The 57,671-nt window shown below is 45.2% G+C and carries 58 protein-coding genes and 1 tRNA gene (2 of these 59 running past the window's edge); 12 read left to right on the top strand and 47 right to left on the bottom strand.

What is annotated here, in order from left to right; all coding sequences use genetic code 11:
• The 8 genes from coaE to ACI3E1_RS01160 all read right to left on the bottom strand — a co-directional run.
• On the bottom strand, positions 1–255 hold the 5' portion of the coding sequence (coaE, locus tag ACI3E1_RS01125) for a dephospho-CoA kinase (RefSeq protein ID WP_405023841.1). It extends 375 nt beyond the left edge of the window; only the first 255 of its 630 coding nucleotides appear in the window; it begins with the start codon at positions 253–255; the stop codon falls past the left edge of the window.
• Positions 256–1,089, bottom strand: a complete 834-nt coding sequence (gene mutM, locus ACI3E1_RS01130) for a DNA-formamidopyrimidine glycosylase (RefSeq protein ID WP_405023842.1) — start codon at positions 1,087–1,089, stop codon at positions 256–258.
• An 11-nt stretch (positions 1,090–1,100) separates the two neighbouring features.
• Positions 1,101–3,761, bottom strand: coding sequence for a DNA polymerase I (polA, locus tag ACI3E1_RS01135; protein WP_405023843.1), 2,661 nt, complete (start codon positions 3,759–3,761; stop codon positions 1,101–1,103).
• 104 nt (positions 3,762–3,865) lie between these two features.
• Positions 3,866–4,573, bottom strand: coding sequence for a Bax inhibitor-1/YccA family protein (locus tag ACI3E1_RS01140; protein ID WP_405023844.1), 708 nt, complete (start codon positions 4,571–4,573; stop codon positions 3,866–3,868).
• Positions 4,574–4,678: 105 nt separating this feature from the next.
• Complete coding sequence (murC, locus tag ACI3E1_RS01145; protein ID WP_405023845.1) at positions 4,679–6,010, bottom strand: UDP-N-acetylmuramate--L-alanine ligase; 1,332 nt, start codon at positions 6,008–6,010, stop codon at positions 4,679–4,681.
• A 32-nt stretch (positions 6,011–6,042) separates the two neighbouring features.
• On the bottom strand, positions 6,043–8,508 hold the full coding sequence (locus tag ACI3E1_RS01150; protein ID WP_405023846.1) for a DNA translocase FtsK: 2,466 nt from the start codon (positions 8,506–8,508) through the stop codon (positions 6,043–6,045).
• 18 nt (positions 8,509–8,526) lie between these two features.
• Positions 8,527–9,174: a YtpR family tRNA-binding protein gene (ytpR, locus tag ACI3E1_RS01155; RefSeq protein WP_405023847.1), complete on the bottom strand. Its 648-nt coding sequence runs from the start codon at positions 9,172–9,174 to the stop codon at positions 8,527–8,529.
• A gap of 18 nt (positions 9,175–9,192) precedes the next feature.
• Entirely contained in the window at positions 9,193–9,513 is a 321-nt protein-coding gene (locus ACI3E1_RS01160) for a thioredoxin family protein (RefSeq protein ID WP_405023848.1), read from the bottom strand.
• A gap of 118 nt (positions 9,514–9,631) precedes the next feature.
• Here ACI3E1_RS01160 and ACI3E1_RS01165 point away from each other — a divergent pair, with 118 nt between their 5' ends.
• Positions 9,632–9,943, top strand: coding sequence for a hypothetical protein (locus ACI3E1_RS01165; RefSeq protein WP_405023849.1), 312 nt, complete (start codon positions 9,632–9,634; stop codon positions 9,941–9,943).
• Here ACI3E1_RS01165 and ACI3E1_RS01170 read toward each other — a convergent pair.
• The 5 genes from ACI3E1_RS01170 to ACI3E1_RS01190 all read right to left on the bottom strand — a co-directional run bounded on the left by ACI3E1_RS01170 (position 9,940) and on the right by ACI3E1_RS01190 (position 14,724).
• On the bottom strand, positions 9,940–11,145 hold the full coding sequence (locus ACI3E1_RS01170) for an AbrB/MazE/SpoVT family DNA-binding domain-containing protein (RefSeq protein ID WP_405023850.1): 1,206 nt from the start codon (positions 11,143–11,145) through the stop codon (positions 9,940–9,942). The genes ACI3E1_RS01165 and ACI3E1_RS01170 overlap by 4 nt on opposite strands.
• A 3-nt stretch (positions 11,146–11,148) precedes the next feature.
• The gene (trmB, locus tag ACI3E1_RS01175) at positions 11,149–11,811 is read right to left on the bottom strand and encodes a tRNA (guanosine(46)-N7)-methyltransferase TrmB (RefSeq protein ID WP_405023851.1); all 663 of its coding nucleotides are present in this window, start codon (positions 11,809–11,811) and stop codon (positions 11,149–11,151) included.
• Between the two features lie 89 nt (positions 11,812–11,900).
• Positions 11,901–12,725, bottom strand: a complete 825-nt coding sequence (locus ACI3E1_RS01180; RefSeq protein WP_405023852.1) for a phosphotransferase family protein — start codon at positions 12,723–12,725, stop codon at positions 11,901–11,903.
• A gap of 63 nt (positions 12,726–12,788) precedes the next feature.
• Positions 12,789–13,991, bottom strand: a complete 1,203-nt coding sequence (locus tag ACI3E1_RS01185) for an ABC transporter permease (protein WP_405023853.1) — start codon at positions 13,989–13,991, stop codon at positions 12,789–12,791.
• Complete coding sequence (locus ACI3E1_RS01190) at positions 13,984–14,724, bottom strand: ABC transporter ATP-binding protein (protein ID WP_405023854.1); 741 nt, start codon at positions 14,722–14,724, stop codon at positions 13,984–13,986. The genes ACI3E1_RS01185 and ACI3E1_RS01190 overlap by 8 nt, the downstream gene beginning before the upstream one ends.
• Before the next feature lie 99 nt (positions 14,725–14,823).
• On the opposite strand from ACI3E1_RS01190, the gene ACI3E1_RS01195 reads away from it, so the two are divergent.
• The 3 genes from ACI3E1_RS01195 (at position 14,824) to ACI3E1_RS01205 (ending at position 16,489) form a co-directional block, all read left to right on the top strand.
• The gene (locus tag ACI3E1_RS01195; protein ID WP_405023855.1) at positions 14,824–15,252 is read left to right on the top strand and encodes an HIT family protein; all 429 of its coding nucleotides are present in this window, start codon (positions 14,824–14,826) and stop codon (positions 15,250–15,252) included.
• Positions 15,253–15,254: 2 nt separating this feature from the next.
• Entirely contained in the window at positions 15,255–15,491 is a 237-nt protein-coding gene (locus ACI3E1_RS01200) for a hypothetical protein (protein WP_405023856.1), read from the top strand.
• Between the two features lie 104 nt (positions 15,492–15,595).
• A complete protein-coding gene (locus ACI3E1_RS01205) occupies positions 15,596–16,489 on the top strand; it encodes a peptidylprolyl isomerase (RefSeq protein ID WP_405023857.1) in 894 nt (297 codons plus the stop codon).
• A 208-nt stretch (positions 16,490–16,697) separates the two neighbouring features.
• On the opposite strand, the gene ACI3E1_RS01210 is transcribed toward ACI3E1_RS01205, so the two are convergent.
• From ACI3E1_RS01210 to ACI3E1_RS01225, 4 genes are read right to left on the bottom strand one after another with little or no spacing between them, the layout of a single operon-like run.
• Entirely contained in the window at positions 16,698–17,657 is a 960-nt protein-coding gene (locus ACI3E1_RS01210) for a 3'-5' exoribonuclease YhaM family protein (RefSeq protein ID WP_405023858.1), read from the bottom strand.
• 51 nt (positions 17,658–17,708) lie between these two features.
• On the bottom strand, positions 17,709–19,808 hold the full coding sequence (locus ACI3E1_RS01215; protein ID WP_405023859.1) for a PBP1A family penicillin-binding protein: 2,100 nt from the start codon (positions 19,806–19,808) through the stop codon (positions 17,709–17,711).
• Between the two features lie 26 nt (positions 19,809–19,834).
• Positions 19,835–20,272 carry an arginine repressor gene (locus ACI3E1_RS01220; protein ID WP_405023860.1) on the bottom strand — a complete coding sequence of 146 codons (438 nt, stop codon included), beginning with the start codon at positions 20,270–20,272 and terminating at the stop codon, positions 19,835–19,837.
• A gap of 51 nt (positions 20,273–20,323) precedes the next feature.
• Positions 20,324–21,007 carry a hypothetical protein gene (locus tag ACI3E1_RS01225; RefSeq protein WP_405023861.1) on the bottom strand — a complete coding sequence of 228 codons (684 nt, stop codon included), beginning with the start codon at positions 21,005–21,007 and terminating at the stop codon, positions 20,324–20,326.
• A gap of 262 nt (positions 21,008–21,269) precedes the next feature.
• Here ACI3E1_RS01225 and ACI3E1_RS01230 point away from each other — a divergent pair, with 262 nt between their 5' ends.
• Both ACI3E1_RS01230 and ACI3E1_RS01235 read left to right on the top strand, forming a co-directional pair.
• Positions 21,270–21,998 (top strand): deoxynucleoside kinase, encoded by a 729-nt coding sequence (locus ACI3E1_RS01230; protein WP_405023862.1) that lies wholly within the window; start codon positions 21,270–21,272, stop codon positions 21,996–21,998.
• 13 nt (positions 21,999–22,011) lie between these two features.
• Positions 22,012–22,890, top strand: coding sequence for a sulfite exporter TauE/SafE family protein (locus tag ACI3E1_RS01235; RefSeq protein ID WP_405023863.1), 879 nt, complete (start codon positions 22,012–22,014; stop codon positions 22,888–22,890).
• A gap of 142 nt (positions 22,891–23,032) precedes the next feature.
• Here ACI3E1_RS01235 and ACI3E1_RS01240 read toward each other — a convergent pair whose 3' ends face one another.
• The 6 genes from ACI3E1_RS01240 to ACI3E1_RS01265 all read right to left on the bottom strand — a co-directional run bounded on the left by ACI3E1_RS01240 (position 23,033) and on the right by ACI3E1_RS01265 (position 27,054).
• A complete protein-coding gene (locus tag ACI3E1_RS01240) occupies positions 23,033–23,317 on the bottom strand; it encodes a hypothetical protein (protein ID WP_405023864.1) in 285 nt (94 codons plus the stop codon).
• Positions 23,318–23,354: 37 nt separating this feature from the next.
• A tRNA-Arg gene (locus ACI3E1_RS01245) sits at positions 23,355–23,428 on the bottom strand.
• A gap of 46 nt (positions 23,429–23,474) precedes the next feature.
• Complete coding sequence (locus ACI3E1_RS01250) at positions 23,475–23,942, bottom strand: hypothetical protein (protein WP_405023865.1); 468 nt, start codon at positions 23,940–23,942, stop codon at positions 23,475–23,477.
• Positions 23,943–23,954: 12 nt separating this feature from the next.
• Complete coding sequence (locus tag ACI3E1_RS01255; protein WP_405023866.1) at positions 23,955–24,920, bottom strand: hypothetical protein; 966 nt, start codon at positions 24,918–24,920, stop codon at positions 23,955–23,957.
• Positions 24,921–24,932: 12 nt separating this feature from the next.
• Positions 24,933–25,787 carry an exonuclease SbcC gene (locus ACI3E1_RS01260; RefSeq protein ID WP_405023867.1) on the bottom strand — a complete coding sequence of 285 codons (855 nt, stop codon included), beginning with the start codon at positions 25,785–25,787 and terminating at the stop codon, positions 24,933–24,935.
• Positions 25,788–25,884: 97 nt separating this feature from the next.
• On the bottom strand, positions 25,885–27,054 hold the full coding sequence (locus ACI3E1_RS01265) for a hydroxymethylglutaryl-CoA synthase (RefSeq protein WP_405023868.1): 1,170 nt from the start codon (positions 27,052–27,054) through the stop codon (positions 25,885–25,887).
• 128 nt (positions 27,055–27,182) lie between these two features.
• Here ACI3E1_RS01265 and ACI3E1_RS01270 point away from each other — a divergent pair, with 128 nt between their 5' ends.
• Both ACI3E1_RS01270 and yidC read left to right on the top strand, forming a co-directional pair.
• The gene (locus tag ACI3E1_RS01270) at positions 27,183–27,461 is read left to right on the top strand and encodes an acylphosphatase (RefSeq protein WP_405023869.1); all 279 of its coding nucleotides are present in this window, start codon (positions 27,183–27,185) and stop codon (positions 27,459–27,461) included.
• A 79-nt stretch (positions 27,462–27,540) separates the two neighbouring features.
• Complete coding sequence (yidC, locus tag ACI3E1_RS01275) at positions 27,541–28,449, top strand: membrane protein insertase YidC (RefSeq protein WP_405023870.1); 909 nt, start codon at positions 27,541–27,543, stop codon at positions 28,447–28,449.
• 139 nt (positions 28,450–28,588) lie between these two features.
• Here the strand turns inward: yidC and ACI3E1_RS01280 are convergent, their stop codons facing one another.
• From ACI3E1_RS01280 to rpsO, 9 genes are all read right to left on the bottom strand, one after another.
• Positions 28,589–30,058 carry an ATP-binding protein gene (locus ACI3E1_RS01280; protein WP_405023871.1) on the bottom strand — a complete coding sequence of 490 codons (1,470 nt, stop codon included), beginning with the start codon at positions 30,056–30,058 and terminating at the stop codon, positions 28,589–28,591.
• Entirely contained in the window at positions 30,058–30,744 is a 687-nt protein-coding gene (locus ACI3E1_RS01285) for a response regulator transcription factor (protein ID WP_405023872.1), read from the bottom strand. Before ACI3E1_RS01285 ends, ACI3E1_RS01280 begins: the two co-directional genes overlap by 1 nt.
• A 177-nt stretch (positions 30,745–30,921) precedes the next feature.
• Positions 30,922–32,346, bottom strand: a complete 1,425-nt coding sequence (gndA, locus tag ACI3E1_RS01290; protein ID WP_405023873.1) for an NADP-dependent phosphogluconate dehydrogenase — start codon at positions 32,344–32,346, stop codon at positions 30,922–30,924.
• Positions 32,347–32,358: 12 nt separating this feature from the next.
• Complete coding sequence (gene clpX, locus ACI3E1_RS01295; protein ID WP_405023874.1) at positions 32,359–33,621, bottom strand: ATP-dependent Clp protease ATP-binding subunit ClpX; 1,263 nt, start codon at positions 33,619–33,621, stop codon at positions 32,359–32,361.
• Between the two features lie 165 nt (positions 33,622–33,786).
• Entirely contained in the window at positions 33,787–35,106 is a 1,320-nt protein-coding gene (gene tig / locus ACI3E1_RS01300; protein ID WP_405023875.1) for a trigger factor, read from the bottom strand.
• Between the two features lie 155 nt (positions 35,107–35,261).
• Complete coding sequence (gene tuf / locus ACI3E1_RS01305) at positions 35,262–36,449, bottom strand: elongation factor Tu (RefSeq protein WP_405023876.1); 1,188 nt, start codon at positions 36,447–36,449, stop codon at positions 35,262–35,264.
• Between the two features lie 183 nt (positions 36,450–36,632).
• Complete coding sequence (locus tag ACI3E1_RS01310) at positions 36,633–37,526, bottom strand: hypothetical protein (RefSeq protein ID WP_405023877.1); 894 nt, start codon at positions 37,524–37,526, stop codon at positions 36,633–36,635.
• A gap of 74 nt (positions 37,527–37,600) precedes the next feature.
• A complete protein-coding gene (locus ACI3E1_RS01315) occupies positions 37,601–39,310 on the bottom strand; it encodes a ribonuclease J (RefSeq protein ID WP_405023878.1) in 1,710 nt (569 codons plus the stop codon).
• A 176-nt stretch (positions 39,311–39,486) separates the two neighbouring features.
• Positions 39,487–39,756, bottom strand: a complete 270-nt coding sequence (gene rpsO / locus ACI3E1_RS01320; protein WP_283581541.1) for a 30S ribosomal protein S15 — start codon at positions 39,754–39,756, stop codon at positions 39,487–39,489.
• A 269-nt stretch (positions 39,757–40,025) separates the two neighbouring features.
• Between rpsO and rpsT the strand changes: the two genes are divergently transcribed.
• Positions 40,026–40,280, top strand: a complete 255-nt coding sequence (gene rpsT / locus ACI3E1_RS01325; protein ID WP_405023879.1) for a 30S ribosomal protein S20 — start codon at positions 40,026–40,028, stop codon at positions 40,278–40,280.
• 236 nt (positions 40,281–40,516) lie between these two features.
• Here rpsT and holA read toward each other — a convergent pair whose 3' ends face one another.
• The 13 genes from holA to ACI3E1_RS01390 all read right to left on the bottom strand — a co-directional run bounded on the left by holA (position 40,517) and on the right by ACI3E1_RS01390 (position 52,918).
• Positions 40,517–41,551 carry a DNA polymerase III subunit delta gene (holA, locus tag ACI3E1_RS01330; RefSeq protein WP_405023880.1) on the bottom strand — a complete coding sequence of 345 codons (1,035 nt, stop codon included), beginning with the start codon at positions 41,549–41,551 and terminating at the stop codon, positions 40,517–40,519.
• Complete coding sequence (locus tag ACI3E1_RS01335) at positions 41,544–43,673, bottom strand: ComEC/Rec2 family competence protein (protein ID WP_405023881.1); 2,130 nt, start codon at positions 43,671–43,673, stop codon at positions 41,544–41,546. The genes holA and ACI3E1_RS01335 overlap by 8 nt, the downstream gene beginning before the upstream one ends.
• Before the next feature lie 94 nt (positions 43,674–43,767).
• Complete coding sequence (locus ACI3E1_RS01340) at positions 43,768–44,247, bottom strand: ComE operon protein 2 (protein ID WP_405023882.1); 480 nt, start codon at positions 44,245–44,247, stop codon at positions 43,768–43,770.
• Between the two features lie 53 nt (positions 44,248–44,300).
• Positions 44,301–44,945 carry a helix-hairpin-helix domain-containing protein gene (locus tag ACI3E1_RS01345; RefSeq protein ID WP_405023883.1) on the bottom strand — a complete coding sequence of 215 codons (645 nt, stop codon included), beginning with the start codon at positions 44,943–44,945 and terminating at the stop codon, positions 44,301–44,303.
• 76 nt (positions 44,946–45,021) lie between these two features.
• A complete protein-coding gene (locus ACI3E1_RS01350) occupies positions 45,022–46,068 on the bottom strand; it encodes a SepM family pheromone-processing serine protease (RefSeq protein ID WP_405023884.1) in 1,047 nt (348 codons plus the stop codon).
• Positions 46,052–46,540: a pantetheine-phosphate adenylyltransferase gene (gene coaD / locus ACI3E1_RS01355; protein ID WP_405023885.1), complete on the bottom strand. Its 489-nt coding sequence runs from the start codon at positions 46,538–46,540 to the stop codon at positions 46,052–46,054. Before coaD ends, ACI3E1_RS01350 begins: the two co-directional genes overlap by 17 nt.
• Before the next feature lie 2 nt (positions 46,541–46,542).
• Entirely contained in the window at positions 46,543–47,100 is a 558-nt protein-coding gene (rsmD, locus tag ACI3E1_RS01360) for a 16S rRNA (guanine(966)-N(2))-methyltransferase RsmD (RefSeq protein WP_405023886.1), read from the bottom strand.
• A complete protein-coding gene (locus ACI3E1_RS01365; RefSeq protein WP_405023887.1) occupies positions 47,100–47,402 on the bottom strand; it encodes a YlbG family protein in 303 nt (100 codons plus the stop codon). The genes rsmD and ACI3E1_RS01365 overlap by 1 nt, the downstream gene beginning before the upstream one ends.
• Positions 47,403–47,431: 29 nt before the next feature.
• Positions 47,432–48,646, bottom strand: coding sequence for an FtsW/RodA/SpoVE family cell cycle protein (locus ACI3E1_RS01370; RefSeq protein WP_405023888.1), 1,215 nt, complete (start codon positions 48,644–48,646; stop codon positions 47,432–47,434).
• Positions 48,647–48,980: 334 nt separating this feature from the next.
• Positions 48,981–50,831 (bottom strand): translational GTPase TypA, encoded by a 1,851-nt coding sequence (gene typA, locus ACI3E1_RS01375; RefSeq protein ID WP_405023889.1) that lies wholly within the window; start codon positions 50,829–50,831, stop codon positions 48,981–48,983.
• 117 nt (positions 50,832–50,948) lie between these two features.
• Complete coding sequence (locus ACI3E1_RS01380) at positions 50,949–51,722, bottom strand: inositol monophosphatase family protein (RefSeq protein WP_405023890.1); 774 nt, start codon at positions 51,720–51,722, stop codon at positions 50,949–50,951.
• Between the two features lie 5 nt (positions 51,723–51,727).
• On the bottom strand, positions 51,728–52,012 hold the full coding sequence (locus tag ACI3E1_RS01385) for a UPF0223 family protein (RefSeq protein ID WP_405023891.1): 285 nt from the start codon (positions 52,010–52,012) through the stop codon (positions 51,728–51,730).
• Between the two features lie 9 nt (positions 52,013–52,021).
• Positions 52,022–52,918 (bottom strand): hypothetical protein, encoded by an 897-nt coding sequence (locus tag ACI3E1_RS01390; RefSeq protein ID WP_405023892.1) that lies wholly within the window; start codon positions 52,916–52,918, stop codon positions 52,022–52,024.
• Positions 52,919–53,030: 112 nt separating this feature from the next.
• Here ACI3E1_RS01390 and def point away from each other — a divergent pair, with 112 nt between their 5' ends.
• Positions 53,031–53,588 (top strand): peptide deformylase, encoded by a 558-nt coding sequence (def, locus tag ACI3E1_RS01395; RefSeq protein ID WP_405023893.1) that lies wholly within the window; start codon positions 53,031–53,033, stop codon positions 53,586–53,588.
• 78 nt (positions 53,589–53,666) lie between these two features.
• Here def and ACI3E1_RS01400 read toward each other — a convergent pair whose 3' ends face one another.
• Positions 53,667–54,167 (bottom strand): hypothetical protein, encoded by a 501-nt coding sequence (locus ACI3E1_RS01400; protein ID WP_405023894.1) that lies wholly within the window; start codon positions 54,165–54,167, stop codon positions 53,667–53,669.
• 95 nt (positions 54,168–54,262) lie between these two features.
• On the opposite strand from ACI3E1_RS01400, the gene ACI3E1_RS01405 reads away from it, so the two are divergent.
• Together ACI3E1_RS01405 and rnjA are read left to right on the top strand one after the other, a co-directional pair.
• A complete protein-coding gene (locus ACI3E1_RS01405; RefSeq protein WP_405023895.1) occupies positions 54,263–54,481 on the top strand; it encodes a DNA-directed RNA polymerase subunit epsilon in 219 nt (72 codons plus the stop codon).
• Complete coding sequence (rnjA, locus tag ACI3E1_RS01410; RefSeq protein WP_405023896.1) at positions 54,481–56,157, top strand: ribonuclease J1; 1,677 nt, start codon at positions 54,481–54,483, stop codon at positions 56,155–56,157. Before ACI3E1_RS01405 ends, rnjA begins: the two co-directional genes overlap by 1 nt.
• A gap of 134 nt (positions 56,158–56,291) precedes the next feature.
• Here the strand turns inward: rnjA and ACI3E1_RS01415 are convergent, their stop codons facing one another.
• Positions 56,292–57,671, bottom strand: the 3' portion of a protein-coding gene (locus ACI3E1_RS01415) for an ATP-dependent RecD-like DNA helicase (RefSeq protein WP_405023897.1). Its footprint extends 1,023 nt past the window's final position; 1,380 of the gene's 2,403 nt are visible here — the last part of the coding sequence; its start codon lies off the right edge, out of view; its stop codon occupies positions 56,292–56,294.

The following is a 57,671-nucleotide window of genomic DNA, read 5'->3' on the forward strand; positions in this document are numbered from 1 at the left end:
ATCCAAGCGCTGCCGGTCCTGCGGGTGTGCAAAAATAAGGTTTCCCAGACGAGCCCGGTCCAACTGACCGTTAGCGGTAACCATTTCCGCGCCAAACACCATTTTAATCCGTTCTAATCCCGAAGTTGCCGGAGCTACCACGTTCCGGGCCACCTGGTCAGCGTCAATCACAGGGATCCCTAGTTGCCGAAACAGCGCACTCACGGTGGATTTCCCACTTGCAATTCCGCCGGTTAAACCAAGAACGTAGGTCATCTAATTCACCCTCTTAACCTGACAGTGCGGACAAAAATGCGTTCCCCGTTGACCGACCTTAACCTTCTCAATCAATGTTTCACACCGATCACACGGCGTTCCCTGCCGCCCATAAACGTGCAGTTTAAGTTGAAACCCCCCCTCATGCTGGAAAGCATCCGTATATGACCGAATCGTTGTTCCCCCCGCATCAATCGCATGATCAATTTCCGTAATAATGTTATCGTGAAGTCGGCGTAATTCATCATCTGTCAACACTACACACTGCGTTTCCGGATGAATCTTACTTAACCACAGACATTCGTCAACGTAAATATTACCTAACCCGGTCACAACCGTCTGATCTAACAACGCCGGTTTGATCATCTTTTTCTTCTTTTTCATTCGGGGTATAAACTGGTCCACAGCAAACGTTTCAGAAAACGGCTCCATCCCTAGCTTTTTAATTCCGGGTAACGTCATCTCCTTCCCGGTAGCAACCAATTGCATCCGCCCAAATTTTCGCGAATCGTTATACCGGAGTTGTTGCCCATCATCCATGTGGAATAAAACGTGCGTATGCTTTTCAACCGGCGTTCCTTCCGCCTTCACGTAATACTTTCCTTCCATTCTGAGATGCGAGACAACCGTTTTATCTCCGCTAAACCGCAAAAGTAGATACTTTCCCCGTCGGTCAACCGTCATTAATTTTTTCCCCACCAGCTGACGTTTAAATTCTTCCACGTCACCAATAATCATCTTCGGGTAAAGTACGTCAACGTGCGTAATTGTCCGCCCAGCCGCTAAGGCATTAATCCCGCGCCGAACCGTTTCAACTTCTGGTAACTCTGGCATCTTGCTTCCTCCTATTTCTTAACGTCATACCACGTATCACCTACGGCACTCTCAACCTTTAACGGAACGTCAAGCGACACGGCCGCATCCATCACATGAGGAACAAATTTTCGTAATTGCGGAATTTCTTGACTTGGAGCCTCAAACAGCAGCTCATCATGAACCTGCATCAGCATCCGTGCCTGCAGGTGCTGCTTTCGTAACATCTTGTGCATATTAATCATTGCTACCTTGATAATATCCGCCGCACTCCCCTGGATTGGGCTGTTCATTGCCGTCCTTTCAGCAAAGGACCGCTGATTAAAGTTATGCGCTTTGATATCCGGAAGGTACCGCCGCCGGTGCAATAGTGTTTCCACGTACCCGTGTTTCCGGGCAAAGGCAACCGCTTGCTGCATATACTCATGCACCCCCGGAAACTCCGCAAAGTATGTTTCAATAAACTGCTTAGCCTGCCGCCGACTAATCCCGATGTTCTGCGCTAACCCGTAGTCACTAATTCCATAGACAATACCAAAGTTTACCGCCTTGGCCTGCCGGCGCATTTCCGGAGTAACATCTTCAGGACTATCAAGCCCGAAAATACGCATGGCTGTGTTAGCGTGAACGTCCAAGTCCTCCTTAAATGCCTGCTGCATATTTTTATCCCCTGAAATGTGGGCCAACACCCGTAATTCAATTTGAGAATAATCTGAAGAAAAGATCTGCCACCCCTTCTGGCTTGGAACAAAGGCCTGTCTGATAATCCGCCCATCACCACGGGCCGGAATATTTTGTAAATTCGGGTCAACCGACGAAAGGCGCCCCGTTGCCGTCAGCGTTTGGGTATAAATCGTGTGGGCCTTACTGTCATTTTGAAAAAGAACCTTCATCAGGCCATCAACATAAGTTGTTTTCAACTTATTCCACTGCCGGTATTCCAAAATATGATCAACGATGGGCGCCATTCCCCGCAGTTTTTCCAACACACTAACCGCAGTTGAATAGCCCGTCTTCGTCTTCTTGATTACCGGCAGGTTAAGCTTTTCAAACAAAATATGACCAAGCTGCTTGGGCGAGTTAATGTTAAATTCCTCACCAGCTTCCTGACAAATCTGCTGCTCAAGCGTTGCTACCCGCTCGGTAAAAGTACTTCCCAGTTCCGTCAGCCGTTGCTGATCAACCCGCACACCATCAATCTCCATTTGGGCTAACACCTGAGCAAGCGGTAACTCAATTTTTGTGTACAGGTGTTCTTGCTGATGCTTAGCGAGTGCGGTCATCAATGGCGCCCGTAATTCCTCAATCGCCTGCACCTTATGGGCGAGGTGTTGGAAGAATTGTTCATCATCATCAGGAACCCGCCGCTTAGTATTTTTACCGTAAACCGCCTCATCAGGCTGGACGGTGTAGTTCCCGTGCTGCTGCGCAATAATTCCCAGATCATTGCTATTCTGGCTTGAATCCAACAGATACGATACAAGAAGCAGGTCAAACCCAATCGTTGGCAGCTGCCCCCCTAGCCGGTGCATCGCGGCAATTGTGCGCTTCGCGTCAAAAACATCGACGATGACCTGCTTTAAATATTCTTGCAAGGTTGAACTGGCCAGTACCGTACAGTCGCGCGTAACGTAGTACTTTCCCGCGACAGCCAAACAACACCCTTCAAACGGCGCCCGGTGATAGTTAGCCCCGCCTAATTCGACGTATAATGCAACCCGCTTCGTAACTGGAAGATGCGCAACTTTATCCAGCGTCAGGGGTGAAACGGCCACTTCCTCTTCTTGGGGGCGCTCAAGTTCATCCCCAGACGATGCTAATTCACTTAGGGCCCGGTTGAATTCTAATTCCTGGTAAAGTGTACGTAATGCGGCTGTATCCTGCGATAAACGCACCGTATCTTCAATTGTCACTTCAATTGGTGCATCCCGTTTGATGGTTGCAAGATCCCGGCACAAGAAGGCCGTTTCCCGGTCCTCTTCGAGGTGCTCTTTCATTTTTGACGCCTTTATTTCATCAAAGTGCGCGTAAATTCCTGCCACCGATTTATACCGTTTCAACAGTTTAATTGCAGTCTTTTCCCCAATTTTAGTAACTCCCGGATAATTATCCGAACTATCTCCCGCCAAGGCTTTCATGTCAATAACTTGTTCCGGGATAAGCCCATACTTTTCGGCAACGTGCGTTGGCGTGTAGTACTCCACGTCAGTCACTCCCCGCTTGGTAACCGCAACCGTTGTTTGGGCGGTAGCAAGTTGGGTTAAATCGCGATCGCCAGTCACAATTGTCGTGGTAAAACCAGCATCATCAGCCTGCCTAGCAAGAGTTCCAATAATATCGTCAGCTTCATAATTTGTAAGCTCGTAATGATGAAGCCCGTACCCTTCCACTAGCCGCTTAATGTATGGAAACTGTTCAAGCAGTTCTGGCGGCGTTTTTGCTCGTCCTCCTTTGTATTCCCCGTACATCTTTGTCCGAAAAGTTTTTTTACCAGCATCAAACGCAACCAAAACGTGCGTTGGCTGGGCCGCCGCTAACATATGGTCGAGCATATTCTTAAACCCTAGAACAGCCGCTGTATTTAAGCCACCCTTAGTTGAAAAACCGTGACCGGAGTGACTTAAGGCAAAGAACGCCCGGAAGGTAATACTGTTCCCGTCGATCAATAAAAGTTTCTTAACTGGTGCCGCCATACCAATCCCTCGTTTCATAAACTTGTCAGTCTCATTTTAGCAAAATTTCAAACTACAATAAAACCCGTTGCTACAACGCAACGGGTTTTATATTCCTAAACAAATTAACTACGATTATTAGTAAATAACGTAAAGATATTAAGCAACTCCAAGAAAAGATTCAAAAAGTCGAGATACAACTGCAACGCTGCGCTCATAACAATCCCGCTTGTTTGGGCGACTTCATCGCCGAGCTGAAAGTAAATCTGTTTAATTCGCTGGGCATCCCACGCTGACAAAATGCCAAAAACCACAACCCCGATTAAGGACAAAATAATCACTACCAACGAACTATGCAAAAACAAATTAACCAACGAAATAATCACCATCGCAATTAACGCCGCAAACGCCTGCCGCCCCCAGCCTGCAAGGTTTTTGGTAGTTGTTGTGCCCAAAAAAGCAAGTATTCCAAACATCACCGCTGCAGCAACAAATGCCATTGTCACGTTGGTTGCTGCATAAACGGTAAGCAATGAACTAAAGAACAGCCCCTCAAGTGCCGCAAAAATAAACAAACAACTTACGCTAACAATCGGTGACCGCTGGGGATTAAATGACAGGGCAAACACCATTCCAAATTGGAGGGCAATCAACCCCAAGTAGATTACCGGATGACTCCCCAAATATTCGTTCACTCCATTCCCCCACCGTGTGGCAACTAGTCCAGCAACAACAGCGGAAACTACTAACGCAGCGGCCATGTACGAGTACACCCGTACTAAAAAATGATTCAATCCCTGCTGGGTTTGCGTATCAATTACTGGTTCGTTCAATTTTCTTACTCCCTTCACTTAAATTTATCTTCGTAAAGAGGAGCATAGCACATTTTCCGAACAACTACCTACTAGAAGCATCCCACATTAGCGAAAATGAGGGTTTTAGTTATTATTTAAGCTTAACGTACTAAGAAGCTTTTCGTATGCCAGCTCATACTTCTGAATATCACCCGCACCCATAAAAATAACCACGCCATTATGGTAATCAAGCAGTGGCGACATATTATCAAGCTGCAGTAAGGTGCCTCCCTTAGTAATCTTTTTCCCAAGATCAACCGCAGAGACGTTCCCCGTTTTTTCCCGAATTGACCCAAAAATTTCGGTGAGGTATACCTGATCAGCCAAATTCAAACTAGTGGCAAAGTCATCCAATAACGCAATTGTCCGGCTAAACGTATGGGGTTGAAAGACCGCAATAATCTTTTTATCAGGGTACTGCTGCCGGGCTGCATCAATTGTCGCCTTAATTTCAGCGGGGTGGTGCGCGTAATCATCAATGATTACCATATCCGCCACTTTCTTTTCGGTAAACCGCCGCTTAACCCCCTTAAAGGTCATGAGTTCCTTTTCAATTTCATCATGCCCAATCTTTTCCATCTGTGCCACGGCGATTACGGCTAAACTATTAAGGACGTTGTGCTCCCCAAATAACGGAATGGTATACGTTCCTAAAAATTCATCTTCCCGGTAGACATCAAAGGTCGACCCCTTAATCGTCCGCTTAATGTTCTTGGCGTGAAACTCATCCGTGTCGTTTAACCCGTAATAATGGATTGGGGTTGTTGTTTCTAATTGCCGAAGGTTGGCGTCATCTCCCCACGCAAAAATACACTTCTTTGTCTGGTTAGCCAGCGTTTCAAAGGCATCCCGCACATCAGCAATTCCTGTAAAGTAATCCGGATGATCAAAATCGATGTTGGTCATAATCGTGTAATCCGGGTGGTAAGCCACAAAATGCCGCCGGTACTCGTCAGCTTCCACAACAAAAAACCGGGGATCAGGTGTTCCCTTTCCGGTCCCATCCCCAATTAAATAACTAGTAGGAGAAACACCACTTAAAACGTGAGCAAGCAGCCCGGTAGTACTAGTTTTCCCGTGTGCCCCAGCAACGGCAATACTTGTGGTTTCAGCAATAACGTCCTGCACCATCTCTGGGTACGTTTTAACCGGAAGCCCCATCTCATGGGCCCGAGCAATTTCAACCTGGTCATCCCCAAAGGCGTTCCCCCGGATTACCGTCATTCCTGGTTGAATATTGGTAGCATCAAAACTCCGAATTTCGATTCCTGCCTGTTCAAGCCCCCGCTGGGTAAAGGTATATTTATCAATATCTGATCCAAGCACCTTGCACCCCTTATCGTGTAAAATCAGTGCAAGTGAGCTCATTCCAGTTCCTTTAATTCCCACAAAAAAATACGTTGTATCCATTTTCATAACTTAGTTGTCCCTCTCTTATTATCACTTAACTAATCATTTGTCCGTTCGGCCACCGTCTCTTCGGTAACGTATACATCCCGCGGTTTCGAACCATGCGCGGGGGAAACATACCGTTCCTTTTCAAGGTCATCGACGATGTTCGCAGCCCGATTATACCCAATTGAAAAGACCCGCTGCAACTTCGACGTTGAAATCGTGTCTTCGTTAACAAGGTATTCGAGCACCCGCGGAAACAGTTCATCGTGAACCGCCGATTCATTTACCGCTGATTTTAATCCTTCAGGATCAAACGCGTACTGCGGTTTTCCCTGCTGGCGCACAAAGTCCGTAATAGCATCAATTTCATTTTCCACAAACGTTCCTTGAAGCCGCATTGGTTGACTAGCCCCGTTTCCAAGATAAAGCATATCTCCGCGTCCAAGAAGCCGCTCGGCCCCAGCAGAATCAAGAATTGTCCGGGAATCAACTTGACTTGAAACCATGAACGCAATGCGAGTTGGAATGTTGTTTTTAATTGTTCCGGTGACCACGTCAACGCTCGGCCGTTGCGTTGCGATAATCAGGTGAATTCCTGCTGCCCGTGCCTTTTGCGTAATCCGGGCAATATAATCTTGCACCTCAGAGGACGCGACCATCATCAGATCGGCTAACTCATCAATCACAATTACGATATACGGCATCTTCAGCCCAAACTTACCTTGCGTCTCTGCTTTGGCATTAAAGGCCTCAATGTTCCGCGTCCCGCTTGCAGCAAGTCGTTGGTACCGCTCTTCCATTTCATTAACTGCCCATTGAAGGGCTGCAGCCGCCGCCTGAGGATCAGAAATAACGGGGGCCAACAGGTGCGGAATATCGTGGTATGGTGCCATTTCAACCGCCTTAGGATCAATAAGGAGTAGCTTAACCTCCGCTGGATTAGCCTTATACAGCAACGAAATCAACATGCTATTGATGAAAACTGATTTTCCTGAACCGGTTGCCCCGGCAATTAACCCATGGGGCATTTTTTTAAGATCAGTAATCTGTGGTTGCCCAAACAAATCCACCCCTAACGCAACCGTTAACGGAGAATCCGCCTCCTGGAACTTCTGGGAACGAAGAACCTCTGACAGGAGAACGGGCCGGGAATGTTTATTGGGAATTTCCACGCCTACGCTACTCTTTCCCGGAATTGGCGCTTCAATCCGAATATCCTTCGCAGCCAGGGCTAACTTTAAATCATCGGCAAGGTTGGCAATCTTATTAACCCGCACTCCCCGCCCTAGGGTTACTTCAAACTGCGTTACCGTTGGTCCAACCGTCCAATCACTCACGTTCGCATCAACGTGAAAGGCCTGAAGGGTTTCGTTTAACACATCAATCTGGTGCATGACCCACTCATCCATCGAAGGATCCCCCTCAAGCACTGGGTCCGGTAACAGTTCAGGCCGGGGATATTCGTATCCCTGAATGGGAACCGTTGTTTTTGTTTGAACAGCTGGATTGTGCGAAACTGAGGGCTGAACATCCGAAACATTCGCGGAATTTTCAAGATTCGTCGAAGCCTTAGCAGAATCGTCAGTCATCTCCATCCGCGAAGACGGTTCCTCTGGCGCCGGCTTAAAATACGGAATATCAGCTGGTTCTTCAGTATGCACTGAATGCTCATGATTACGGTGAGCTTCAGTACCGTTACTTACTTCCTGAACGGTTACCGTATTCAATGAATCGTCATCCAACGGCTTCCCCACCTGCTTAGGGGTTAATTTGGACGAAATATCAGAATCAAGTAACTCACTATCAAGATGACCTGCCGGCGCCTCACTAACCTGGGATACGGTGTTTCTATCTGAAGTTGCCGTCCCATTGGATTTCTTCTGGCGGGTAATCGCCGGACCATCATAATTATCAGTCGAAGACTGCGCGGCTTCTTTCCGGGTAATTGCCGGACCATCGTAGTCCAAATCACTTGCTGTTCCAAGAGTTTGACTTAACCGTCGGACCTGTTGGGGATGAAGCCGCCCGTGAGCGCGGTGCTGGTGGCTCTCCTCTTTTTGTGTGGCTGCATCCCCAACACTAGTTGTTTTTTCCGAGGTGCGCGGCCGAAGGTGTTGGTGGGCCAGCCGAGCCTGTTCTTGAACCGATGGCAATGATTCCTGTACTTCTGATTCAGGGTGAACCGCTGTTTCCTTTACCGCTGACTGGGTTGATCTTCCCGTCAACAACGGTAACCGTTCATCAGCGGCTTCCCGTTCACCAAATAAGAAATAATTTTCCTTATCGGCCATCATTCGCTCAACAAGCTGCTCAGGAGACTTCTCCGTCATTTTAGTCCGTGATTGGGCCGGTGGAACATACTTCGGCCGGAAAGCATGCCGGTGGTATTCTTGCCCCTGAAACTGCGTGCGGGGCGCCCGACTAAACTGGCCTGACCGGGACGCTGACCGGCGTTTCCGCGTGTGCGCCTGCTTTTCTTGCTTTAAAAAAGCAGGACCATCATAGTGTTCCATCCTCATCGTTTCCTTCCTCAAAAACTAAGCTTGTGCCTTTAAAACCATGGCGCCCTTTTTAAAATCAAACGGTTCACCAGCAGTAAATTGATCCGCCGGCAATTCTAAAATTCCGCGTTTTTGGGGCGCGTTTGGAAGCGCTAGTTCCCGGGCTGAACAAATCATTCCGTCACTAGCAACCCCGCGCAATTTTCCGGGCCAGATAATTACCCCGTTTGGCATCATTGCTCCCACCTTAGCTACCACAACGATCTGACCGGCGGCAATGTTAGGCGCACCACAAACGATTTGCAAAACATTACCATCATCAACCCGGGTTTCAGTCACGTGCAGGTGATCAGAATCAGGATGGGCTTTCATCTCTTCAACATAGCCCACCACAAACTTAGGGGTATCATCAACGGCGAGGTTCGCTTCAAAATCAACCGCCGCAAGCGCCCGGTTTAACTCTTCAACCTGAGTAACCGTCAGTTGAACCTGACCTCGACCTGTTAATCCAGAAACAACATTCCGGGCATGCCAAAAATTGTAGCCGAGGGTTGCATCAGTCTTTGCATCACTAATCCGCACAACATTGCCGTGCTGAGTTACCCGCTGCTTTCCGCGCGTTTGCCCCGTAACTACCATTAGGACATCCCCAAGTTCTTGGGGGTTATAACAAGAAATTAACAATTTAATCGTTCCCTTCGTTCAACCAATCTTACGTAAAAAGCGTTCAACTTGTTCCTTCGTTTTTCGGTTTTTGTCAACAAACCGGGCAACCTCTACCCCGTCACGATAAACCACGAAGCTTGGAATCCCCATAATCCCAAGTTCGGCACACAAATCAATGTTTTCATCCCGGTCGACTAAAACGAACCGGTACTGAGAGAATTCCTGTTCAATTTCTGGCATCACAGGTTTAATAAACTGGCAATCCGGGCACCAGTCAGCCGTAAAAAAGAGCACGGTCGTCCCGCTTACTAACTGCTGCTCCAACGTTTGCAAGTTCATTTGGGTAAGCTTTTCCATGAGCCTTCCTCCTAAAACTAATTATCTTCCCTTACTCTACCCTGTTCTTCCCTAAATTACAATTTTCCTTTCCGTTCATGCTACAATAAAAACAGCAACATTCTTGGGGGAAATCATTATGAAAAGAAGAACATTTTTAATCGGCTGCGGAATCCTAGCAATCACAGGCTACAGCATTATTAAACACATCCAGCAAAAACAGCACTCTGCCGCTAACCGGGTCTTAAAAACCGTTAAGGCCCAACTAGGAAAACAGGCTCCCATTGTAGGTTCATGGATTGAAGAAGAAACGGTTGCTTCACCCGCAACTGCTCCCCGACACCGCTTCTACGGCGGAATTACCCGTGACGAAAAAGGACAATTAAAAACCTACTCATTTGTTGCTGACGCAACCACCGGCCACGTTCTTACCCTCACCCCACTTGATTAATCATCCCAACTGGTATCATCATTTTGGTGCATTGGCTGAATCGTAACCACGTACACGTCATTCGTATCACTAACTAAGTCCTCTAAAACCTGAAAAAACAAAAGTAGCCATCCGAGAACCATCAAAAACTCAATAATTTCAAATGCCGTTAGGGAGAGATAATGAATTCCCTGAAATAAAAATGCCGTCCCAAACAACCCAATTCCCAGACCATACGAAAGAAGTTGAAAGTTACGGGGGCTTTCAGGGAGCAATACACGAATCAGCACAATCGCTAATAGTAACGTGTAAATTGCGTCAGCCGCTACCCGAATATGCAGCTCATGCATAACTCCGCCGTTGTTTGCAAAAATTCCGATTGCCCCTAAAAAAAGCGCAAACGCCGTCAACAAACAATGTAAAATCACCGTGCGCCATCGAAACCCTAATTTCAGTTGAAGTGCAGAAAAAAGGTAGTCAAATAAACATACCATTAACAGCGCAACCACAACCAGCGTAATGTTAAACTGCCAACTATCACTTGCACGATTAGAGCCCAAAAAGCTGATGTTATACTGCCACCAGCGTTTATCACTATTAGAAACAATTGATAGGGACGCCCCTGCAAAGAGGACAAGCACCAACAGCCGAAAAATAACGGCTGGCGCAATTCCCGCAGCAGTCCGGATCATCAAGTAATTTACCACCGCTGTCACTAAGAAAACTATGAGTGTTGCGGTCCCCATCCCAAAATGAAGACCCTTAAAAAAGGTTGCCGCTAGCCAAAAAGCAGCTACTAACCCGATTCCCAACAACATAATAAACGAAGCCATAATCGTAATGATGCTTCGCCAATAAAGCCCCTTCCCGAGCCACTGCTGAATTTCATGGCGCCGGCGCAAATACGTCCCCCCAAAAACCAAAGTCCCGCTCGCAATTCCCAGTAAAATTGTCCCACTTGCAATCGACCACTGTCCTGCAAGCGGAACCTGGTGAATATGCCGGTAGCCACTAAAATAGCCTAAAAAAAGTAGTGCACAAATTACCGCCGGAATTAAATAGTACAACGGTGCTAACCGACTTTCAGCAGAACGAAGGGGCCGCACACGAAGTTCAGGCTGCCGGTTCCCATCCACCGTTACCATTACCTGATCACCTGGTGATACGCCAATCCGCGATAAAACCGTCGCCGGCAAATTAATTGTTCCTTGTCTTTCCTTCATCTATCATATGCTCCGTTCCTTTTTAACCGGAAACCGAACAACTAATTTATAAATTGGTTGTCCCTTACTACTAAACCGTTCTTCGTACTCGGTCATAACGTTATCCGTTACTTCCGAATCGGCGTGCAGATCAAGCCATACCCGTTCAAAGTGTAATCCAAAGTTATTCATACTGGTAAGCGAATATTCAAACAACCCTTGGTTATCCGTTTTAAATTCAAGGTACCCCCCCGGGGCAACGACTTGCTGGTACTGTGCTAGAAATGTTTTGTACGTTAACCGTCGTTTTTCATGTCGGTTCTTAGGCCACGGATCAGAAAAGTTTAAGTACATTCCCGTTAACTCCGCCGGAGCAAAAATACTTGTTAGGGCAGCGCCGTCAGCAACAACCAACTGCAAGTTAGGTAACTGAGCATCCAACTGCTTTTTTAAAGCAATTCCAACTGCTACCGGCTGCAGGTCAATGCCAATATAGTTATTTTCCGGATGGCGCTTAGCCGTTTCAACGATAAACCGTCCTTTCCCCATTCCTAATTCAAGGTAAAGGGGCGCTGGCCGCTCAAAACGGGTTTGCCAAGTCCCGCGCAACTTTGCTGGTTCCGTTACAACGTACTGGGGATTAGCCGCAATTAACGGCCGGGCCCAAGGTTTATTTTTTAACCGCATAATTTCTCCTTAAATCCAATTATTAAAACACGGAAAGCTCCGATCCAAACAAATGGAGGGAGCTTTCATCATTCCACTAAACAATCCACTTAGCTGATACCCGGCGTGTGGTACCCAGAACCTTGCTCCGCTAAAAGCGGCGCAACCCTTTTAAGAAGAAGGAGCGCCTGATTCATCTCATGGTACCGCCCCGCATGATGCGTCGTTGCAATCCGTTGAACAAGCGCCCCAGTGGCATACCAAAAGACCGCTTGCCGGCAAACCCGATTTGGAAAGTGACCGTAATACCCTGTCAACCAATCATCCCACTGACCAAGGGAAACATAATCGGCTAATAACATTCCTAAATCAATTGCTGGATCTGCAATAATGGCATGATCCCAATCAACCAGGTAAAGCTGACCCACTTCTGATAACAATAAATTTCTGTGATTTAAATCAGTATGACAAACCCGGTAATTTTGCTTAACCGTTCGCGGAATTTCTGTTTGAAGAAGCGTAACCGTCTGCTGAATTAACGGATGTTCTTGAAGATCAACCGTTAATTCAGCAAGAACCTTTCTTAAAAAAGAACTCGGCGTTAGTACTTGACCACCGACTTGCCGAAGCATGCTGCGTAAAATATCGGAATGGTGCACCCGGTACAATAACCGTCGTACCCGTGAGGTCTTCATCTCTTCCTTAGTGAGACACCGACCATTCAACCACTTCTGAGCAATTAACGTATCACCCGAAGTTGTCCGCCGAGTCCAAATCAGCCGGGGCGTAATCCCCTCAATTGAGAGAGCCGCAAGAAACGGTGACGGATTCCGTTTTAAAAAAATCCGCTGGTCCTGTTTAATCCCCATGTAGGCCGTTCCAGTGTCACCCTTAATCGGAAGGACCTGCCACCCGTCATCCAATTCAAAGTCCATCCGGCACCGCTCCTTATCAACGTCAAATAACCACAATTAGTCTACAAACTTGTTATGTCCATGTCAAGCGTTTCTTCTACCACGAAACCGTTGAAATAACGCGCTTAACAAATAATTTTCTACCGCAATTAACACACCGCTTAATCCAGCAAGGACCAAGTCCCGCGTTCCGCATAGTATCGCTCCCATAAAACAAACTAGCGGAACCCAAGACAACCGTGAAAGCACGCGCCGAACCGCCCTTCCTCGCTGTGCCCACAGCACCGGCGTTATTCGCACAAAAACAGTATCATCAAAGTGGTGCTCTAACGGAAATAATTGAAAAATAATCAAATAGTTGATGATCACTGCAAGAGCAATGGCTAACCACCCGTTATGAACTACCGTTACCCCCACAGTTCCTACCAGTAGCAAGCGGATAAACATTCCCAGGTAATCACCGCTCCGCACAAACGCCCGGGCAACTAATCCCTGCATTGCATCTTGACCTGCAAGCAGCCGAACCAGCCCGTCAGCCCACCGCCGCCGATGAGCCCGAACTGCCACTTGCGGAACAGTCACAAACAGGTTAATAATGCGGTATAACCGCTGCATTCGGTGTTGTTCGGTTATAATGGCTTGCTGCCACTGAATCATTCCTTGCTGTCGCGCTAAGGTAAGCCCACCTCCCAACCAGGTAAGGACAATTATGAGCGCCACCCATGGACTAACCAACATCAGTAGCCCACTTACTACGGGGAGTATCCCCTTAAAAATAAGCTGCTTTTGCCATCCAGGTTCATTAGGTAACATACTTTCATGATACCCCGCAGTAATTATCACCTCATGCATAATAATTAACCCCGCGATAAAGAAAACCATAGACCCCCGAGACACTCCCCAAACGTAGTGCAACAACGGTGTCACAATAATGCCGCCTAATAACGGAACGCCCCATCCGACTGCCAGATTATATCTCCATGCTGGTCGGAGGTACTGGTTCATTCGAACAGTTTCTGGCCGGAGAAAGACCCAATCAGCAGGTTTCATTAACGTCATCCAGCGCCCAAAATTGATAGTAATCACCACACAACAAATAGTAATAAGAAAAGCACCCCACTGAAGCCGGTGGGTTACGGGTCCTTGAAGTAACTGGGCGTATTCATAACCAAATCCGCCCAATAAAAAAAGCACTGCAATGATAAAGTGATCATTAAAAATGTACTTTGCATACCGAAATAATTCTTTATGATAAGCGGCTAGTCGTTGGTGCCACACCTTATCCATGATGAATCGCCTCCCGATTGAGGTGCAAATAAATCTCCTCTAGACTTGCATCAGGCATTGCAAGCTGCGCGCGGATTGTTGCTAACGTTCCCGTTACCTGCATCCGACCTTTTTGAATAAAAACAAACCGATCGCACACCCGTTGGGCAGTTGGTAACACGTGCGTAGTCATCAGGACAGCCGTCCCGCGTTGTTGTTTTTCCTTAATTAATGCAAGAAAATCGTGAATTGCAACGGGATCAAGCCCCAAAAACGGCTCGTCAACAATTAATAACTTGGCATCCGTAATAAACGCGCAGATAATCATTACCTTTTGCCGCATTCCCTTTGAAAAATTAACCGGCAGCCAGTCAAGACGGTCAGTTAACCGAAACATTGTAAGTAACCGACAAGCACGCTCCCATGCCTGTTTTTCATCAAGCTCGTACGCCTTAATCGTTGTTTCAATATGTTCTCGTAATGTTAATTCCGGATATAATACCGGTGTTTCCGGGAGGTATGCAATTTGGCGGTGATATGTGGCAGGGTCAGTTGTAGCCGTTATCCCCGCAACCTTGATTGTTCCCGAATGTGGTTGAAGAAGCCCAATGATATGTTTAATGGTTGTCGACTTACCAGCACCGTTCAAGCCAATTAACCCCACTAATTCACCAGCAGCCACCTTAAAACTAATTCCATTAAGCACCGGGATGCGGGAATACCCTCCTATAAGATTATCTACTTCAAGTACCATGCCGTTTGACTCCTTCCAATGTTGTCGTTTGAATTATATCACAGCAACGAAAGCCACTAGTGTATAATGGAAACAAAACTAATAAGGTGGCGTTTAAGAATGGATGACTGCATTTTCTGTCAAATTATTAACGGTGATATTCCAAGTATAACGGTGTATGAAGACGATCAGGTTAAGGCTTTTCTTGACATTTCACAGGGAACACCCGGACATACTCTCCTTGTTCCCAAAAAGCACGTACGCGATATTTTTGAATATGACGACCAACTTTCCCAGGACGTTTTTCGCCGTGTTCCCCTGATTGCCCGGGCAATCAAGGCTTCCGATCCCACCATTCAGGGATTAAACATTGTTAATAATAACGGTAAGGTGGCCTATCAATCAGTGTTCCATTCCCACATTCACTTTATCCCCCGGTACACCGACCACGATGATTTTGCAATGAAGTTTAAGGATAATACGGATAAATACACGAACGCTGATTTACAACGAATTGCTGATAACATCAAAGTTCACTTGGAGGATTAACCATGAAACATCCACTTACAACTGGGTTAATTGGGGGGGCTCTCCTGTTGGGAGGCTATCACTACCGGAATGAAATTAGCCGCACAGTTGCCAAAAAAGCAATTCGGCTTCGCATTTTAGGTCGTGATTTTCAACAATTAATAACTGCGGGGAAGGATGTGATTAATGATACCCAAGCAATGAAGCATGCCTGGCACCAATTTTGCTCCTTCCCATCATCTTTAGACAGCAGCAAATAAAACTAAACATTAGTCAAACTTTCGTTTTAACCGTACTCAATAAAGGACGATTATGGTACCATGAGAGCGTTACTTATTAACTAAGTTAGGATGTGAACAATAGAATGACAAAAAAGAAATGGCTGGTCGGCGCAGCGGCCGTCCTCATGTCACTCGGTCTTGCATCGTGTTCAAAAACAGTTGCAACAACCTCCGGTGGGAAGATTACCGAACAACAGTACTACGATAAGATGAAGCAAACCCCTGCTGGCAAGCAGGTGCTTCAACAAATGATTCTTACCAAAGTGCTTGAGAAGGACTACGGTAAACAGGTTACCCAAAAACAGGTCGCCAGCGAATTTAATGCTTACAAAAAGCGTTACGGTCAAAATTTCGATACCGTTTTACAACGGCAGAACCTAACGGAGGCAACTTTTAGACAACAGTTACGGTCGAATCTTCTTTTACGGGCCGCGGTAAAAGCTAATACAACCATCACCCCATCAATGCTTAAGAAGCAATGGAAGAAGTACCAGCCCAACATCACGGTTGCCCGAATTGTGGTTAAAAACGAAGATGATGCTAATAACATCATTAACCAGCTAAAACAAAACGGAACGTACGCTAACTTCTCAAAGCTGGCAAAAAAGAATTCTATTGATAACCAAACAAAGAATAACGGTGGAAAGTTACCGCCGTTTAATAACGAAACATCCGGACTAGATAACACGTTTAAGAACGCCGCTTTTGGGTTAAAGACGGGTAAGTTTACTGAAAAACCTGTTAAAACGGACTATGGTTATGTCATTATTTACTGCATCAAACATCCAGCAAAGGGAAAGATGGCTAACCACAAGCAAGCATTACAAAACCAGATTATTGACGAACAGATGAATAATCAAACCACCCTGCAACGGGTTGCCCAAAAGGTTCTTAAGAACGGAAATGTTCAAATTAAGGATAAGGATCTTAAGAACATTCTTTCTAACTATATTGGTGGACAACAAAATCCACAGTAACCCCAATTATTAGTAATAAAAAGGCTGAGACTTTAATAAAGTCTCAGCCTTTTTATTATGTCCGCATAATCTGATGCAAAACAAGCGGACTGAATTAAAAAGTTGCTAACCACTAAGTTCATGCCCACAATTCATTCAGGTAACCGGTTTCTTCGTGCCCGTCTTCTTTTCTATGCGTTTTCCTTCACCCTTCACGTCACCCATATAACTAATCATCATTACTACCCTGTTGTGAACGGTAAAACCGCCTATTATCCAGGCCAAAGACACGGGAACTGAACTGTCCCCGTTCTGTTTGAGAAAGTGCCCCTTTCACCATCTGAATGGTTGCATCCAAATCGTCAAGATGGTGTAAAATTTCAGCCTCAAGGAGGGCAGGACGCTCGGGTGAACCGTACTCTAACAGACCGTGATGAGCAATTATCATGTGCCGCAAAAGGAGTGCGTCCTCATCATACTGGTCAATTCCAAGCGCCGCACACGTTTCTACAATCCGCTCATCAATCAAAACGATATGGCCGAGTAAATTCCCTGCAACGGTATACTGCGTTGCAACCGGCCCGGTCAGTTCAATTGTTTTCCCCAAATCATGTAAAATTGCTCCTGCATAAAGCAGATCACAGCGAACATCCTGATATTGCTCTCCTACCGCTCTGGCAAGACGTAAAATCGAAACCGTATGGTATGCAAGACCTCCTAAAAAGGCATGGTGATTTGTTTTAGCTGCAGGATAAGTGTAAAAGGTATCGTGAAACTGCCGTAACATAAACTCCACAATTTGCCGCCAGTTTGCGTTCGTAATTGCCTTAACATACTGATTGATTTCTTCCTCAAGTTGTTCTTGTGAACACGGCGCAGCAGGAATAAAGGCTGCTGGGTCATTTGGTTCATTCGTATTAGCCAAGCGAAGATGACGCAGCTTAATTTGTGGCTTTCCTTGGTACACATCCCTTTTCCCGGTAACCAATACAACCCTTCCGGGTTGAAAACGGGCAATCTCATCTGGGTGGGCATCCCAGTACTTCGCCGTGATGGCTCCCGACGGGTCACTAAAAGTAAAGGCAATGTACTTATTACCATTCTTTGCAACCCGCACATCAGCGTCCTTAATTACCATAAATAGGTTAACTTCATCCCCATCAGCATAATCATAAATCTTCCGTTGCATGGCCTATCCTTCCTTCCTCGAGCACAGTTTATCCCCATAACACCTTTACGCTTACGGAATGTACCGTTGAATATAGTTTTTAGCGGCATTGCCCCAATTTCCAAGCTGCATTTTCATATGACTCCATCCGTTTTGAAGTTGGGTCTTAAAATGACTCCAACCTGCTTCCCCGGTTGATTGAGCACGATCGCCAGCATCAAGCCGCTGCATCTTCGTTGCAGCATCCGTTACGGTAAACTTAGTTCCAGCAGTGTATGGCAGAATGTCTTCCATCGACTGTTTAAAAAGACTCGTCCCATTACGCATGCCGGTAATGGGAAATGGCGCTCCGTTGTCAAACCCGACCCACGTTGCCAGTACAACGTCTGGTGTATAACCAATGTACCAACAATCTTTTTGACTCATCGGGGGCGCATCCTTAGTTGTCGCCTGCGCCGTTCCGTCCTTTCCGGCGATTTCATACCCGGTCGGCTTAGCGTCCTTTCCAACCCCTACCTTATAGGTATCAATCATCATACTGGTCATTACGTTAGCATCGTGACGTGACATCAGTCGTCTAGCCGTGAGTGGTTTTTTTCGGCGCACAACGCGGCCATCCGCGTCCACAATTTTGGTAATAAAGTGTGGTTGCTCCTTCACACCACCATTATCAAACGTACAGTACGCCGCCGCCATCTGGTACGGTGAGACCCCCTTAGACAAGCCACCAAGTGGCAAGGTAAGGTTCTCATCCCGTTTGGTGACCGGAATCCCAAACTTCCTTGCCATTGCATACCCCTTCTGAACACCAATCCTGTTAAGGAGCCATACTGCACTGGTATTTTTACTTTGCGCCAAAGCAAGGTATAACGGCAGCTTTCCAACGTATTCATTATTCCCGTTATGCGGCGTATAGTGGTTTGACCCATACGATTCAATTCGGTCCGGAATCATCGAATCATAGTGATACCCGTTTTGAATTGCTGGTAAATAGACCGCAATGGGTTTCATTGTTGATGCTGGTGAGCGCGATAACTGGGTCGCCCGGTTATATCCCCGGAAAACATGGGCACCCTGTCGGCCACCGACAGCCGCCGTTACCCCACCAGTTTTAGGATTCATCGCAACTGCTGCCCCTTGTGCCTTTACCCCGTCCTGATTAACCGGGAACAAACTAGGGTTTGCAAAGTTCCGTTGCAGTTGTTGCTGGTAGTTTTGGTTCAAACTCGTGTAAATTTTGTATCCCCGGTTCATGATTTGTTGTTCGGATAAACCATAGTCCCGGTGTGCTTCATTAATTACCGCGTCAAAGTAATACGGATACCTATATCCTGACTGGTACCGGTATGTATCGCGAATAATAATCGGCGTCCGCTGGTACTGACGCATCTGATGTGCATTCAATTTATGATTTTCGTACATAAACTGTAGAACGAGGTTGCGCCGTGCCAAAGCAGCCTTGGGATGATCAACCGGATTAAACCCATTAGGATTTGTTAGCATTCCTGCCAACACCGCCGACTGGGGAACGGTTAAATCACGTGCATGCACTCCAAAATAACGTTTGGCTGCATCCTCAACCCCCCAAATGCCCTTTCCAAAGTAAGCGTTATTTAGGTACATTGTAAATATTTGCCGCTTACTATAATCGTTTTCAACCTGCACGGAGATAAATAGCTCCTTTGCTTTCCGACTAAACGTCTGTTCTTGCGATAAAAAAGCATTCTTTACCAGCTGTTGTGTCAGGGTACTTCCCCCGCCACTAATATAATCACGTCCAAGGAGGCGGTTTTTGATATACGAAAGGGTTGCCCGCCCAATTCCCTTAACTGAAAAACCGTACTCATGATAAAAATTCCGATCTTCGGTCGATAACACGGCATTTTGCATGTTCGGTGAAATTTGGCTAAGCGGTTCCCACGTTCCTTTTTGAGAATAAAGCGTTCCTGCTCTATTCCCGTTTTCATCGTAGATAACAGTATTCTGTTCAAGCGCGTTCTTTAATTCCCGCACGTGGGCCGTCTTCGCAATATATACGAGGCGAACACTCACAATCAAAAAGCAGCTCAAAAAGATAATTAAGAGCCACTTTCCGAGTTGAAATCGATGCCACTTTTCCTTGAACCACCGCCCAAACCTAGTACTACCCTGTTGTTCCGTTTGCCTTTTCATGAATACTCGTCGTCTCCCAACCATTTCTAGTTAGCCGGCTGCAACCGCTGAACAAGACGTGCTGCTGCAGCCTTTGAGTGACTAATCACTACCACGGTATCATAACCAGCAAGTGTGCCAATTACCTCTGGAAATGAACTCTCATCTAACAAGACACCTAATAAGTCAGCATCTTGGGGCGCCGTCTTAATAACGCATAAAAACTCAACTTGTGTGACGGTTAAAATCAAATCCATTATGTCCGTGCGAGATTGGTCCTTTGTTCCCTTAGCAGAAACGTACACACTTGTTCCATCAGCCAACCGCTCCTTAACCACGCCCATCTCACGTAAATCACTTGAGACCGTTCCCTGAGTAACGGTAATCCCCTGCTTCATCATTAATTGAAGAAGCTGCTCCTGAGTTCGAACGCGATTTTGTTGAATAAGGCGCTTAATTAATTCTTGCCGCTGATTCTTTTTCATGTGCTCCTCCCTACGCTAAATATAGGCACATTATACCAATTTTCAGGATAATTAGCGAAGAAGTTCATCGTCGGCCATTGCTAAAAAGCGGGCGGTTAATACAATTCCATCACTGGTCCGTTCAATTAAATGTAAATCCTCTAAGAGTTTAATATTTTTCGCCATTGTTGCTCGTGAAATACACGCTAGCCGGGACAAAACACCACCCGTTACCGTTACCGGTAAAACACAACTTCCATTAGAATCCCGTCCTAAGTGCTTTCCCAAATACTGAAGTACCTTTCGAACCCGGAGGCGGACTACCGGACTTTCTTCGTATTCCACCAATGTTCGAAACATTCGAAACTGGTTGTACAAATCATACGCTAATTCGCGCTGAAATGCGGGACTATTTTCAAGAAGAACCTTAACAACGCGGTGAGGAAAAATAATTGCTTGGACGACCGGTGAATATACTTGAACCTCAACCGGATAGTGAGGATGGTTTGGCTGATAAACATCGTGGGGGAAATAATGATGTGCTGGTAATAAAGTAACCAACCGGTTCCCCACAATATCATTCGTTGCCATCCCAACAAATCCCCGGAAAAGATAATATAAGTTGTGGTGCGGGGGGTGTTCACGACAAATAATTTCACGGCGTCCATATTCGACGACCTGGACCTCAGGACTGTAAAAAAGAAACGATTGCTGGGGCGGTGTAAAAATTGCTGTCTGCTCAAAGTAAGCGGTCAACACTTTCTGCCTATTAATACTATTAATTATCGTTGCCACCTCCAGTGGAATTTAATACCATTTTACTGGCGTTCGCAAAGAAACAGTTATGCTATGAGCATACAATAATCCATGCATTTCGCATAATGCTATTTTTGACGTAAATTGTGAATTTTTGGAGAAAATAATTTACCGGGGGCATTTTCTTTTTTCCCTCCCGTTGCAACTTCACCAACTGATCAGTAAAATTAACTAAGAATACTTGTTAATTAGGAGGCACCTTATGATTACCCTTGCTGGCGTAATTGGATCTGGGAAATCATCCCTTACCCGCATTCTCGCTGACGAGTTACACACAATTCCGTTCTTCGAACCCGTCGCAGATAATCCCGTTCTTCCCCTCTTTTATAAAGGAAACGAGCAGGCTGCTAAGGCCCGTGCAAACGGCAACCCAGACGCTTCTAATCCGTACACATACCTACTCCAGACTTTTTTTATCAATCGGCGCTTCGCAATGATTAAAAAAGCAATTACGGGTCGAAATAACATCCTTGATCGCTCCATTCTTGAAGACGAAATGTTCATGAAAATGAATACGGATATGGGAAACGCAACGCAACTTGAACTATCGGTATACGAAGAACTTCTGCATAATATGCTTACGGAACTTGATACTATGAAATCCACTAGTACTCACGACCTATTAATTTATATCCGGGTTTCATACGATACCATGATTCATCGGATTGAGAAACGGGGACGGGATTACGAGCAAATCAGTACAGATCCGTCCCTCGTTGAGTACTACCACACCCTCCTACAATACTACGCAAACTGGGAAAAGAATTATAACCGGAGTCCGATAATGATTATTGATGGCGACCAGTATGATTTTGTTGAACGTCCTGCAGACCGAAACCTATTACTCGACCAAATTGAACAACAGCTCGTCCACCTTGGAACACTGTCATCGCAGGAAGCAGCCGCCCTTCACCAACAACGACAGAGTTAAGGGAGTAATTAATATGGCATTTCTTATTGGAACATTTCTTGTTCTCGGATGTATTTATTTTTGGAAGATTTTTCTCACCGATATCTATCATCACTGGCAAACCGTTAACCAACCTGGCAAATGGGTTGCTACTATAATCGGGTTTATTGCCAACTTTTTAGATTCCCTCGGTATTGGCAGCTTTGCCGTTGCAACGCTGGGATTAAAAATAACGCATTCCCTTAAAAATGACCGCCTACTCCCGGGGACGCTCAACGTTAGTTGTACAGCTGCCGTTTTATTAGAGGCGACCCTTTTCGCTAGAACCATTAAGGTCAACGGAATAACCTTGATTAGCATGGTTTTTGCTGCTATAATCGGCGCATCAATTGGTTCTCGAATAATTGCGCACTTTAACGAACGTCGTATCCGTATTATTATGGGGATTGCATTACTAGCAACGGCAATCTTAATGACAATGCAAATCACCGGCGTAATGGCGACACTCGGACAGGGAAATACCGCCACTGGGTTAACGGGCGGACGTCTCTTACTCGGTATCGGAGGAAACTTTATTTTGGGCGCATTAATGACCGCTGGAATCGGGCTATACGCCCCGTGCATGGCCCTGACCTACCTTCTAGGACTGACCCCGGCGTGCGCGTTCCCAATTATGATGACGTCCTGTGCATTACTCCAACCAGTAGCTAGCCGAGAGTTTATTAAGAACGAAGATTATGACCGAAAAGCTTCTTTCTGGATTGCACTTGGCGCAATTCCTGGAGTAATCATTGCAGTTACCCTATTCAAAAACCTTAATACCAAATTATTAACCTGGTTAGTCATTGGAATTTTAATATACACTGCAGGAATGATGCTTTACCGGGGAATTCATCCTGAACCATCGAATTGATGGTCAGCAAAAAAGGGTTAGTTAAAATAAACGGATCATAAAATCACGATAGATTTTATGATCCGTTTTTTAACATTAGGTTATTTAAAAATAGTAACAAAAGCCCCGCCATGCATTATAACTTTCCGTACCCTTTTCCTGATTACTTGTTCCGTACCAATTTAATAACCGTCCCGTAACCATGCAACATCATATACTTGGGGCCAACCGAAACACGCACGATCTGCGGTTCAAACCGAACATTAATGATTCCGTCCCCCTCCTTAGTAACCGCCCGTTCAATTAATTTGGACTTAACTTCGGTATATAATTCATCATACTGGTCCACCGCATCAATTTCCTCCGCGGTTAATGTTCGCTTAACGGTTGCATTCACAATTCCTTTAATTGCGTAAGCATTATTAATTCCACCGGTTGTCAAAAACATCACGGTTCACCTCACAGATCAATAATTAGCCACACAATGATTCGGGTGGGACTCGAACCCACGACAACCCGCTTAGAAGGCGGATGCTCTATCCAGCTGAGCTACCGAACCATAAAACTACCGGAACATTATACTTAATCGTTCCTGGTAGTGTCAATTAACTAAACATCGTCACATACTGCACCTCAACCGTCACCGGATCAAGGCGCAGCCGAGAAAAACCAAATTTTAAGAAAACATGCCATGCCCGTACAAACGGTTGATAGCGGTGTTCAAAATAACTCTTATTAAGCTGTTGTTGCATAATTAAGTACACTGCATTATCCGACCTATTCGTCCACTTTTCTTGAAAGGCTGCTAATTGCTGGTCATCAATAAATAAAAATGATGTCCATTGCTTATCATTAGCAATTTCTAAAAAAGCACGCAAAGCTTCACAATAAGTAGCTAATAACTGATCCGCCAACTTTTCTTGTTGGCGAACTAACGGCATGAGGTTCGCTAACGCAACATTTACCGCAACCATTCCGCTCGCCCACCGCTCATTTTCCGAAGGATGCCGCACGGGCAGAACAGACTGAACCTCGCTTTGATACGCTAATCGCGCCATCCGTGCAATATCCATATCTAACCACCCCTAATCGTTAAAATAACGAGCATCGGCAGCAATTTCAAGGATTTCAATGTTTTCCATATACCAGTCACGTAAGAATTCGTACTTAAAAAGAAGGTCAAACCATGAAACCTGTTGTTGATCATCCGTCACGACTAACCCCCACTGCGCTGCCTTACCATTTGGGTTGGCTATAATCTGAACGCTCGTCCCCATTCCTAAATCTAAAACTGCATTATTAACTCCACTAGTTGTCAGCATTCGACCCGCATTTGAAGCCAAAATAAAGAGCTTGTCAAGCGCCTGTTCTGGCCGCCCCGCCTGCCGAAAAGGATGGAAATGACCGTTTGCGGGATCAAGAACACTGAAGTCAACATCAAAATCAAAGTCCTGCTGAAGGTATTCTCCAATAGCCAATAGATACTGCTCAAATCGGTGAATCACTTCAAAATGATAGCGCTTGGTATAGTCTAAGACCATCAAATTCGTCACGGCATGACTATTAATACGCATAACTTTTTCCTGAAAATTCAAATAGAACAGCGCATTTCCCGTTGTCCGCTCAGTGTAATACGCTCCTTGCTCAGTGTTATCAGCAAACGTAAACGTAAAATGGCCATCTTCCGTAATTTCAGGAAATTCATGATAAAGCTCATCAGCGTCTTCATCGGCCCGAAGTGTGACGGCCTCGTTTTGATGCTGTTGAAGCAGCCGGTTAAGAAAAATTAGGTAGTAATCAGCCTTACTAAACTGCTGGGGATAGATAAGGTAAGCGGAATTCAATTGAAATGCTGTTAATTTATCAGCAGCCGCAAATAATTCATGCGGATCCGTGGTTGTAATTAACCGGTCAAGCTGACGTGTAAAATCTAATCCCTTACCTAATTCCCGTTTAAGCTGCTCGTTATAGTTCATCAGCCGCCCGGTTGTGCTCAGCTCATCACCCTGCTCACGCGAATTAATTACTCGTTTTTCCTGTTCGTCACTCATTTTGATCACCTACTAGTTCTGGGCAGCAATTAACTGAGCAATGTAATCTCGGTATAACGAGTTATTTCGCTGTTCGAAGTTCTTAAAACTTCCAAACTGGTCAACAATGCTCTGCTTCTCATAGCCAATTAGCGTATCTTCCTTTGATAACGCCAAGACTTTCTCATTATTTTGTTTAATCATGTCATAAGCATTATCCGCCTCTTCATCGAGGGCGGTTATGTGAGATAATTCCGCATTCAGCCGTTGTTTCTCATCACGTTGCTTAGTCCCGCCAAAAAACATTCCCTTCTCCTGAGAAAGTTGTCGAATTTTCGTCCGAATTTCAGCTTTTCGTTGATCACGCTTATCTTGCTCATCGATTAGTTGTTGCAACCGGTCGTTTTCCTGAGATAACTCATCAATTTGATCACTATTGTAGCGTTTATGCTCTCCCTCAAGGGCAAAGGCCGTTGCTACTTTCTTATATTCTTCGTCATCGAAAACCAGCTTAACATTTAATACGTCAAGTGTTCCAAATAATCGCCGGCCCCACCAATTACCAAAATAGAACTGATATTGCCCTTCTGGTGTTTCTTCAAAGTAGAAAAACGGATATACACTGTGTAAATATTCAACCAGTTTGGTACTTAGGAAAGAACTTAATTCGGGAAATACATCGCTGATTAACGCCGTGTTATCTAGCTGTTTCTCGTCATCCTTCTTCCGGATTTCGTGGTTATACCGTTGCTGGTCAACCAGCGCATATACTTGACGGTCGTCATGCGCTTCAATTGCCCGCTGAAGTTGCTGTAAAAAATCAATTTTACTTGTTACTTTATTTACTAACGGTTGAGTTTCCGTTAAGTTGATGTTCGCATTACTCATCGAACTTCTCCTTTAAACCTTTGATTTCTCAAAGTTACTACAGTCTTTATTTTACAAGATTTAACGGCGTTATCAAACCCGTCATTTCTCAAAAAGCTTAATTTCCCCGTTGCTCGTATTGCCGGATATGGTTATGAACACCAGTAAAGATAAAATCAGCCGGATCATCATCCGCACTTAATGCACTCTCTGCTGGGCCATGAACGGCAGCGTCATACAGTTTTTCATATTCTTGAACACTAACTTGCTTCCGACTAGCGAGTGCCTGTCCTGTTGGCCTAGTTGTAAACTGTGCTGCAAATCCCGGTTGGAGAATCCCAGAATAAAATTCACCCTCCGCCCCAGAACCGTAACTATACAATCCAATTCGCTCTCCCGCACGAAGCGTTGTACTATTTTCTAATAACGAAATTAAGCTTAGATATAATGAACCAGTATACAGGTTCCCAACCTGACTCCCATACTCCCGAGCAGCCTCAAATTGCTGAGCCAACCGCGCACCTATTTTTAGATCAGCATCAGCAATTAACTGGCGCAAGCCCTTTAAACCAAGTTTAGTAAATGGCAGGTGAAACAGCAACGCAGCGAAGTCATCCACTGTCCGCCCATTCATTTCCTGGTAATGAGTAAATGTATCAGCCAGAAAGTCTAAATAGACTTTAGTTGAATACTTACCGTCTACAAATGCAGCATCACACCCAAACGGCCGCCAAAAATCCATAATATCCTTCGTAACCACGGCAGCATCATCCTCAAGCGCAAGAATCCGGGGAGTTGCCTTGACAGTCATTGCAACCGCACCGCCTCCCTGAGTTGGTTCTCCAGGGGTCTTTAAACCATACCGTGCAATATCTGCAGCGATGACTAGCACAATCTGATCCGGATGAAGAGCAACCTGCCCTTTCGCCAGCTGTAATCCGGCCGTTCCCGTGTAACATGCCTGCTTCAATTCAGCAACGCGCACGTGCGGATTAAGGTCAAGAAGCCGAATCAACGGCGCTGCGGCTGACTTGGAATTATCGATAGCCGATTCAGTCGCAAAGAGAATCATTCCTAAGTGGGCCCGCTCTTCAGGGCCTAAAACCTTGTTAGCTGCACTTGCAGCCATCGTTACAATATCCTGCGTTGGTGGAATAACGGCCATTTTCTTTTGCCCAATCCCAATTAAATACTTATTAGGATCCTCATGCCGTGCGTGAGCTAACTCTGCCATATCAACAAATTGATTGCTCGTTGCAAACGCAATGCGATCAATCCCAATCTTCATCTCTGATCCCTCCCGAAACTCATGCTGTCAATAATCATAGCACAAATTAATTCTCAACCTATAGATAACCCCCTACCGTAAACTACGGTATAATGAAAGTAATTTGATAACGAAAGGACAAATTTATTATGGAAGAAGCCGTTCATCTTAATGTCAGCGGACTTGTACAAGGGGTGGGGTTTCGTTACAGTACTAAAGCCCTTGCCGATGAACTTGGAATTAAGGGAACCGTTTGTAACCTTCCAAACGGAACGGTTGATATTATCGCTCAGGGTAATGCGCAGCTCATTCGCCAATTTATTAAGCAAGTTCAGGCATGCCCTACCCCAGCAGGACACGTCACACACCTAACAAGCGAAAAAATCGCCCCCGCTTCCTACAATGATTTTCGGGTAACGTATTATTAGTCTGGTTGAAAACCACGCCTTATTCGGAGTACAGTATTAAGCAGTACTAGTTAACCCACGAAAGGACAATTTTAATCATATGAAACACAAGAAAAAGTTGCTAATTTTAGCGACAATCGGTAGCATTGCGCTTCTTTTGGGCGGATGCGTTCGGCGGGACGCACACGGTCGTCCGATTGGGTGGACGTATACCCACCTTGCAATTCCAACCCAACACCTTTTAAATTGGCTGGCTAACCTTTTAGGGGGAAGTTACGGGTGGTCAATTATCCTTATTACGTTTGCTGTTCGCCTTATTTTGATGCCGATCATGGTCCAACAATCCAAAAAGGCAACTATCCAGCAAGTTAAAATGCAGGCAATTCAGCCATACATGCAACAAATCCAGGAAAAAATGCAACACGTCTCATCTCAGGCCGAACAAATGGCTCTCAGTCAGCAATTAATGCAATTATACAAACGGAATGATATTTCAGTGACCGGGGGAATAGGATGCCTTCCTCTCCTTATCCAACTGCCAATTTTTGCTGCGCTATATGCAGCCATTCAGTATTCTCCTGAGTTGTCACGTTCAACCTTTATGGGGATTAATTTGGGACACCGGTGCTTCTGGCTAGTAATGCTGTCATTCCTAATTTATGCCCTTCAGGGGTGGCTTGCAACAATTGGCGTGCCAAAGGAACAGAAAAAAATGATGAACGCCATGATGCTTTACTCACCAATAATGATTGGTTTCATGACCTATATTTCACCAGCCGGATTAGGACTGTACTTCTTTGTTGGGGGAATTTTTGCCTGCCTCCAAACATTAATCATCGTTTTAATGCGGCCCCGAATTGAAAAACGCTTAGCAGCCGAGTTCGAAGTAGTTCCTCCAGAATCAATCGCCCTTCCCAAGGAAGAAAAGATTGAACAACAAGTAGAACAACAATCCGAGTTAAGTAACCGGGAACGCAATGCTGGTAAACAACACCGAGAAGAAGAATAACCAAAAATAATAGACATAGCTAAACAATGAAAATAACCGTGGTGGAGGTAACAACCTTCCACCACGGTTATTTAAGTAGTACCAAATCGTTCAGAAGTAATATGGCACCTAAACCTTTCGTTTCTTGCTCGTTTTTCAATCACCCGGTATTCGTTTTAGCAAGTGGAAGGGTAATCCGGAAAAGTGAACCATGGCCCAGAACGCTTTCAACGGTGATCTCACCGCGATACCCCTCAACTAGGCGCTGGGCAATTGCTAATCCAAGACCATTGCCTCCCTTATCCCGACTCCGTGCTTTATCCACCCGATAGAACCGGTTGAAGATTTTTTTAATATTTTCAGGAGCAATTCCTTCCCCAAAATCCTGTACAACAATCTGCACACTACGTTCATCCCGGTCCATAGAAACATGAATCTCTTTTCGCTTTTGGGAATACTTAACGGCATTATCCAGTAGAATAATTAAAATCTGTTCAAAATGATTCCGGTAAACATTAACCATCGTCGGCCCAGTTAGCTCGTTGTCCAAAACAAAGTCAAAGTCCGGATGAATCATTCGAATGTTATTGAACGTCTGAATTCCAACTTCCCGAACATCCGTTAATTCGTCCCCAAAATGAACCTCAATCTGTTCAGCCCTGGTTAAATCAAGCATTTCCTGCACAAGACTTTTCATACGGTTAATTTCCTGCAACGATGCGCTAATCGACTCCGTTAGAATCTCAGGATCGTCTTTCCCCCACCTGTTTAACATGTCTAAGTGACCCTGAATAATGGCCACTGGGGTCCGGAGTTCGTGTGAGACATCCTCAACAAACTGCTGTTGCTGTTCAACGTACCGGTTCATTCGGTTCAACATATCATTAAACAGAACAGCAAGCTCCGTGAGTTCATCATTGGTCGACATCACTGGAACGCGAACGTTTGCCAGCGCTTGTCCCTCATCATCAGCATTAATCTTACCAATTGTAGTATTAATCGCGTCAATTGGACGAATAAACCATGCTGCTAATCCATATGCTAACAAAGCACTCGCAAACGCAGCCGTTATCCCTAAGATTAAAAACGTAACCGCTAACCGAATGCGTGTTTGATCATATGCCTGCAATCGCCGTTCAACCTGAACATATCCTTGCAACTGATTATTTTTCCCCCGGACAGGCTGCTTTAATACCAATACCGTATGATGCTGAACTGTAGTAACCCGCTCTTCTGGGGCATGCCTATAAAACGACACTGCCGGTTTATGCGTCATAAACAGTAACCGTCCTGTTGGCCCATATACCGTTGCACAAAGATTTCGTTGCGCAAGGGTCGAATACACATCATGCTGATAATTACCCGTTTGGTGCTGGCGTCCAAGAGCCGTCCGAACAGTTGCTGGCGTCATTTCAGTGGTTGTATTTAACCGGCTGGTAACCGCCTGAACCACCGTCTGCGTTTCTTGACGTTGTTCTCGTAATAGTAAACTTGAGAAACTTTGGAAGAGAAGCAGAGCAAAAATAGCAAAGATTACCAATACCCCAAGACCGGTTCCAACCGCCCATTTCACCTTAATCGACATAAACCGCCGTTGCGTAACCTGCTGATTTCCAACGCGTTTCATCATTACGACCGCATTACATATCCGGTTCCCCGAACGGTTTGGATATAACTATCTTCTCCTGGGCGGTCAATTTTATTCCGAAGATACCGAATATAAACATCAACAACGTTCGTTTCAATCTGACTCTCGTACCCCCATACCTTCCGTAAGAGGACGTCACGCGCCAGAACAACGTTTACGTTCTCCATTAAAACGAGCAACAACTCGTATTCCCGCTTGGTTAATTCGATTATTTCATCTCCCCGGCGTACAATCCGGTTTTCTTTTTCAATCGTGAGATCCTTAAATTTAACAAGCGTTTGCTGATTTTCGTTTTGCGTACTTTCAAGTTTAACCCGGCGAAGAACTGCCCGCAATCTAGCCAATAACTCTTCAATCGCAAATGGCTTTACAATATAGTCATCCGCACCGTGATCCAACCCTGAGACACGATCAATAACTGAATCCCGCGCCGTCATCATTATAATTGGCGTTGTCTTCACCTGGCGGATCCGCCGGCATACTTCCAATCCGTTTAACTCTGGTAACATTAAATCAAGTAGAATAGCATCCCAGTCCTCGTTAAGGGCCAGTTCTAATCCTTCCCGCCCGTTCTTACATGCGGCTGTTTCGTAACCTTCATGTTGTAATTCCAATTCAACAAACCGGGCAAGGTTTTTTTCATCCTCAATAATCAAAATCCGGCTCATTCTATCACTCCTATTAGGTTCCTGACAAACCCGTATTATCAATTGTCACCGCTTATTTTACCATTGTTACCAATAAATTCATAACATCGTTGATAAACTAATCCCCCGCTCCGTTACCCACTACAATTCAAGGTAGATAACAAAGTGGGGGATTACGTTGTTACTTAAAAAATGCTCCTATTCTTCGTGGTACCACTTGTAGTGGAACGTCCCTTCACGGTCGTTCCGTTCATACGTATGCGCCCCAAAGTAGTCCCGTTGTGCTTGAATCATGTTGGCTGGAAGAACCGCTGACCGATACTGATCATAGTACGTAATTGCTGCCGTATATCCCGGACATGGCACCCCTGCCTGAACAGCCAACGCGGCAATCTGCCGGGTTGCCTGCTGATAATCAGCGGCAATCCTAGTAAAGTATGGGTCGAGGAGCAGGTTTTTTAACTGTGCATCGCGCGCAAACGCATCGGTAATCTTCTGAAGGAATTGGGCTCGAATAATGCAACCATTCCGCCAAATCTTTGCTAAATTGCCGTAATTAATGCTCCAGTTATAGTGTTCCGAAGCAACCCGGATCTGTTCAAATCCCTGAGCGTAACTCATAATCTTACTGAAATAAAGCGCCTGCCGTAACTGATCAATAACCTGCTTCGTATCTAATCCGCTCGCATCAAACTTAGCTGGCGCCTTAAGCTGTTTGCTTGCCGTTACCCGCTCATCCTTCATTGCCGAGATGTACCGTGCGTATACTGATTCAGTAATTAAGGACTGCGGAACTCCTAATTCCAAAGCACTCTGAGAGCTCCACTTTCCGGTTCCCTTATTTCCTGCCCGGTCTAAGATTACGTCAATTACCGGCTTCCCGGTATCTAAATCATCCGGACAAGTCAAAATTTTCGCCGTAATGTCAATTAGGTAACTATTAAGCTCTGAGTCACGCCAGTCATTGAAAACATCAGCAATTTCCGCCACGCTCATCCCTAATAGGTTCCGCATAATGTTGTAACTTTCAGCGATTAATTCCATATCGCCGTATTCAATTCCATTATGCACCATCTTAACGTAATGTCCTGCCCCGTTAGGCCCAATATACGTAACACATGGCTCACCATCATCCGCCTTAGCAGCGATTTGCTTAAGAATTGGAGCAACCAAATCATAAGCTTCTCGTTGCCCTCCAGGCATTAAGGAAGGTCCATGGAGCGCCCCCTTCTGACCACCAGAAGTCCCCATTCCAATAAAGTTAATTCCGGAATTATCTAATTCCTTGTTCCGCCGAATTGTGTCCTTAAAGAAGGTGTTACCCCCGTCGATTAAAATATCACCCTTATCCAGATAAGGTAACAAGTTATGAATCGTGGAATCCGTTGGGGCCCCTGCTTTAACCATCATCAAAATCTTCCGCGGCCGTTCAAGCGAGTTAACAAAATCTTCGATTGAGTAGCTTGGCACAAACCGTTTATCCGGATGATCCGCCATTGCCTTCTTCGTGTAACTCGAATCCCAATCATAAACAGCGACGGTATACCCCTTATCTTCAATATTAAGCGCAAGGTTTTTCCCCATTACTGCCATCCCTACAACACCAATTTGTGGTTTATCCATTAAAATGACCTCCTAGCCTTTCGTCGCAGTTTTACCTGTTACTTTTTTCTTAACTGACGGGCGCTTTTTACCTAGTACTGTATCCCGTGTAATCGTTACCTGCGTGATATCATCATGACTCGGAATATCATACATCACATCCCGCATTGTCGCTTCGATGATTGACCGTAATCCCCGGGCACCAGTATTCCGTTCGATTGCTTGACGCGCCATCTCCTGCAAGGCGTCATCATCAAATTTTAACTTAACCCCATCAAGTTCAAGCAGCCGCTGGTACTGTTTAACGAGCGCATTCTTTGGCTCCTTGAGGATGCGAACCAAATCATCCTGCGTTAACTTTTCCAGGGCCGTTAAAATTGGTAAACGACCGATAAATTCAGGAATTAGTCCGAATTTTAAGAGATCTTCTGGAATCACCTGCTGCATAATACTCTTAGAGTCATCCAACTGATTCTTAGAGTCTGTTCCAAAACCAATTGTTTTATCCCCTAATCGGTTTTTAACAATCGTTTCAATTCCGTCAAACGCTCCCCCAACAATAAAGAGAATGTTAGTCGTATCCACTTGGATAAATTCCTGTTGCGGGTGTTTCCGTCCCCCCTGCGGTGGAACGTTGGCGACGGTTCCTTCCAGAATTTTCAACAAAGCCTGTTGAACCCCTTCTCCTGATACATCACGCGTGATTGAAACGTTCTCACTCTTTTTTGCAATTTTGTCAATCTCATCAATGTAGATAATTCCGTGTTGCGCCCGCTCAACATCATAATCAGCATTTTGGAGAAGCTTTAATAGGATGTTCTCAACGTCTTCCCCAACATATCCCGCCTCAGTCAGAGTAGTCGCATCGGCAATCGCAAACGGAACGTTTAACATCCGTGCTAAGTTTTGGGCCATAAAGGTCTTTCCTGAACCAGTCGGTCCCACTAAACAAATATTACTCTTTTGAAGTTCAGTATCATTATCATCAGCATCCAAAGCTGCATTAACCCGCTTATAGTGATTATAGACGGCAACAGCAAGGGTCTTTTTTGTTTCAGTTTGACCAATAACGTACTGATCAAGGAAAGCAACAATCTCCCGGGGCGTTGGAATCCGTCCCAACTCCTCTTTTGTTTGGGCCTTTCGTTCATCCGTAATGATCGCCTGCGCAAGTGCAACGCATTCATTACAAATGAACACCCCCGGGCCAGAGATCATACTTTCGACCTGATCTTCAGTCTTACCACAGAAAGAACAGGTCGCAACTGTCTTTGTATTTTCCTTGTCTTCTTGCATCAACAAACCTCTCCCCTGGTTAAACTTCTCTTTTATTCTAGCAAAAAAGGCTTTCAGGTGCTATCCGAACAACCCATCATTCTGTGTATTTCTTTGTCCATCTATAAAACCCCGCAAAGGAATAATTCCTTTACGGGGTCTGCAATCAAAGTTCCCCCTTAGGGTTTACTTTGACTCCTTGTCATCCTTTGATTCCTTTTTGGTCTGCTTAGCAGAATCCGTAATTTCATCAACAACCTTCCGGATGGCAATATCATGCTTTAACATATCGTCTGAAAGAGCAGAGCGAACGGCCTTAACATCCATGTTGTACTGCTCTGCAAGACTCTTCAATTCATCATTGATTTCGTCCTCTGACGGGTCAATCTTTTCCTTAGTAACGATTGCCTCCAGAACAAGGTTCGTCTTAACCCGCTTTTCGGCACCGTCCCGCAGGTTCTTCCGCATCTCTTCTTCAGAAGTTCCAGTCAGCTTGAAGTACGTGTCCGGCGTAACACCTTGCTGCTGCATTCCAGCAAAGTACTGGTCCATCTGCCGTTGAACGTCATCTTCAATCATCTGTTCTGGGATGTCACCAATCCTAGCGTTTGCAACCGCTTCATCAACCGCTTCATCCTGAATAGCTTCCCGGGCGGCCTGAACCTTCTGTTCCTTCAACTCATCCTTAATCTTTGCCTTTAACTCTTCAAGAGAATCAACGTCCTCGTCAACGTCCTTGGCAAACTCATCGTCAAGTTCCGGTAACTCCTTCTCCTTAACTTCATGGATTTCTGTTTCAAAGACGGCATCCTTCCCTTGAAGGTCCTTAGCTTGGTAATCGTCCGGGAACGTCACCTTAACCTCAACCTTGTCGCCTGCCTTGTGACCAATCAACTGATCTTCAAAACCAGGAATGAAGGCATTTGAGCCAAGTTCAAGTGAATAGTTATCTGCCTTGCCACCTTCAAATGATTCACCGTCAACCTTACCATCAAAATCAATTACAACGGTATCGCCCTTTTCAGCAGGCTGGTCTTCCTTTAAAACAAGTTCTGCTTGCTGCTGCCGCCGTCGCTCTAATTCGGCCTCAACATCTGCTTTAAGAACACGGGTTGAGTGCGGGGTAACTTCAAGGTTCTTGTACTGACCAAGCTCAACCTCTGGCTCAACGGTAACCTTAGCACTTAAAACCCACGCTGCATCCTTTTCCATCGATTCAACGTTTACTTCTGGCTGGGCAACCGGCTTAATTCCAGCTTCCTGAACAGCATCAGCATATGCATTTGGAAGTAAAGCATTGAGCGCATCCTGATAAAGCGCTTCTTCACCGTACATCCGGTTAAAGATCTGCCGTGGCACCCGACCCTTCCGAAATCCAGGCACATTCAGATTCTTCTTTACACGGTTGAACGCGATATCCAACCCTTCCTTAATTTTTTCCGGTGCAATTTCGAAAGTTAATTTCCCCTCATTTGTACCGTCTTCTTTTTCCCATTTAACAGACATTGTCCTACCTCCGAGCTATTAATTCGCAAATAATAAGCTACTTGCATACTTAATCAGTTTACCGTACCCGCGAAAAAAAGTAAATGATTCCTTGTAATAAAAAAAGGGTCGTGAACGCAGTCACAACCCTCTTTTTTAGCCATTAGGCCGTAATATTATTCAACGATTTCTGAAACCACACCGGCACCAACAGTCCGGCCACCTTCACGAACCGTGAATTTCGTTCCCTTTTCAAGGGCAACCGGCTTAATCAGTTCGACACTGAACGTAACGTTGTCACCAGGCATCACCATTTCTACACCCTCTGGCAATTCGATAACACCCGTAACATCCGTTGTATGGAAGTAGAACTGAGGACGGTAGTTTGAGAAGAACGGTGTGTGCCGACCGCCTTCTTCCTTCGTCAACACGTAAACCTCACCCTTGAACTTAGTGTGCGTCTGGATTGAACCAGGAGCCGCAAGCACCTGTCCACGTTCAACTTGGTCATGGTCGATTCCACGAAGGAGTGCACCAATGTTGTCACCGGCTTCCCCAAGGTCAAGAGTCTTCCGGAACATTTCAACACCCGTAACCGTCGTCTTAAGAACTTTGTCCGTTAAACCGATAATTTCAACTTCGTCACCGACCTTAACAGTCCCACGGTCGATACGCCCTGAAGCAACGGTCCCACGACCAGTAATCGTAAAGACGTCTTCAACAGGCATCAAGAACGGCTTGTCCGTTGGACGTTCTGGCGTTGGAATGTATTCGTCAATGGTGTCCATTAACTTCATAATCGTTTCCTGTTCCTTCTCATCACCCTCAAGGGCCTTCAGAGCTGAACCACGGATAACCGGAATATCGTCACCAGGGAAGTCATACTCGCTAAGAAGGTCACGAACTTCCATTTCAACCAAGTCTAACAGTTCGTCATCATCAACTAAGTCAGTCTTGTTGAGGTAAACAACGATGTATTCAACACCAACCTGACGAGCAAGCAAAATGTGTTCACGCGTCTGCGGCATTGGGCCATCAGTAGCAGCAACAACCAGGATGGCACCATCCATCTGAGCAGCACCAGTAATCATGTTCTTAACATAGTCAGCATGCCCTGGAGCATCAATGTGGGCATAGTGACGCTTTTCCGTTTCATATTCAACATGGGCGGTGTTGATCGTGATACCACGTTCCTTTTCTTCAGGAGCTGCATCAATGTCAGCGTAGTCCTCAGCCTGAGCCAGACCCTTTTCTGACAGTACCTTCGTGATTGCAGCCGTTAAAGTCGTCTTCCCATGGTCAACGTGGCCAATCGTACCGATGTTTACATGGGGTTTTGTTCTTTCGTAATGTTCTTTAGCCATTATACGAACCTCCTGTAATTTTACAAGAATTACCCGCGCAAAAGCCGATAATTACTTTAGTGTTTATTATACTACTTCCTAATTAGAATGCAACGAAAACTCCGCTCCACTCCTCCGGAAGAAGAATTCCGTAGTCGATTATATAGAGGCATTCTCTATTTGTAAATACTTATCATTAATTTTCTATACCCGCCACTGTTGAATGGTTCTTTCCAAAAGGTGCGCCTTTTCCCGCTCCTTAGTTGAAAGTTCATCTTGTTGATTCAACAGAATCAATCGCCACCGCTCTGCATCATTAATTACATCATCCTGAAAGGGATATAAAACCATTAACTTTAATCGCACCTCAGCGTACCGTTGTAACCGAAGCGCGAGTGGTTCTTCACTTTCACACTCAATAATCTCCTGATAGTAATGACGGACAACTGGCGCATCGTCAAGTGCATCAAGGCTCCCTGGAACAACCCTTTGTGGCGAACCGATTAACGGTTGAGTCATTATGTGGCGAAAAACAGCTAGTCGCCGCAAATCATCCATTAGGGTTGCCCGAACAAGTGGATGAACTGCCGGGTCAATTAACGGAAGCCGACTGGCATCCACAAATTGCCGTGGAGTAAGCGCATTAGCCGCCTTTACCCGTTGGCGTTGGATTAACACCCCTTCTCCACCGCAATGGGCCAGTTGACTCATCACCTGAGTTGCTGTCGTAGATTGATTATTCCAATACTGAATTGTTGCCCGTTTAATTACCCCGCCAAACCGTTCTTTCTCGGTAGCAGACAAAAAGTGGCTAATCTCCGTGAGCAACATTACAATTTCAAGAACAGCTCCTGCCTGGCACCCGTACTCAATGTACTGGACAAAATAATCGTCATTCTCTAAGTATTCCCGCGGATAATCCTTAGCAGTTGCATAAGCTGCCACATAATCTCCCATTTTAGCGAGTGCTCGTGTTAGTAAATAATTCACTCGAAATGTGGCGTTTTTTTGATAACAAGCCGTTAAAAGAATTGTTGCCCTTCGGTACTGACCATCATTTAGTGCTTGAATTCCCGCTTTTATGTCATCCGCTGGCATTAATATCCTCCCATAAAAAAACAGGCCGCTGTCACTTCTTAATATATGGCTCAGCTAACCTGCTAATTGCTTCGTTAATTTTCTTTGTCTGAATGTCTGTCTTTTCGCCGCCGGCCACGATGCTGGTTAATCTCCATAATAACCGGTAAAATCACTGGGTGCCGGTGGGTTTGCTCGTAAAGATAATGCCCTAATTTTTCGCGAATATCCTGTTTAAGGTGACTCCAATCAAGATTTTTATTATCTAAGTTGGCCTGAACAACTTGGCGAACAAGCGCTATGCTCTTATTAATTAACTCTTTACTTGCCTTAACATAAACAAACCCCCGCGACGTAATTTGGGGAGAATCAATAATCAGTCGGTGCTTTTGGTCAATTGTAACAACCGCGATAAAGATCCCGTCTTCTGACAAAACTTTCCGGTCCCGCAAAACAATATTTCCAATGTCACCAACACCACTCCCATCAATCATGGTGTCGCCTGCTTCAACTGAGGATGCAACAACAAATTTTCCGCGCTCATACTCAGCAACATCACCACGAGAAAGAATTACTACATGATCCTGTGGTACTCCGATCTCAACCGCACTCCGCGCATTTTCAGCCAATAACCGGTACTCCCCTTGCACAGGGAAAACGTATTTTGGCTTTAACAAATTCATTAATAACTGTAAGTCAGCGCGGGTAGCGTGTCCTGCAGTATTATACTCATCCGCTAACGCAAGCACGTCAGCTCCTGCCCGATAAATCATATCTTTTGTACGGGCCAGCATCGTTTCAACGGCATGGGATGGGGTCGTCGTGATAAAAACAAGGTCCCCTTCGTGTAACCCGATTCGCTTATTTCTACCCTGAGCCATCCGTTGGAGCGACTTCAACGGTTCCCCTGACAATCCAGTTTCCAAAATAACAAGCTGCTGATCATCATATTTATCAATTTCATTGACGTTAATTAATAAATCGTTAACCGGCAGCCGCAACTTTCCGCACCTAATTACCGTTCGAATAATCTCCTCAACCCGGTGACCGGTCAACACAACCTTACGCTCACTTGCAGCTGCCGCGTTGAAAATCTGCTGGATACGCAGAATATTTGATGAAATCGAGGCAACAATAATTCGTCCCTTATGATACTCAAATGGTTCCCGCAGGCGATCATAAACCTCTTGCTCATTCAGCGTCGGCTTAATATTTTCTGCGTTCGCTGAGTCGCTCAATAACGCAAGAACGCCCTCACTACCAATTTCCGCGATTCGGGCAAAATTTGTTTTGTACCCCGCTCCAGCCGCCTGATCAAACCGAAAATCACCAGTGTAGACCACGTTTCCCTGATCAGTCTTAATGGCTACCCCTAAGGACTCCGGAATTGAATGTGTTGTTTGAAAGAATGATACAGTTGCGTTCTCAAAGTCAATCTCAGTTTGATCATCAATCACATGGAAATCATTAAATTTTTTAGCTTTAGCTACACCTTTGCAATATAGCCTAGCAAGGGCAATCGTTAATTCTGACCCGAAAACAGGCACGTTAAACTCACTTACAAAGTACGGCAATGCCCCAATCGCATCAGCATGACCATGCGTTAAAAAGACACCTACAATTCGCTGTGCGTTTTCCCGCAAATAACTAAAATCAGGGATGACACTGTCAATTCCCAGTAAATCTCCCTCGGGATACTTCAAACCACAATCGCAAACGAATAGCTCATTTCCAACCTCAACGGCATACATATTTTTAGCATTTTCACGAACACCGCCAAGTGGAATGATCTTAACCTTGCTCATGGTTCCACCTCACCTTATATCATACTTTATTTCGTTCATTCGATATCTGATTATTAATTATACCACGTTAATTCTGAAACACGAAGTCCTCAAAGAAGCCTATGTCGGATGCTTTCATTATAAAAAGAGCCATGACAAAATTGTCATGGCTCATCCTAACCATAAAAACTGATTAATTACCGCCGTAAACCAAGGCTCTTAATCAATTCACGGTACCGCTGAATATCTGTTTTCCGAAGGTATGCTAACAAGTTCCGCCGGTGACCAATTTTCTTCATTAGTCCCCGCTGAGATGCATAATCCTTCTTATGGTTCCGAATATGCTCGTTCAATTCATTAATATCTGCCGTTAAAACAGCAATTTGAACCTCAGCAGAACCAGTATCGCCCTCATGCCGGGCGTACTTCTTCATAATTTCGTTCTTCTTCTCCTGTGAAATAGCCATAAAGCTGTTCCCACCTTTCTGTATTAGTGAAACCCTTAACCGAGTAAAGCGTCGGTGAGTTAACGGTAAACTAAGTCAGGGTCTATGCTTTCCGCACTCCATTAGTCTATCGAAAAAAGCTAACCATTGCAAATGATTTTATTAATCTTCATTGAACAATATCTTCTCGGAATAAACATTGCATTACCATGACACCTCTTGTATAATAGTTCCTGTTGAATTTTCATGATATTTATTATCGTAATTATCGCGCAAGCGGAGGTGACACCATGCCAATCATTAAGTCAGCTATTAAGCGGGTTAAGGTAAGCGAACAGGCAAACGCCCGGAATGCACAACAGTTAAGCGCTATGCGGACGGCCGTTAAGAAGTTCGACAAGGCCGTTATGGCAAATGCAGCCAACAAAGATGAACTTTTTAAGGCTGCTGTTTCAGCGGTTGATTCTGCCAAGGCTAAAGGCCTGATTAAGGCAAACAAGGCTGCCCGTGATAAGTCGCGGATGGCTGCTCGCCTTGCAAAGTAACATGGCTATAACTAAAACGGAGATGATTCATCACGAATTGTCTCCGTTATTCATATGACTTAAAAAAGGCTGGAACGTATGAGTTCCAACCTCTTTTTTATTCCTAGATCTTCTAATGCCAAAATAAATGAGCGCAACAAAAGCTCGAAAATTCTCGAATTATATTATATAATTCGGTGGTTTTCAACTTTTGTTACACTCGTTTCCTTCATATACCGTTTATCATTGTCTAATACTCATTTTGCTTGGACAGGAATTACACGCATTAAAAACATTTGAAATAACAATTTTGGATCCTGTTGCGTTGTTTTTAGGCGTTCATCAATTATTAACAGTTCGTGATATCCCTGAACTAATACCTTAAAGTGTAAATGACTAACATGCTGAAGCGCAAGCTTAACTCTATACGGATGAACCTTTAACGTCTTAACAATATTTCCTTGATCATATCCATTTCGTTTAAGAATTGCAACCTGGAGAAGCAGCCGAAACTGTCCAAGTAAAACCGCGTTAATTCGAACGGGTTCTTCCCGGTGGGCAATTAAATTTTGATAAATTTGAAGTGCATTCCCTCCCTGTCCTCGAAGCACCGCATCGGTTAAATCAAAAACATCCTCTTCAAGGTTAGCAGGAATCATCCCCACAACATCATTTCGAGTAATTATCCCATCATTACTCTGTGCAAGCAAAGCCAACTTAGTAAGACTGGCCATTACCGCCGCAAGTTCATTTCCGACTCGGTTCATAAATAATTGTCTAACTTGTTGATCAGCAAATGCCGCATTGGTTTGCCTGAGATGAGCATCGATTCGTTGACGCAAGGCTTCCGCACTTAACTGCTCAGTTTCAACAACAACCGCCGCTTTTTTCAAAGTCTTAACAACTTTTTTACGTCCATCAAGCTTAGACGCCGAAACGAAAAGGACGAGCACTGATGTTGGCTCGGGGTTAATAACATAATCCCTTAATTCAGTTACGTTGTGCTCAACCTTTGATTTTACCCCATTAGTAGCCAAAAAATCCGCTCGGTTAGCAATAATTACCCGCCGTTCACCCATAAAAGGTAAATCACGGGCGGCAGCAACCGCATCTTCAATTGGCGTTGTCGCCATATCATACTGTGCTAGGTTAAACCCCTGCTCCTCGGTAGGAATTAGGGAAGCAAACAGCTGATGAATCTCATCAATCTGATATTGCTCATTACCAGTAATGAGGTACACCGGCGCTACGGTTCCACTTTTAATATTTTTTTGTAATTGTTCGCTATCCACAAATTCCCCTCCTTCGAGTAACTACCGTTTTAAATTTTACCCTGTTTAACCATCGCCATTCAAGCTTTACCATGCCATCATGACTTGTCATAAAGACTGGTACCTGATGCTGCGCTAACGTTTTAAGGGTTACTGGTGCGGGATGACCGTACCGGTTGTTTTTACCAACTGAAATAACCGCTAACCGCGGATGGGTTTGGGTAACCAACTTTGGACTGGTTGCCGTTTTACTTCCATGATGCCCACACTTCAAAACATCGATTTGTAAATTCGGATAAGTTTGGATAATTTTTTGTTCTTGCGATTGTTCTAAATCACCACTAAACCAACACTTTATTCCGTGAAAATTAGTTATTACCGTGACTGACGACGAATTGTCCCCATTGCTTTGAGTAGGAGGCCATAAAACCGTCATGCCACACAACTGTGAAGCGTTACGCGTTGTTAAGGGGATCAGTTGAGTGGAATTAAATGTAGCCTGTTGTACTTCCACTTTAAAACGGCGTTGTCGTTCCATACCCGCAGGAACAAAAAGCCGACGAACTTTAATTCGGTGACTTAACGCCGGAAAATTACCAATATGATCCGTATCCTTATGCGTTAAAATCAATTGATCAATCTGATTAATCCCCCGACTTAGTAGGTAGTCACCCACAGCCTGAATTTCTGGTGTTCCCTGACGATAATGGCGCCCCCCAATTCGGCCACCAGTATCAATCATCGTAATGTTATGGCTGGTTTCACTTCTAATTAAACTACAATCTCCCTGACCAACATCAAAATAAACGATTTCATCTGATAAAGGGGCCCTGATAACTAGCCATTGGATTAATAGGCAACTTCCAAGAAGCACGTACCGCCACCAACGTTCAGGCGGCCACCGCAAACAACCAATTATCCACCCAACACAAAATATTACTGCTGGTCGCCCGACCGTAATGATAGTTGAAAGCGTACTAAGAAAACCAATTCCAGCGGTAATCAACCTTAAAATTTCAACGGCAACGCCTTGCAAGCCAGGAAAGACTACTCCTAATACCGTTACCGGAACAATAATCACATTAAAAACAATCGTTCCAATAATAGCAAGCGGGACCGTTAATAGATTGAATTGAAAGGTATGCCATAAGATTAGTGGTAACCCTAAGATATTAAGGGCCATATTTAATCGAAATACCTTCAAGTGTAACTCAGCAAAAATAATTAGTCCCAACGTTAACAGGTAGCTTAATTGTACCCCCATTTGAAAAATAGCCGCTGGTGACCACAATACATTTCCAGCTAGCACTACTGCCCAGCTTTCAATTCCATTAAACACGCGCCGGCCTTTCCAATAAACAATATCCATCAAGAAAACCATGAGCCCCGCTCGGACTAATCCAGGACTACTACCACCGATTACCACCCACAGGGGTAGTCCTCCAATAAAAAACCACCTTTCCCACTGAGATGTTCCCCCTAATAATCGGACTAATCGGCTAACTAACCACCGAATCAAAAAAACATGGTATCCTGACAAACAGAACAAGTACAACATCCCTAATTGCCGCACTTGATTCGTTAATTCGGTATTTTCAAGCTTCCCTGTCAATAACGCCAGTGCAAACCATCTAAGTGGCTCATTAAGACAGCTACAATACCTAATTAATGCTCCCCGAAACGCTTTAACGTAATCTACGCCTATTTTCAAAGGAGTAGGAATAAAACGACACCTATTAATTTTAAGGTCATTCACAATTCCCCGCGCTTGCGCTTCAAGGCGCCAATCATGTTGGGCTTCGTTAGTTGGTACCGCAATTGCTTGAACCGTTCCATCAAAAACAACAGTGTATTTTTTATCAGTGGAAATATTATGACATTGTTGACTAACCCTTCCCTTGATGCGCTGATGTCCTTCTTGCCACCATCCCGTAAAGGTAATCACCCTCCCCATCTGAGTGATTTCATCGCCCGATACAACGACATGGTTTTGTATTATATTATGCGGATTTGTCATTCGCATCAGTTGATGGTGGTGTAATCGCTGATTAATAACAATACTCCCAATAACAAGGCATCCTACTGACCAAAACAATATACCTGAACGCCGCATAAACAGAATTCGAACCTGCCATAACCCCAAAAAAGCTAATCCTAACCAAGACCATCGCACTAGTATCCAGGCTAGGAGGACAATATCAACACAACTGACTAATATAAAGCGTTGCGCATGATAATTAATCGGTTAATCCTTTATCCGCCAATACAGTTTCCAAATAGTGCATATCTACTTGAACCTGATTAACGGCAACCTTTTTTAAGGATAAAAGTCGCATTGCATATGGGTCGTTATGGTAGTTTCGCAGATAGAAGATTCTGTTAATTCCCGCTTGCAACAACATCTTTGTACACTGAAGACACGGAAAATCAGTTACGTAAATATCAGCACCATCAGTACGTACACCAAATTTAGCACACTGAAGTACGGCGTTCATTTCCGCATGAATAGTCCGCTGACAGTGACCATCAACAAGGTAACAATCGTCGTCAATGCAGTGTGTATCTCCCACGACCGAACCATTATAACCGCCGGCAATAATTCGGTGATCACGAACTAAAATTGCTCCTACAGATAATCGCTTACATGTGCTCCTAGACGATAGCAAAACAGCTTGCAACATAAAGTATTGGTCCCACGGAATTCGTTTTACCATCATTGATCGCTCCTTCATAATCTTCTTGGTGCTAGTATACACCCTGCTGGAATTGTTTAACCCTCCACCGTAAGTCGTGGCGCTAATGCACTAATTGATTTAGGGCCAAATCCTCCAACACGCTGAAGATCACTAACCTTAGCAAATGGCCCGTGTTCTTCCCGAAATTGGACAATTTTTTGTGCCTTCTTTGTTCCAATTCCATCAACTGTCATTAACTGCTCAGCAGTCGCGCTATTTAAATTAACTGGTGCTGTTTCGCTAGTGGAATTCGTAGTTGCCAAATCACCTCCGACAGGACTACTCTTTTCACCCTTTCGGGGAACATACACCATCATCTGGTCACTGATTTTCTTCGCGAGGTTAACGCGAACGCTATCTGCCTGGCCATTCATCCCACCAGCCCGTGCAATTGCATTTACTACCCGTTGCCCACTCGTAAGCCGAACAACGCCCGGGGAATTAACCGCTCCCTCAACATCAACAAAACAATCCAACCGTTTTTTTAATACGTGGGAACGACCAAGCATTTCTTTAGTTGATTCTTTGGTTGCTGCTAATGGTTCAGGTGATCCCTTTTTGATTTCACTGTTCCACTTTACAACTCCCAACAAAGCTATCACAATAACAAGAAAAAGAGTAAATATAACTAAACGAAAACGCTCAAAAAAATCAATAAGTCGTTCCCATAATTCCATCATTCATCATCACCCCCTCACCTTATAACTAGGAATAAAAATACGGAATCTCACCAATTAAGGTGAAATTCCGTATTTTTTAGTGGCGATTCAAATAACGGATAGCATCCCGAACATTTCTAACCGGGACAATCTTCATCGGGGTTTGAATTTTACGAGCCATCGCTCGTGCTTCCTGGTAGTTATTCTGAACATGGGGATCAATCCGTTTTACTACCGCCGGCGTCGGATTATTAGGAACAAAGAAAATTTGCGCTCCTGCGCGGCTTGCCGCAACAACTTTTTTGTCAACACCACCAATGTCGCCAACCGCCCCGCTCGCGGTAATTGTCCCGGTTCCGGCAATTCGTCGGCCCTTCGTTAGGTCTTTTCCTGTTAACTGCTGATACATTTCAAGGGTTAACATCATCCCCGCTGATGGCCCCCCAATGCGTCCCATATCAGCTTTGATTTTAACAGGAGTTCGGACCGTTGAGCGGTTAGCTAGTTCAATCCCAAGCCCCGTCCTAGAAGTCCCCGGAAGCTTAATAACCGGTCCGGTTACCCGATGTTTTTGTCCGTTTCGCAGGTATGTAATTGTTACTCGTTGGCCAACCCGCTGGTTTCCTAAAACCCGTTGGAATGCCGTTGCGTTGGAGTAGTGCCGCCCGTTAACAGCGGTAACTGTATCTCCCACCCGGAGTTTCCCGTTAAACTTAGACTGCTTCATCACCTGCATTACGTAAATTCCAATGTATCGTTGCCGTACTGGAAGATGAGCAAGCCGCAATGATACGTACTTCGCCTCATTCACAGCATCACTCATATAATACTGCTGTACCCGGTTAAACTGCGCATTATTGTTTCCAGCAAGAACACTTTGACTAGTATCCCGCTCAGCAAAAGGTGAAAAATAACTCAGTGTATAAGTCATTGGCGTAGCCCGGATCATACTTACATACACAAGCATTAACGCGCCGTGAGGCTGTTTCTTGTGATTGTCAACGTGGACGTACTGGGCAATATTTTGCGCTGCTCCCGGAAACTCAATGTATCGGGGAACCGGAGCTACCAAAAAAATGATTGCCATTGTAATAGCACAGATCCACGTAAAAACATTGCGCCGCCGTTTAATTTGTTCGTTCATTATCCCGCATCCTTCCTAAGGCTTCCACAACAACCGGAGGAACCAATCCCTTAGGATCACCCCCAAACCGAATGATCTCACGAACTGCGCTTGACGAAACAAACGTTAGTTGTGGTTTACTTGGAAGCAAAACCGTTTCAATTGTGGGATCAAGGTGGTAATTGACCGCTGCTAAATTTCGTTCAAATTCATCGTCTTGCGTATTCCGAATTCCCCGAACAATTACCTGCGCGCCAACTTTCCGGGCAAAGGCAACCGTTAATGCATCCGTTGCGGTAACCGTTACGTTAGGTAGTACTGCTATCGCTTTTTCTACCAGTGCAACCCGCTGCGCAACGGAAAGCCATCCGTGCTTATCAGGATTATCGGCTACCACCACAACAACCGAAGAAAAAAGATGGCTTGCCCGCGTAATTAAATCAACATGCCCCACCGTAATGGGGTCAAAGCTTCCTGGAAAAAGCGCTTGCATGACTATTCCTCCCCAAACCGGTAAATCGTTACCTGCGTTATTCCGTAATTAGCACGCTTGACGCCCGTGAACCCGGCAAACCAGAGAGGTAAATGTGCTTCCTGGTTTGTTTCACACACAATCGTTGCTGCCCGTGAGAGAAGGTGCCCGTCCTGCAGCTGCATCATCATCTTAACGATTTGTTGCTGCTTATACGGCGGATCAAAAAAAACCAAATCAAACTGTTTATTTTTCCGCGCCAAAACCTGAATTGCACGAACAGCATCATTTTTATATACATTAAACCGTTCCGGATGCTTCGTCACGGCAACGTTATCCCTAATCGTTTTAATCGCCTGGTATTGATGATCAATCAACGTGGCTGTCGTGATTCCACGGGAAACGGCTTCAATACTTAATCCCCCGCTTCCAGCGAACAAATCCAACGATTGTCCCCCGTTAAAATACGGTCCGATCATATTGAACATTGCTTCCTTAACCTTATCGGTAGTTGGCCGCGTCTTCATTCCAGGAACAGCCTTCAATCGTCTACCACCATATTCACCCGCAATAATTCGCACTACTGATCCCTCCCCCGTTGTTCTGTTGGCCAAAATGTTACCGGAGCAAGGGGATTTTCTTCCCCATCAACCAACGCTGCACGGAGTTCATGCTGAACGGATAACTGAATCCGCCGCACAAACCGTTGTTTCTTTAACCGGCTAACGGTTTGATCAATTTGGTCCTGATTAATATATAGAACCGCATAATGCATCCGCGGAGAAACGTAGTGCACAGTCCCAAAGCGTCGCAACTGCCGCACCTGGCGCATCCCCCGAAAATATACAATTATCCCCTGCCGTTGTGGAACCGAAAGTGTCATACAATCGTCTCCTTCTTTATTCTTAACTTCTATTTGATATACCGGGCAAGATCCACCTCGTTATCACGCCGTTCATTTGCAGAAATATTCATTACCATTCCCAGAGCCATTGATAGAACTAACATACTCGATCCTCCATACGAAACAAACGGTAACGTTACTCCCGTAATTGGAAGTAAGCCGTTAACCGCGCCAACGTTAAACAGAGTTTCGACGAGCATAAACATTCCAACTCCGTAACAGAACAACGTGTTATATCTAGTCTTTGATCGAATTCCAATTAAAAAGATCCGGGCAATAATCCACGCAAGTAGTCCTAAAACAACTAGTACACCAACTGCGCCAAGCTCTTCAGCAATCACCGCAAGAATAAAATCGGTGTGTGGTTCAGGAAGATATCCCCGTTTTTGAATTCCATTTCCAAGACCTAACCCAAACATTCCTCCGTTACTGATTGCATACAAGGAATTAACAAGTTGCTTTCCACTACTCTGAATCAACTTAAACGGCGTAAACTGTGCCTGAAAACGGGCTGCAACGTAGCCAATTTTAGGAATTGATTTAATAATTCGAACAAACCAATCAAACCGGAAAAGCTGCATTCCAACAAACATTAACGCTAAAATACCACCTAATACTTTAAGCCCTCGCTTAGAGTCACTCAAACTGGCACTATAAATTGTAATTACAATCATAAAGTTAATGATTGTCCCCCCAAAATCAGGCTCAATCAAAATTACCAGCAAGAGTAGTCCTACCTTTAAGTATAACCGGCGCATATTAACTGGCTCTAACCCGAGCTGTAGTTTCTTCTGGCGTTTAGTAAACCAATAAGATAAGTACATGATAAGGTAAAGCTTACATAGTTCAGAGGGCTGAATATTAATAATCCCCAAATTAATCCAACCGTTTGCTCCGTTAACCGCCCGTGATAAAATCTTAGCAAACAGTAACAGCCCAAGTACTAGCCAGTACCCAATATTAACCATCTTCTGATTAACCCAAAAGCGGGGATTTAAATGGACCATTAACGCAAGTAAAAGAACACCCATCACAACGTAAATCAACTGCTTATCCATGTATGTTGTCGTTGCCAATCCCATGTAGGTCAAGTCAACCGAACTGGCAGAATAAACCATAATGACCCCGATTAAACACAAAATAATATATGGAATAAACAAATAATAATCAAAATACTGAAATTTAGCCCGAATATTGGACCGCATTGTTTCAAAGTTGTTCATGTTTGGCTCAACTCTCTTTAATTATCCTAGTTCAGCAGTCCAATGACCGCCACTCCCGCTAATTATAGCATACAGAATCGTTTCACCAACTACCGCTCATCAGATGAGACAAAATATCAATAACTATTCCCGCTCATCACGCCCGCTGATTGGGGGCCTTGCTTTTGCATAATAACTATTCAAACAATGCAGCCAGAGTGAAAGCAGCAAACCGAACAAATCACAAAAGGTCGATAAGATGGATGACAAACTTTCCCCAACCTACTTGGGATTACGGAAAGAACAAGGAGGCTGCGCCTTCTGTCACAGCCTCCTTTTCCAGTAAATTTACTGATTATTTTTTATCGCTCGTCGCCTTCTTAGCCTGCTTAGCGGCCTTTTCCCGCATATTTGTCTGCAGGATCTTTTTGCGGAGCCGAATGCTTTCCGGTGTAATTTCAAGCAGTTCGTCTTCGTTCAAGAATTCGAGAGATTCTTCCAGTGAAAGGTGGGTTGGCTTCTTAATCGTAGCCGTCTGATCCTTGGCAGCCGCCCGGACATTCGTTAGATTCTTCCCCTTGGTAATATTGACAGAAATATCCCGCTCCCGGGAAGATTCCCCCACAATCATTCCTTCATAAACTTCCGTCCCTGGGTCGACAAAAATTGTTCCCCGGCCTTCAACCCCCATAATTGCGTAGGTTGTGGCCTTTCCTTGATTAATTGAAACCAAGGCACCGTTCCGCCGCCCAGGTTCCCAGTTACGGATAACCGGTTTGTACTCGGAGAATGTATGATTATAAATTCCATAACCCCGTGTCATCGACAAAAACTGAGAGTCGTACCCAATTAACCCCCGGGTTGGCGCGGTAAACTCAATCCGCGTTGTCCCGTTAGCACCGGTTTCCATGTTAGTCATTTCGCCCTTCCGCTGGGCCATTGAATCAATCACAGAACCAGAATACTCATCCGGCGTGTCAATCGTAACACTCTCGAACGGCTCACATAACTGACCGTCGATCTTCCGGTAAATAACCTTTGGCCGGGAAACAGCAAGCTCAAACCCTTCACGCCGAAGCGTTTCAATTAAAATTGACAGGTGGAGTTCTCCACGACCAGAAACTATCCACTCGTCCGGCTGTTCCGTGTCCTCAACGCGCAAAGAAACATCCGTTTGGAGCTGCAACTTCAGCCGGTCTTCCAACTTCCGACCCGTAACGTTTTCCCCTTCACGCCCAACAAACGGTGAATCATTTGTCTTGAAAGTCATCTGTAGTGTTGGTGGGTCAATTCGAAGAACCGGAAGTGCCTCAGGATGATCGACCGGGCAAACCGTCTCCCCTACGAAAATATCATCCATCCCAGAGACAGCGATTAAATCGCCGGCCTTCGCTTCGTTGATTTCCAACCGTTTTAGCCCAAAGAATCCGAATAATTTCGTAACCCGGAAGTTCTGCTGGGTTCCATCCAATTTCATCACCGTAACCTGGTCTCCAACCTTAATCTTGCCGCGAAAAACCCGGCCAATACCAACCCGGCCCACAAAATCATTGTAATCTAACATTGCAACCTGAAACTGCAGTGGTTCGTCAGAATTGTCAACCGGTGCCGGAATTGTGTCCAAAATTGTATCAAAAATCGGGTCCATAGTGTGTTTTTGCGTCGATGGATCCGGATCCATCGAGGTCGTACCGTTAACAGCCGAAGCGTAGATCACCGGGAACTCTAACTGGTCCTCATCCGCCCCAAGTTCAATGAACAAGTCAAGCACCTCATCAACAACTTCCTCTGGTCGAGCTCCTTCCCGATCGATCTTATTAATAACAACAATTGGCGTTAAGTGCTGTTCAAGGGCCTTCTTCAGTACAAACCGGGTCTGTGGCATTGTTCCTTCGAAGGCATCAACAACCAGTAAAACCCCATCAACCATTTTCATGATCCGCTCAACTTCACCACCAAAGTCAGCGTGCCCTGGAGTATCAAGAATGTTAATCTGCTTATCCTTGTACTTAACGGCCGTGTTCTTGGAAAGAATCGTAATCCCGCGCTCTTTTTCAAGTGCGTTAGAGTCAAGGGCCCGATCACCGATTTCCGTGTGTTCATCTAACGTGTCGGACTGCTTCAACATCTCATTAACAAGCGTCGTCTTCCCGTGGTCAACGTGGGCAATAATGGCGACGTTCCGAATATCATCACGTAACTTCAAGCTTGCTCTTCCTTTCGTTTTTAATGACGTATTTACGTCATAACATCTCAGTTTAATTTTACATTGTCCGTTCGTCGGACTCAATACATAGTGAGCGTTTTTATTAAAAAACGGGGACTATTCCCCGTACATTATTCGTTGAATTGCCGGCCATGCCGCCGGTGTCGTTACTGCCAAAGAAATTGCTTCTAATTTTGCTGGCCTGTTATCAAGCAATCCCACCTGCAGACCAGCTCCCATCGCTAGTGCCACTCCCGGTAAAAAATCCCACGGTTTAAGCTTAGCCATGTATAAGATACACCGTCCCGTCAACAGATGGATAAAACTAATCCCCGCACTGCCAAACACCCGCAATCCAGAACTCGCGTTAATTATCGCTTTGCTGTGCGCGTAATCATTCAAGATAAACCTGTTACTAACCTGAACTAATCCATCTTTGAGGGAAACATTTTCTGGGGTAGCTAATTGCTGCTTATTACGGTAAACGGCCTTTCCTGGGCCTCCCCAAAACAATTCATTTCGGGGAACATCAAGGATATACCCCCGCACAAGCCGACCATTAACGAAGAGTGCAATCATCGTTGCAAAGTCTGTCCGCTGCCGGACAAAGTTCATCGTTCCGTCAATCGGATCAATAACCCATAGCATTCCCTGTCCTGGTACCAGTGCTGGGTGATGCTGCGCCTCCTCCCCGAGGATCACGGATGCCGGAAAGATTGCCTTAATCCGCTGATAGTAAAACTGCTCCACCTGCCGGTCCATGTTAGTTACTAGGTCATTCCGACTGGTCTTAGTCGTAACGGTCAGTGTACACTGCATCCCCGTAAGGATTATTTCCCGTGCCCGTTGCATCCAAGAATAAACAAGTTCATCAATTTTTGCCAACTCCATCCTAGTCAACCCCGATACTTAATTCTTTTCGTTGTTTGCTGCTGCGCATCCTTAACCGCCCGGTAGATGCTGTAACCCGCTTCCTGTTGAAACGCCCGGTCAAGCTGTTTCTGGGCCATAATTGTTGGCTCAACTCTACGAAAAGCAGCATATGCTACCAAAAAGTCTTCCCGGTTAACACCGCGTTCATAGTACTGCTCCACCAAAGCGTAAAAATTAGTTACCGTAATTACTTCGGCAGTCGTCCATTCCGGAAAAAGCGGGTAATTTACAACCATGCGTTTACTCATTCATCCCACCTACCTTTGCGTGTATGCCACGATTGCCTGGGTAACAACCGCCTTAATTCGAGCCAACTGTTGCTCCTCATCAGCCGTCATTGCTGGGATTGTAAACGTCGTAATTCCGTTTTGCCCTAATAAAACCGGCGTACTAATTGCACTTGGGGTTGGGGTAATCTCTTCAATGTGGGTAACTGGTGCAATGACAGCGCGCCCAAGAACGAGGGCATTTAGCACAAGCTGAAGTCCCCGAATTTCGGCAATCACGTGGGCTGAATGGGCCAAACTTTGGGAGCGCTGACTAATTGACGCTAACTGATCCGCATTAAAAACTGCATTATCACCATCCACGAAGGACTGCAATGGCACCCCCGAAATTTGGGTCTGGCTCCAACAAATGAACGGATTAGATGTTATGCCATACACGTTGACCGTAATACTCCGGGGCTCAATTCGAAACCGTTTACTGAGGAGCTGCTTAACAATTAACGACTCCGGAAGGGTGCCAATTCCAATAATATTTTCCGGCCGTAAACCCGAAAAGTGCTGCGCTAAATAGACAGGCAAGTAATCATTATTAAACGCTAAGCATACCTTTCCCTTAAAGCCCGCAGCCATCGCCGCATTAATAATTTGCTGTAACCACGCGATGTTCGTTGTTTCATCAGCATCATTCGTTGGGGGAGCAATTAGCAAAACCTCGTAATCGGCATACGCTGGTGCTGCATTTTTATCAAGCACAAACCGGTTGGCAAAAAGGGTATCACTTAGCAACGCATCAACGGTTGCCGCGTTAACCGGTCCGTCTGTGGGGAGAAACCACGTACAGTTGTACCGGAGGTCACTTTGAATGCATGAACGAATAAACGCTGTCGTCACCGCATCGCCACCACAAATTAACACCTTATTTGTCATAATCATCCCTCCTCCCATCAAAACTTCTCGCCTCATTATAACATAGCCGGTTTCCCCCTCTTAAAGTCCTATTTATGGTAAAATGCACGTGAAGAATACTGGAGGGATTACCATGATTACAATGGATACCATTATTCGGGAAGGTAACCCATTGCTCCGCGCCCGCGCGGCCCGGCTTACCTTTCCGCTTAAGGAAGATGAGCGTCAACTTGCTCACGACCTAATGAAATTTTTAGAAAATAGCCAGGATGAAGAGATTGCTAAGAAATATCGGCTTCGTGCCGGAGTGGGGCTTGCCGCTCCACAGGTGGCCGTTTCAAAGCGAATGACCGCTGTCCTTGTTCCCGGGAAAGAACCAGATAAACCCGCTTTCAAACACGTTCTCGTCAACCCTACCATCCTCAGCGAATCTGTTCAGTTAGCAGCCCTTGCTGAAGGCGAAGGCTGTCTTTCGGTTGACCGCGACGTCCCTGGATACGTTCCCCGGCATGCCAGAATCAAGCTTCGCTGGTTTGATCTTGATGGCGAAGAACACGTTGTGCGTCTTCGAAACTACCCAGCAATCGTTGTGCAACACGAAATTGATCATCTTAACGGAATTCTGTTCTTTGACCACATTAACAAGGACAACCCGTTTACCGCTCCTGAAGGAACCCTATTACTTGAATAACACACGCCCCCAATCCCGGATAAATAAGTCTAGGGTTTGGGGGCGTCTCATTATCAATAATTGTTTCATCCTCACGTACTAATGTTCAACCCGGTTAACATCGTCGAGGTATTCCTTTGTCTGCCGGTTAACCACATACGCCACATCAACGTGCAACTCTCCTTTAAGCAACCACATATCAGAAATGACAAATACTGGCATTCCTTGAAAGCCTTCAAGTTGTTGCTGGTAAGCGTACGTGGTTAAAGCGCATGTTAGTTGCCGCCGAAGTTCAGGGAGTTTTATCTCCTTTCCCCCCTGCCATTCAAAAACAAATTCAAATAACATCACGGCTGTTCCCCATACCGCAGTTGTTGTAGAATCAACCTCCCGCAGCCCCCGCAATTGTGGAAAACGAGCTAAAACATTCGTAAGTGCCCCGGTTACAATCTGCTGACTAACAATCCGTAGATGGCGTGACCTCCTGCTTTCCTGGATTTTTTTAATACCAATAAATATCCCTGCTCCACCTAAAACCACAACTATTCCCGCCAAAAGCCATCCCATCTTCCTCACTCCATTCGTTTTAATTAGTTTCATTATAGTCCTTTCTATACTTATCCGTTTGGGTATGCTAGAATAGAAGCTAATAATCATGTTCGGAAACACAATTTAATTACAAGGAGACGATTTAAATGGTTTTTAAGATTTATTACCAGCCAACTAAGACGCAAAATCCTAAACGGGAAAACACCCGTTCCATGTACGTTGAGGCTGATTCAAAGGTTGCCGTAATGAACGCCGTTGAACATCAAACGAACTACAACATTGAACAGGTTGAGGCGCTTGATGACGCAACCCTTGAATACGAAAAACAAAATCCTGATTTTAAGCTTACGGAGTTTAACAAATAATGCGTAAACTTAAGGTAAAGAGCGACGAAGTTGCCGTTTTCGCGATCGGCGGGTTGGGCGAAATTGGGAAAAACATGTATGTCGTCCAATACCAGGATGAAATTATCGTGGTTGATGCCGGGATTAAGTTTCCGGAAGATGATTTACTCGGGATCGATTATGTAATTTCAGACTACCAATACTTGGTCGCTAATAAGGATAAAATTAAGGCTCTTGTCATTACCCACGGTCATGAAGATCATATTGGAGGAATTCCTTACCTTCTGAAGCAGGTTAACGTTCCGATTTATGCTGGTCCCCTTCCCCTTGCCTTGATTAAAAGCAAGTTAGAAGAACATGGCTTAACCCGGACAACGAAGCTGCATGAAATCGACGAAGACACGGAGTTGAAGTTTGGTAAAACTAGCGTTACGTTTTTCCGAACAACTCACTCTATTCCCGATACTTTAGGGGTTGCGGTGCACACTCCTTCCGGAACCATTGTGGTTACGGGAGATTATAAATTCGACCTGACTCCAATTACCAAACAACCGCCGAACCTGCAGCGAATGGCGAAGTTGGGAGAAGAAGGGGTGCTATGTCTGCTGTCTGATAGTACTAACGCCGAAATTCCAAACTTCACCAAGTCAGAACGATGGGTCGGTAAATCCATCCGCCATATCTTTGAAACGGTAACCGGGCGGATTATTTTCGCAACGTTTGCCTCAAACATTGCCCGTATTCAGCAGGCTGCGGATGCAGCGGTAAACAGAGGACGCAAGATTGCCGTCTTTGGTCGGAGCATGGAGGCGGCCATCGTAAATGGTCGTGAACTTGGCTACCTGAACATTCCCGATGATGCACTAGTTGAACCCCAAGAAATCAACCACCTTCCGGCAGAAAAGGTTATGATTCTTTGCACCGGGTCACAGGGTGAGCCAATGGCTGCGCTCAGTCGAATTGCCAACGGGACCCACAGGCAAGTATCGATTCAACCGGATGATACCGTGGTCTTCTCTAGTTCACCAATTCCAGGAAACACACTGAGTGTAAACCGGGTAATCAACGAACTCGAAGCCGCAGGGGCAACCGTTATTCACGGGAAGATAAACAATATTCACGCCTCTGGGCACGGTGGACAGGAAGAACAAAAACTGATGCTTCGGTTAATGAAACCTAAGTTTTTCATGCCCGTTCACGGTGAATACCGGATGTTAAAGATTCACACCGAACTTGCTCAACAGTGCGATGTTCCCGAAGAAAATACGTTTATTATGCGTAACGGGGACGTTCTAGCGTTAACCGCAAATTCAGCCCGTCGTGCTGGCCATATTAGTGCTGGTGATGTGTATGTTGATGGTTCAGGAATTGGTGACATCGGGAATGTTGTTTTGCGGGACCGTAAAATTCTCTCGGAGGACGGGTTAGTGGTCGTTGTCGCTACCCTTGATATGAAAAACCATCGTGTTCTGGCGGGGCCTGACCTTCTTTCGCGAGGATTTATTTACATGCGTGAGTCTGGCGAGCTAATCACTGCTGGCCGACGCAGAATTTACCGGACAATTAAGCGCTCCTTTAAGGGCGAAAACGTTACGGTTAATGCGCTGAAAAACGCCATTACAGCTGACCTTCAATCGTTCTTATACAACAAAACAGGGCGCCACCCGATGGTACTCCCAATGCTTGTAACCATTTAATTGCAAGTTAAATGTTCTGGGGTTAGAGGAAAAGCTCTAACCTCTTTTTTTGAATAAAATGATTTTTAGACAATAAGCGTGGTGAAAGTACGTAAACTTCCATCACGCTTATCTTTTATTATGCGAACCTATTACTAATTAACCGTCTTTACCGTTTGGGGAGTAATTCCCTCCATGCCAATCATTGGATCAATCGTTTCATTTGTGATCAATGCTGTTGTTAGTGTAAACGCCGCCTCTGCGGTCTGTTCTGCTTCTGTTTGTTGCTTATCAACAGGCTGAAAATCCTGCCGCGGCTCCTCCTCTCCCTGGAGATATGCGTGCAACCGGTCCGGAAGTGCCGTTAACCGGTCCAGCCCAGGATTAACCACGCTTTCATGAAAAGCCTGGGGATCACCAAGTAAAATTAATTTCTGTTTTGCCCGGGTAACCGCAGTGTACAGTAGGTTCCGCGCAAGCATTCGGTGAAACTGACGAACCAACGGCATAATGATAACCGGAAACTCACTTCCCTGCGCCTTATGAATCGACATACAGTACGCCAATTGAAGGTGGTGCCAATCTTCCCGTCCAAGTTCAACCTCCCGGCCGTCGAAGTTAATGGTCATTACAGCTCCTTGTTTTTTCTTCGCATCCGCTGCTATTAAACTAATGATTGTTCCAATATCGCCGTTATAAATTTCCTTATCCGGATTATTAACTTGGTACAATACGCGGTCCCCAATTCTAAGCTCTTGGTCATTTACCACCACGTTTTTTTGCCCCGAATGTTGTGGATTAAGCATTTCTTGAAGAGCATGATTAATGGCAATAATCCCTGCTGGCCCCCGGTACATGGGGGCTAAAACCTGAATATCATCCGCAACAATTCCTTTTTGAAGGGCAATTGCCACAACTTGTGTAATTAACGGCGTTACCTGGTTGGCCGAACACACGGTAAACGACCGGTCCTGCTGCTTACTTAAAAAATCAGCGGGAAGCCGCCCGGCCTGAATCTCATGCGCAAGCGTAACAATTGCTGACCCCGCTTGTTGCCGAAAAATTCTGTGTAATTCTGCCCGCGGAATTTCCGCATTTGCGAGGAGGTCATTAAAAACCTGTCCCGGGCCAACGGACGGTAACTGATCCTTGTCACCAACAAAAAGTACCTGCATGTTATTCGGAATACTTTTTACCAACAATCGCATCAATTCCGTATCAACCATTGATGTCTCATCAATAATTAACAATGCCCCGCTTAATTCCTCCACCTCTTCTGGAAGCCGACTTCCCCGCCCGGTAATCCCTAACAAGTGGTGGATTGTACAAGCATGCAAATGGGTGGCTTCACTTAAACGGTTAGCCGCCCGGCCAGTTGGCGCCGCAAGTAAAATTGGACTAGGCCGTCCCGGTTTTGCATCCAAATCGTCCGGGTCAAGGTCATGAATCATCGCAAAAAGGGTTAAATAACCATTAATGATCGTGGTTTTCCCGGTTCCAGGACCGCCAGTAAGGATAAAGCATTGATGTTGAAT

The sequence above is a fragment of the Ligilactobacillus sp. LYQ139 genome (assembly GCF_045033025.1).
Classification (GTDB): Bacteria; Bacillota; Bacilli; order Lactobacillales; family Lactobacillaceae; genus Ligilactobacillus.

Excerpts from the sequence above, each read along its gene's own strand:
- mutM (WP_405023842.1), bottom strand. The coding sequence starts at position 1,089 with ATGCCAGAGTTACCAGAAGTTGAAACGGTTCGGCGCGGGATTAATGCC.
- polA (WP_405023843.1), bottom strand. The coding sequence starts at position 3,761 with ATGGCGGCACCAGTTAAGAAACTTTTATTGATCGACGGGAACAGTATT.
- murC (WP_405023845.1), bottom strand. The coding sequence starts at position 6,010 with ATGAAAATGGATACAACGTATTTTTTTGTGGGAATTAAAGGAACTGGA.
- ACI3E1_RS01150 (WP_405023846.1), bottom strand. The coding sequence starts at position 8,508 with ATGAGGATGGAACACTATGATGGTCCTGCTTTTTTAAAGCAAGAAAAG.
- ACI3E1_RS01160 (WP_405023848.1), bottom strand. The coding sequence starts at position 9,513 with ATGGAAAAGCTTACCCAAATGAACTTGCAAACGTTGGAGCAGCAGTTA.
- ACI3E1_RS01165 (WP_405023849.1), top strand. The coding sequence starts at position 9,632 with ATGAAAAGAAGAACATTTTTAATCGGCTGCGGAATCCTAGCAATCACA.
- ACI3E1_RS01170 (WP_405023850.1), bottom strand. The coding sequence starts at position 11,145 with ATGAAGGAAAGACAAGGAACAATTAATTTGCCGGCGACGGTTTTATCG.
- trmB (WP_405023851.1), bottom strand. The coding sequence starts at position 11,811 with ATGCGGTTAAAAAATAAACCTTGGGCCCGGCCGTTAATTGCGGCTAAT.
- ACI3E1_RS01180 (WP_405023852.1), bottom strand. The coding sequence starts at position 12,725 with ATGGACTTTGAATTGGATGACGGGTGGCAGGTCCTTCCGATTAAGGGT.
- ACI3E1_RS01185 (WP_405023853.1), bottom strand. The coding sequence starts at position 13,991 with ATGGATAAGGTGTGGCACCAACGACTAGCCGCTTATCATAAAGAATTA.
- ACI3E1_RS01190 (WP_405023854.1), bottom strand. The coding sequence starts at position 14,724 with ATGGTACTTGAAGTAGATAATCTTATAGGAGGGTATTCCCGCATCCCG.
- ACI3E1_RS01195 (WP_405023855.1), top strand. The coding sequence starts at position 14,824 with ATGGATGACTGCATTTTCTGTCAAATTATTAACGGTGATATTCCAAGT.
- ACI3E1_RS01200 (WP_405023856.1), top strand. The coding sequence starts at position 15,255 with ATGAAACATCCACTTACAACTGGGTTAATTGGGGGGGCTCTCCTGTTG.
- ACI3E1_RS01205 (WP_405023857.1), top strand. The coding sequence starts at position 15,596 with ATGACAAAAAAGAAATGGCTGGTCGGCGCAGCGGCCGTCCTCATGTCA.
- ACI3E1_RS01210 (WP_405023858.1), bottom strand. The coding sequence starts at position 17,657 with ATGCAACGGAAGATTTATGATTATGCTGATGGGGATGAAGTTAACCTA.
- ACI3E1_RS01215 (WP_405023859.1), bottom strand. The coding sequence starts at position 19,808 with ATGAAAAGGCAAACGGAACAACAGGGTAGTACTAGGTTTGGGCGGTGG.
- ACI3E1_RS01220 (WP_405023860.1), bottom strand. The coding sequence starts at position 20,272 with ATGAAAAAGAATCAGCGGCAAGAATTAATTAAGCGCCTTATTCAACAA.
- ACI3E1_RS01230 (WP_405023862.1), top strand. The coding sequence starts at position 21,270 with ATGATTACCCTTGCTGGCGTAATTGGATCTGGGAAATCATCCCTTACC.
- ACI3E1_RS01235 (WP_405023863.1), top strand. The coding sequence starts at position 22,012 with ATGGCATTTCTTATTGGAACATTTCTTGTTCTCGGATGTATTTATTTT.
- ACI3E1_RS01240 (WP_405023864.1), bottom strand. The coding sequence starts at position 23,317 with ATGTTTTTGACAACCGGTGGAATTAATAATGCTTACGCAATTAAAGGA.
- ACI3E1_RS01250 (WP_405023865.1), bottom strand. The coding sequence starts at position 23,942 with ATGGATATTGCACGGATGGCGCGATTAGCGTATCAAAGCGAGGTTCAG.
- ACI3E1_RS01255 (WP_405023866.1), bottom strand. The coding sequence starts at position 24,920 with ATGAGTGACGAACAGGAAAAACGAGTAATTAATTCGCGTGAGCAGGGT.
- ACI3E1_RS01260 (WP_405023867.1), bottom strand. The coding sequence starts at position 25,787 with ATGAGTAATGCGAACATCAACTTAACGGAAACTCAACCGTTAGTAAAT.
- ACI3E1_RS01265 (WP_405023868.1), bottom strand. The coding sequence starts at position 27,054 with ATGAAGATTGGGATTGATCGCATTGCGTTTGCAACGAGCAATCAATTT.
- ACI3E1_RS01270 (WP_405023869.1), top strand. The coding sequence starts at position 27,183 with ATGGAAGAAGCCGTTCATCTTAATGTCAGCGGACTTGTACAAGGGGTG.
- yidC (WP_405023870.1), top strand. The coding sequence starts at position 27,541 with ATGAAACACAAGAAAAAGTTGCTAATTTTAGCGACAATCGGTAGCATT.
- ACI3E1_RS01280 (WP_405023871.1), bottom strand. The coding sequence starts at position 30,058 with ATGATGAAACGCGTTGGAAATCAGCAGGTTACGCAACGGCGGTTTATG.
- ACI3E1_RS01285 (WP_405023872.1), bottom strand. The coding sequence starts at position 30,744 with ATGAGCCGGATTTTGATTATTGAGGATGAAAAAAACCTTGCCCGGTTT.
- gndA (WP_405023873.1), bottom strand. The coding sequence starts at position 32,346 with ATGGATAAACCACAAATTGGTGTTGTAGGGATGGCAGTAATGGGGAAA.
- clpX (WP_405023874.1), bottom strand. The coding sequence starts at position 33,621 with ATGCAAGAAGACAAGGAAAATACAAAGACAGTTGCGACCTGTTCTTTC.
- tig (WP_405023875.1), bottom strand. The coding sequence starts at position 35,106 with ATGTCTGTTAAATGGGAAAAAGAAGACGGTACAAATGAGGGGAAATTA.
- tuf (WP_405023876.1), bottom strand. The coding sequence starts at position 36,449 with ATGGCTAAAGAACATTACGAAAGAACAAAACCCCATGTAAACATCGGT.
- ACI3E1_RS01310 (WP_405023877.1), bottom strand. The coding sequence starts at position 37,526 with ATGCCAGCGGATGACATAAAAGCGGGAATTCAAGCACTAAATGATGGT.
- ACI3E1_RS01315 (WP_405023878.1), bottom strand. The coding sequence starts at position 39,310 with ATGAGCAAGGTTAAGATCATTCCACTTGGCGGTGTTCGTGAAAATGCT.
- rpsO (WP_283581541.1), bottom strand. The coding sequence starts at position 39,756 with ATGGCTATTTCACAGGAGAAGAAGAACGAAATTATGAAGAAGTACGCC.
- rpsT (WP_405023879.1), top strand. The coding sequence starts at position 40,026 with ATGCCAATCATTAAGTCAGCTATTAAGCGGGTTAAGGTAAGCGAACAG.
- ACI3E1_RS01340 (WP_405023882.1), bottom strand. The coding sequence starts at position 44,247 with ATGATGGTAAAACGAATTCCGTGGGACCAATACTTTATGTTGCAAGCT.
- ACI3E1_RS01345 (WP_405023883.1), bottom strand. The coding sequence starts at position 44,945 with ATGATGGAATTATGGGAACGACTTATTGATTTTTTTGAGCGTTTTCGT.
- ACI3E1_RS01350 (WP_405023884.1), bottom strand. The coding sequence starts at position 46,068 with ATGAACGAACAAATTAAACGGCGGCGCAATGTTTTTACGTGGATCTGT.
- coaD (WP_405023885.1), bottom strand. The coding sequence starts at position 46,540 with ATGCAAGCGCTTTTTCCAGGAAGCTTTGACCCCATTACGGTGGGGCAT.
- ACI3E1_RS01365 (WP_405023887.1), bottom strand. The coding sequence starts at position 47,402 with ATGACACTTTCGGTTCCACAACGGCAGGGGATAATTGTATATTTTCGG.
- ACI3E1_RS01370 (WP_405023888.1), bottom strand. The coding sequence starts at position 48,646 with ATGAACAACTTTGAAACAATGCGGTCCAATATTCGGGCTAAATTTCAG.
- ACI3E1_RS01380 (WP_405023890.1), bottom strand. The coding sequence starts at position 51,722 with ATGGAGTTGGCAAAAATTGATGAACTTGTTTATTCTTGGATGCAACGG.
- ACI3E1_RS01385 (WP_405023891.1), bottom strand. The coding sequence starts at position 52,012 with ATGAGTAAACGCATGGTTGTAAATTACCCGCTTTTTCCGGAATGGACG.
- ACI3E1_RS01390 (WP_405023892.1), bottom strand. The coding sequence starts at position 52,918 with ATGACAAATAAGGTGTTAATTTGTGGTGGCGATGCGGTGACGACAGCG.
- def (WP_405023893.1), top strand. The coding sequence starts at position 53,031 with ATGATTACAATGGATACCATTATTCGGGAAGGTAACCCATTGCTCCGC.
- ACI3E1_RS01400 (WP_405023894.1), bottom strand. The coding sequence starts at position 54,167 with ATGAAACTAATTAAAACGAATGGAGTGAGGAAGATGGGATGGCTTTTG.
- ACI3E1_RS01405 (WP_405023895.1), top strand. The coding sequence starts at position 54,263 with ATGGTTTTTAAGATTTATTACCAGCCAACTAAGACGCAAAATCCTAAA.
- rnjA (WP_405023896.1), top strand. The coding sequence starts at position 54,481 with ATGCGTAAACTTAAGGTAAAGAGCGACGAAGTTGCCGTTTTCGCGATC.